General features: G+C 60.7%; 57 protein-coding genes, 1 tRNA gene and 1 pseudogene (1 of these 59 cut by a window edge). 27 read left to right on the forward strand and 32 right to left on the reverse strand.

All coding sequences use genetic code 11. The features are described from left to right. The 6 genes from BLP23_RS31295 to lipB all read right to left on the reverse strand — a co-directional run. The coding region (locus BLP23_RS31295) for an alcohol dehydrogenase catalytic domain-containing protein (RefSeq protein WP_167364047.1) at positions 1-555 on the reverse strand (555 nt) is incomplete at its 3' end. 129 nt (positions 556-684) lie between these two features. After that, positions 685-1,947, reverse strand: a complete 1,263-nt coding sequence (locus BLP23_RS31300) for a zinc metalloprotease (RefSeq protein ID WP_092588580.1) — start codon at positions 1,945-1,947, stop codon at positions 685-687. A gap of 114 nt (positions 1,948-2,061) precedes the next feature. Further along, on the reverse strand, positions 2,062-4,071 hold the full coding sequence (locus BLP23_RS31305) for an acetyl-CoA carboxylase biotin carboxylase subunit (RefSeq protein WP_092588581.1): 2,010 nt from the start codon (positions 4,069-4,071) through the stop codon (positions 2,062-2,064). 104 nt (positions 4,072-4,175) lie between these two features. Beyond that, positions 4,176-4,868 (reverse strand): hypothetical protein, encoded by a 693-nt coding sequence (locus BLP23_RS31310; protein ID WP_092588582.1) that lies wholly within the window; start codon positions 4,866-4,868, stop codon positions 4,176-4,178. Between the two features lie 85 nt (positions 4,869-4,953). Further along, positions 4,954-5,892, reverse strand: coding sequence for a DMT family transporter (locus BLP23_RS31315; protein ID WP_092588583.1), 939 nt, complete (start codon positions 5,890-5,892; stop codon positions 4,954-4,956). 59 nt (positions 5,893-5,951) lie between these two features. Then, on the reverse strand, positions 5,952-6,665 hold the full coding sequence (gene lipB / locus BLP23_RS31320; RefSeq protein ID WP_092588584.1) for a lipoyl(octanoyl) transferase LipB: 714 nt from the start codon (positions 6,663-6,665) through the stop codon (positions 5,952-5,954). Positions 6,666-6,840: 175 nt separating this feature from the next. Between lipB and BLP23_RS31325 the strand changes: the two genes are divergently transcribed. Continuing rightward, a tRNA-Leu gene (locus tag BLP23_RS31325) sits at positions 6,841-6,925 on the forward strand. Positions 6,926-7,028: 103 nt separating this feature from the next. Here the strand turns inward: BLP23_RS31325 and BLP23_RS31330 are convergent. Both BLP23_RS31330 and BLP23_RS31335 read right to left on the reverse strand, forming a co-directional pair. Next, positions 7,029-7,526 carry a BON domain-containing protein gene (locus BLP23_RS31330; RefSeq protein WP_092588585.1) on the reverse strand — a complete coding sequence of 166 codons (498 nt, stop codon included), beginning with the start codon at positions 7,524-7,526 and terminating at the stop codon, positions 7,029-7,031. Between the two features lie 74 nt (positions 7,527-7,600). After that, positions 7,601-8,095, reverse strand: a complete 495-nt coding sequence (locus BLP23_RS31335) for a peptide deformylase (RefSeq protein WP_092588638.1) — start codon at positions 8,093-8,095, stop codon at positions 7,601-7,603. Between the two features lie 232 nt (positions 8,096-8,327). On the opposite strand from BLP23_RS31335, the gene mgtE reads away from it, so the two are divergent. Next, positions 8,328-9,743 (forward strand): magnesium transporter, encoded by a 1,416-nt coding sequence (gene mgtE, locus BLP23_RS31340; protein ID WP_092588586.1) that lies wholly within the window; start codon positions 8,328-8,330, stop codon positions 9,741-9,743. 65 nt (positions 9,744-9,808) lie between these two features. Then, positions 9,809-10,201: a MerR family transcriptional regulator gene (locus BLP23_RS31345; protein WP_022715690.1), complete on the forward strand. Its 393-nt coding sequence runs from the start codon at positions 9,809-9,811 to the stop codon at positions 10,199-10,201. 3 nt (positions 10,202-10,204) lie between these two features. Here BLP23_RS31345 and BLP23_RS31350 read toward each other — a convergent pair whose 3' ends face one another. From BLP23_RS31350 to BLP23_RS31360, 3 genes are read right to left on the reverse strand one after another with little or no spacing between them, the layout of a single operon-like run. Next, positions 10,205-10,678: a methyltransferase family protein gene (locus BLP23_RS31350; protein WP_092588587.1), complete on the reverse strand. Its 474-nt coding sequence runs from the start codon at positions 10,676-10,678 to the stop codon at positions 10,205-10,207. Positions 10,679-10,688: 10 nt separating this feature from the next. Beyond that, positions 10,689-11,654, reverse strand: coding sequence for an acetyltransferase domain-containing protein (locus BLP23_RS31355; protein ID WP_092588639.1), 966 nt, complete (start codon positions 11,652-11,654; stop codon positions 10,689-10,691). Next, positions 11,654-12,418 (reverse strand): DUF599 domain-containing protein, encoded by a 765-nt coding sequence (locus tag BLP23_RS31360; protein ID WP_092588640.1) that lies wholly within the window; start codon positions 12,416-12,418, stop codon positions 11,654-11,656. Before BLP23_RS31360 ends, BLP23_RS31355 begins: the two co-directional genes overlap by 1 nt. A gap of 181 nt (positions 12,419-12,599) precedes the next feature. Here BLP23_RS31360 and BLP23_RS31365 point away from each other — a divergent pair, with 181 nt between their 5' ends. Further along, complete coding sequence (locus BLP23_RS31365; protein ID WP_092588588.1) at positions 12,600-14,006, forward strand: L-serine ammonia-lyase; 1,407 nt, start codon at positions 12,600-12,602, stop codon at positions 14,004-14,006. 62 nt (positions 14,007-14,068) lie between these two features. After that, on the forward strand, positions 14,069-14,506 hold the full coding sequence (locus tag BLP23_RS31370) for a DUF1489 family protein (protein ID WP_022715685.1): 438 nt from the start codon (positions 14,069-14,071) through the stop codon (positions 14,504-14,506). Between the two features lie 2 nt (positions 14,507-14,508). Here the strand turns inward: BLP23_RS31370 and BLP23_RS31375 are convergent, their stop codons facing one another. The 7 genes and pseudogenes from BLP23_RS31375 to BLP23_RS31405 form a co-directional block, all read right to left on the reverse strand. Continuing rightward, entirely contained in the window at positions 14,509-14,781 is a 273-nt protein-coding gene (locus tag BLP23_RS31375) for a hypothetical protein (protein ID WP_027513178.1), read from the reverse strand. A 110-nt stretch (positions 14,782-14,891) separates the two neighbouring features. After that, entirely contained in the window at positions 14,892-16,424 is a 1,533-nt protein-coding gene (locus BLP23_RS31380) for a D-alanyl-D-alanine carboxypeptidase (RefSeq protein ID WP_092588589.1), read from the reverse strand. A gap of 116 nt (positions 16,425-16,540) precedes the next feature. Beyond that, positions 16,541-17,293, reverse strand: coding sequence for a hypothetical protein (locus BLP23_RS31385; RefSeq protein ID WP_092588590.1), 753 nt, complete (start codon positions 17,291-17,293; stop codon positions 16,541-16,543). Positions 17,294-17,536: 243 nt separating this feature from the next. After that, positions 17,537-18,136 carry a transglutaminase-like cysteine peptidase gene (locus tag BLP23_RS31390; RefSeq protein WP_092588591.1) on the reverse strand — a complete coding sequence of 200 codons (600 nt, stop codon included), beginning with the start codon at positions 18,134-18,136 and terminating at the stop codon, positions 17,537-17,539. 382 nt (positions 18,137-18,518) lie between these two features. Then, positions 18,519-18,981, reverse strand: a pseudogene (locus BLP23_RS31395) (alpha/beta hydrolase). A gap of 64 nt (positions 18,982-19,045) precedes the next feature. Then, the gene (locus BLP23_RS31400; RefSeq protein ID WP_022715679.1) at positions 19,046-19,660 is read right to left on the reverse strand and encodes a PilZ domain-containing protein; all 615 of its coding nucleotides are present in this window, start codon (positions 19,658-19,660) and stop codon (positions 19,046-19,048) included. 123 nt (positions 19,661-19,783) lie between these two features. Beyond that, positions 19,784-20,401 carry a PAS domain-containing protein gene (locus tag BLP23_RS31405; protein ID WP_092588592.1) on the reverse strand — a complete coding sequence of 206 codons (618 nt, stop codon included), beginning with the start codon at positions 20,399-20,401 and terminating at the stop codon, positions 19,784-19,786. A 297-nt stretch (positions 20,402-20,698) separates the two neighbouring features. Here BLP23_RS31405 and BLP23_RS31410 point away from each other — a divergent pair, with 297 nt between their 5' ends. Beyond that, the gene (locus BLP23_RS31410) at positions 20,699-21,469 is read left to right on the forward strand and encodes a rhomboid family intramembrane serine protease (RefSeq protein WP_092588593.1); all 771 of its coding nucleotides are present in this window, start codon (positions 20,699-20,701) and stop codon (positions 21,467-21,469) included. A 103-nt stretch (positions 21,470-21,572) separates the two neighbouring features. Further along, a complete protein-coding gene (locus BLP23_RS31415) occupies positions 21,573-22,007 on the forward strand; it encodes a CBS domain-containing protein (protein ID WP_022715676.1) in 435 nt (144 codons plus the stop codon). Positions 22,008-22,022: 15 nt separating this feature from the next. On the opposite strand, the gene BLP23_RS31420 is transcribed toward BLP23_RS31415, so the two are convergent. From BLP23_RS31420 to folE, 3 genes are all read right to left on the reverse strand, one after another. Further along, the gene (locus BLP23_RS31420; RefSeq protein WP_092588594.1) at positions 22,023-22,994 is read right to left on the reverse strand and encodes a patatin-like phospholipase family protein; all 972 of its coding nucleotides are present in this window, start codon (positions 22,992-22,994) and stop codon (positions 22,023-22,025) included. Between the two features lie 116 nt (positions 22,995-23,110). Next, positions 23,111-23,563: a phosphoribosyl-AMP cyclohydrolase gene (hisI, locus tag BLP23_RS31425; RefSeq protein WP_022715674.1), complete on the reverse strand. Its 453-nt coding sequence runs from the start codon at positions 23,561-23,563 to the stop codon at positions 23,111-23,113. Between the two features lie 22 nt (positions 23,564-23,585). Next, positions 23,586-24,200 (reverse strand): GTP cyclohydrolase I FolE, encoded by a 615-nt coding sequence (gene folE, locus BLP23_RS31430; protein WP_092588595.1) that lies wholly within the window; start codon positions 24,198-24,200, stop codon positions 23,586-23,588. 306 nt (positions 24,201-24,506) lie between these two features. On the opposite strand from folE, the gene BLP23_RS31435 reads away from it, so the two are divergent. From BLP23_RS31435 to BLP23_RS31455, 5 genes are all read left to right on the forward strand, one after another. Then, positions 24,507-24,953 carry an iron-sulfur cluster assembly scaffold protein gene (locus BLP23_RS31435; protein ID WP_092588596.1) on the forward strand — a complete coding sequence of 149 codons (447 nt, stop codon included), beginning with the start codon at positions 24,507-24,509 and terminating at the stop codon, positions 24,951-24,953. A 120-nt stretch (positions 24,954-25,073) separates the two neighbouring features. Beyond that, on the forward strand, positions 25,074-25,517 hold the full coding sequence (gene yidD / locus BLP23_RS31440; protein WP_092588597.1) for a membrane protein insertion efficiency factor YidD: 444 nt from the start codon (positions 25,074-25,076) through the stop codon (positions 25,515-25,517). Between the two features lie 10 nt (positions 25,518-25,527). Beyond that, positions 25,528-26,064, forward strand: coding sequence for a DUF1697 domain-containing protein (locus BLP23_RS31445; protein WP_092588598.1), 537 nt, complete (start codon positions 25,528-25,530; stop codon positions 26,062-26,064). Between the two features lie 123 nt (positions 26,065-26,187). After that, a complete protein-coding gene (gene thrS, locus BLP23_RS31450) occupies positions 26,188-28,191 on the forward strand; it encodes a threonine--tRNA ligase (protein WP_092588599.1) in 2,004 nt (667 codons plus the stop codon). Between the two features lie 68 nt (positions 28,192-28,259). Next, on the forward strand, positions 28,260-29,087 hold the full coding sequence (locus tag BLP23_RS31455; protein WP_092588600.1) for a lysophospholipid acyltransferase family protein: 828 nt from the start codon (positions 28,260-28,262) through the stop codon (positions 29,085-29,087). Between the two features lie 4 nt (positions 29,088-29,091). Here the strand turns inward: BLP23_RS31455 and BLP23_RS31460 are convergent, their stop codons facing one another. Further along, a complete protein-coding gene (locus tag BLP23_RS31460; protein WP_092588601.1) occupies positions 29,092-30,189 on the reverse strand; it encodes a hypothetical protein in 1,098 nt (365 codons plus the stop codon). A gap of 114 nt (positions 30,190-30,303) precedes the next feature. Between BLP23_RS31460 and BLP23_RS31465 the strand changes: the two genes are divergently transcribed. From BLP23_RS31465 to BLP23_RS31475, 3 genes are all read left to right on the forward strand, one after another. Continuing rightward, a complete protein-coding gene (locus BLP23_RS31465) occupies positions 30,304-30,888 on the forward strand; it encodes a nitroreductase family protein (RefSeq protein ID WP_092588602.1) in 585 nt (194 codons plus the stop codon). Continuing rightward, positions 30,888-31,520, forward strand: coding sequence for a flavin reductase family protein (locus tag BLP23_RS31470; RefSeq protein ID WP_092588603.1), 633 nt, complete (start codon positions 30,888-30,890; stop codon positions 31,518-31,520). The genes BLP23_RS31465 and BLP23_RS31470 overlap by 1 nt, the downstream gene beginning before the upstream one ends. A 92-nt stretch (positions 31,521-31,612) precedes the next feature. After that, positions 31,613-32,752, forward strand: coding sequence for a DUF2336 domain-containing protein (locus tag BLP23_RS31475; RefSeq protein ID WP_092588604.1), 1,140 nt, complete (start codon positions 31,613-31,615; stop codon positions 32,750-32,752). A gap of 1 nt (position 32,753) precedes the next feature. Here the strand turns inward: BLP23_RS31475 and BLP23_RS31480 are convergent, their stop codons facing one another. Next, positions 32,754-33,167, reverse strand: coding sequence for a hypothetical protein (locus BLP23_RS31480; RefSeq protein WP_092588605.1), 414 nt, complete (start codon positions 33,165-33,167; stop codon positions 32,754-32,756). A 120-nt stretch (positions 33,168-33,287) separates the two neighbouring features. On the opposite strand from BLP23_RS31480, the gene BLP23_RS31485 reads away from it, so the two are divergent. Next, a complete protein-coding gene (locus BLP23_RS31485) occupies positions 33,288-33,746 on the forward strand; it encodes a GNAT family N-acetyltransferase (RefSeq protein ID WP_092588641.1) in 459 nt (152 codons plus the stop codon). Here the strand turns inward: BLP23_RS31485 and BLP23_RS31490 are convergent, their stop codons facing one another. Next, a complete protein-coding gene (locus BLP23_RS31490; protein ID WP_092588606.1) occupies positions 33,747-34,940 on the reverse strand; it encodes an AI-2E family transporter in 1,194 nt (397 codons plus the stop codon). Positions 34,941-35,173: 233 nt separating this feature from the next. Here BLP23_RS31490 and BLP23_RS31495 point away from each other — a divergent pair, with 233 nt between their 5' ends. Further along, on the forward strand, positions 35,174-35,629 hold the full coding sequence (locus tag BLP23_RS31495) for an OsmC family protein (protein WP_092588642.1): 456 nt from the start codon (positions 35,174-35,176) through the stop codon (positions 35,627-35,629). Between the two features lie 22 nt (positions 35,630-35,651). Here the strand turns inward: BLP23_RS31495 and BLP23_RS31500 are convergent, their stop codons facing one another. Together BLP23_RS31500 and parE are read right to left on the reverse strand one after the other, a co-directional pair. Then, on the reverse strand, positions 35,652-36,788 hold the full coding sequence (locus tag BLP23_RS31500) for an esterase-like activity of phytase family protein (RefSeq protein ID WP_092588607.1): 1,137 nt from the start codon (positions 36,786-36,788) through the stop codon (positions 35,652-35,654). 151 nt (positions 36,789-36,939) lie between these two features. Beyond that, entirely contained in the window at positions 36,940-38,997 is a 2,058-nt protein-coding gene (gene parE, locus BLP23_RS31505) for a DNA topoisomerase IV subunit B (protein WP_092588608.1), read from the reverse strand. 217 nt (positions 38,998-39,214) lie between these two features. Here parE and BLP23_RS31510 point away from each other — a divergent pair, with 217 nt between their 5' ends. The 4 genes from BLP23_RS31510 to BLP23_RS31525 all read left to right on the forward strand — a co-directional run bounded on the left by BLP23_RS31510 (position 39,215) and on the right by BLP23_RS31525 (position 43,355). Beyond that, the gene (locus tag BLP23_RS31510) at positions 39,215-40,099 is read left to right on the forward strand and encodes an alpha/beta fold hydrolase domain-containing protein (protein WP_092588609.1); all 885 of its coding nucleotides are present in this window, start codon (positions 39,215-39,217) and stop codon (positions 40,097-40,099) included. A 134-nt stretch (positions 40,100-40,233) separates the two neighbouring features. After that, positions 40,234-41,004: a triose-phosphate isomerase gene (gene tpiA, locus BLP23_RS31515; protein ID WP_092588610.1), complete on the forward strand. Its 771-nt coding sequence runs from the start codon at positions 40,234-40,236 to the stop codon at positions 41,002-41,004. A gap of 104 nt (positions 41,005-41,108) precedes the next feature. After that, positions 41,109-41,585 (forward strand): preprotein translocase subunit SecG, encoded by a 477-nt coding sequence (secG, locus tag BLP23_RS31520; protein WP_092588611.1) that lies wholly within the window; start codon positions 41,109-41,111, stop codon positions 41,583-41,585. Positions 41,586-41,726: 141 nt separating this feature from the next. Then, the gene (locus BLP23_RS31525) at positions 41,727-43,355 is read left to right on the forward strand and encodes a CTP synthase (protein WP_022715652.1); all 1,629 of its coding nucleotides are present in this window, start codon (positions 41,727-41,729) and stop codon (positions 43,353-43,355) included. Between the two features lie 205 nt (positions 43,356-43,560). Here the strand turns inward: BLP23_RS31525 and BLP23_RS31530 are convergent, their stop codons facing one another. Then, complete coding sequence (locus tag BLP23_RS31530; RefSeq protein WP_092588612.1) at positions 43,561-44,646, reverse strand: citrate synthase/methylcitrate synthase; 1,086 nt, start codon at positions 44,644-44,646, stop codon at positions 43,561-43,563. A gap of 82 nt (positions 44,647-44,728) precedes the next feature. Here BLP23_RS31530 and BLP23_RS31535 point away from each other — a divergent pair, with 82 nt between their 5' ends. From BLP23_RS31535 to BLP23_RS31560, 6 genes are all read left to right on the forward strand, one after another. Next, positions 44,729-45,874 carry a citrate synthase gene (locus BLP23_RS31535; protein ID WP_092588643.1) on the forward strand — a complete coding sequence of 382 codons (1,146 nt, stop codon included), beginning with the start codon at positions 44,729-44,731 and terminating at the stop codon, positions 45,872-45,874. Between the two features lie 141 nt (positions 45,875-46,015). Beyond that, positions 46,016-46,543, forward strand: a complete 528-nt coding sequence (locus tag BLP23_RS31540; RefSeq protein WP_092588613.1) for a FecR domain-containing protein — start codon at positions 46,016-46,018, stop codon at positions 46,541-46,543. 7 nt (positions 46,544-46,550) lie between these two features. Then, positions 46,551-48,410 (forward strand): CHASE2 domain-containing protein, encoded by a 1,860-nt coding sequence (locus tag BLP23_RS31545; RefSeq protein ID WP_092588614.1) that lies wholly within the window; start codon positions 46,551-46,553, stop codon positions 48,408-48,410. A gap of 109 nt (positions 48,411-48,519) precedes the next feature. Continuing rightward, positions 48,520-50,418, forward strand: coding sequence for a DEAD/DEAH box helicase (locus BLP23_RS31550; RefSeq protein WP_092588615.1), 1,899 nt, complete (start codon positions 48,520-48,522; stop codon positions 50,416-50,418). Between the two features lie 58 nt (positions 50,419-50,476). After that, positions 50,477-50,908, forward strand: a complete 432-nt coding sequence (locus tag BLP23_RS31555; protein WP_092588616.1) for a GNAT family N-acetyltransferase — start codon at positions 50,477-50,479, stop codon at positions 50,906-50,908. A 35-nt stretch (positions 50,909-50,943) separates the two neighbouring features. Further along, the gene (locus BLP23_RS31560; RefSeq protein WP_092588644.1) at positions 50,944-51,594 is read left to right on the forward strand and encodes a class I SAM-dependent methyltransferase; all 651 of its coding nucleotides are present in this window, start codon (positions 50,944-50,946) and stop codon (positions 51,592-51,594) included. 38 nt (positions 51,595-51,632) lie between these two features. Here the strand turns inward: BLP23_RS31560 and BLP23_RS31565 are convergent, their stop codons facing one another. The 5 genes in view from BLP23_RS31565 to BLP23_RS31585 are tightly spaced (at most 12 nt apart) and all read right to left on the reverse strand, a layout consistent with a single transcriptional unit that may run on beyond the window. Then, positions 51,633-52,856, reverse strand: coding sequence for a molybdopterin molybdotransferase MoeA (locus BLP23_RS31565; RefSeq protein ID WP_092588617.1), 1,224 nt, complete (start codon positions 52,854-52,856; stop codon positions 51,633-51,635). Beyond that, positions 52,853-53,353, reverse strand: coding sequence for a cyclic pyranopterin monophosphate synthase MoaC (moaC, locus tag BLP23_RS31570; RefSeq protein ID WP_092588618.1), 501 nt, complete (start codon positions 53,351-53,353; stop codon positions 52,853-52,855). The genes BLP23_RS31565 and moaC overlap by 4 nt, the downstream gene beginning before the upstream one ends. Position 53,354: 1 nt before the next feature. Further along, on the reverse strand, positions 53,355-54,167 hold the full coding sequence (trpC, locus tag BLP23_RS31575) for an indole-3-glycerol phosphate synthase TrpC (RefSeq protein ID WP_092588619.1): 813 nt from the start codon (positions 54,165-54,167) through the stop codon (positions 53,355-53,357). 9 nt (positions 54,168-54,176) lie between these two features. After that, positions 54,177-55,193, reverse strand: a complete 1,017-nt coding sequence (trpD, locus tag BLP23_RS31580) for an anthranilate phosphoribosyltransferase (RefSeq protein WP_092588620.1) — start codon at positions 55,191-55,193, stop codon at positions 54,177-54,179. 12 nt (positions 55,194-55,205) lie between these two features. Beyond that, positions 55,206-55,492: the end of a peptidylprolyl isomerase gene (locus tag BLP23_RS31585; protein ID WP_092588621.1), read on the reverse strand. It continues 1,606 nt past the right edge of the window; 287 of the gene's 1,893 nt are visible here — the last part of the coding sequence; its start codon lies beyond the right edge, outside the window; its stop codon occupies positions 55,206-55,208.

The raw sequence follows: 55,492 nt of genomic DNA on the forward strand, positions 1-55,492 counted from the left end.
CTCCACCTTGGCGGTGTTGATGACGGCGCCGATGCCGGTGGTCACGCCGCAGCCGATGTAGCAGATCTTGTCGAAGGGGGCGTCCGCATTGACCTTGGCAACGGCGATCTCGGGCAGCACCGTGTAATTGGCAAAGGTCGAGCAGCCCATGTAGTGATGGATCTTGTCCTTGCCGATCGAAAAGCGCCACGTGCCGTCCGGCATCAGGCCCTGGCCCTGGGTGGCGCGGATCGCCGTGCAGAGATTGGTCTTGCGCGACAGGCAGGACGGGCATTGACGGCATTCCGGCGTATAGAGCGGAATGACGTGGTCGCCCTTCTTGACCGAGGTCACACCCGCGCCGACATCGACGACAATGCCGGCACCCTCATGGCCGAGGATGGCCGGAAACAGCCCTTCCGGATCGGCGCCAGACAGGGTGAAATCGTCGGTGTGGCAGATGCCGGTCGCCTTGACCTCGACCAGAACTTCGCCGGCCCGCGGGCCCTCCAGCTGCACGGTCATGATTTCCAGCGGTTTTCCTGCCTGAACGGCAACGGCGGCGCGAACGTCCATCGTCTGATCTCCTCGTGATTTCCGGCGTAACCTTGGCATGCCGGGCGGCGGCGGCTCAAGCGAAAAGGAAGTGCGGCGACGACATTGTTGCAAAATCAGCTACTTGCGACAACCAGTTTGCTTAGAGCGTCAAAAGAGCTTTTCCGCCGAAAAAATAACTGCATAACCGTGAATGAGGATCGCAGCATGAAGGCCGAAGGTGACCAGCAGGCGCTCGCAGGCCTTCATCTCCACGAGCTTGTGGCGTGGCTTGAGGGATCCCGCGCCAATCATGCTGAGCAGGATGAAGACGGCGAGCGCCGCAGCCAGGATGCCGCTTGAAACGCCAACCTCCCAGCCGATGACGAGAATGTAGGCCGTAACGGCAAAGCTCGCTCCGATCAGCGAGCGGGGTGTTCTGAAGATCTGCCGCAAGACCTGACCACCGTCGAACCTTTGCATTGGCAGAAGATTGAGCAGGTTAAACGCGCCGAGGATGAGCAGGAAGATCAATAGCGGGCCGCGGAATTGCTCCGACAGCAGGCCATGTGCCACAATGTTATCCCCGGCGATCAGGATGGGCACGAAGAAGGCCGAGATGCCAGGCCCCATCAGCGCACAGGTGGCAACCTCGAAATGGCTCTTGTACGGTCTGCCGCCAATCGCGATGCCGCCGAGGAGCGGCACGAAGATCATGCGCACGGATTCATGTCCGAAAGTCCTGTAGGCGGCGAGATGCCCGAGCTCGTGCAGAGCGATGACGAGGGTAAGAAATGTCGAGATCATTAGCCCGGAAGTCGTCAGTCCGAAGAATGGCCAAAGCAATAACGTCGAGAGTACAGCCAGGCCGCATTGAAAGGTGGGATGCTCGAAATATCCCTGCGGAACCGATGCGCCGGTTTCCAGCCAACCTTCGAGCGCACGCAGCTCGCGGCGCAGCATGACATATCGGAAAAGAAGGAAGGCGAGGCCGCGGTAACGATCCGTCTGGGTAATTTCGATCTCGGCGCCGTCGGGCACGCGGCGAACGATCCTGCTTTCGTTGAAATCCCGCCAGAATGCCACATCAAGCGTGCTGTCGTCAGCGACGCGCGAACGAAAGCCGCGTCCGCCGGCGGCCGGCAATGGCTCCAAAGTCAGCAAGCGGCGCAGAGGCGCACCGTCGCGGTCCAAATGGCTATAGATCTGCTCGACGATGCCTGTGCGGTTCTTGAGTGGCTTGCTGCTGATGACGCAATGGTGCCAGTCGGCGTCGGTGCCGGCGGGATCGATCGCTCTCCACAGCTCCTCCGGCGGTCTCTGGAATGTTCGCGTCAGGCGAATGGTGCGCACGCCGAGTGGTATGCGCATGAGCAGCCAGAGCAGGCCAAGATTGATGAAAAGCAGCAGAGCGGCAGATTGCAGCGCCGTCATTCGTGTCTCCGAGGCCCCAGCCACAGGACGAAAACGCCGCATACTAGGCTGCAAGACCTTAACAAATGCGAAGTCGCGTCAGCGGTGGCGCACGCGGACCTGTGCCAATCCGGATCAGGCGAATTCCAGGATCACGGCATCGACGGCGAGGCTCTCGCCAGGCTTCGCATTGATCTTGCCGACGACCAGATCGCGTTCGGCGCGCAACACGTTTTCCATCTTCATAGCTTCCACCACGGCAAGCGTTTCGCCAGCCTTTACCTCCTGGCCTTCCGCGACGGCGATCGAAATCACCAGCCCCGGCATCGGGCAAAGCAGCAGCTTCGAGGTATCCGGCGGGAGCTTGACTGGCATCAGGCAATCGAGTTCGGCGTGGCGCGGCGTGAAGACCGTGGTGCGCACCGCAAGGCCCTGCCAATCGATGCGCATGCCGTTGAGAACCGGCCGAACCTGGGCCGTCACCGCCCGTCCGTCGATTGCCCCGTTCCAGACTGGCTCACCAGGTCGCCAATCGGTGACAACATGAAACTTTTCTCCCGCTGCTTCCATCTCCATGTCGAACGGGATGGTCACCAGTCCAACGGCAAGCCTCACCGGCATATAGTCCGTGCCGATCTTCACGACCCATTGCTCGCGAAGTTTACCGTCCGAAGCGCGCAATCGGTCGATATGGCGTTCGCGGCGATCGGCTTCGATCAGCGCTGTAGACAGCGCTACGGCCGCAAGCAGAGCCTCTTCCCGCTGATCGGGGGCCATCGGCGCAAAGCCGTCCGGATACTCCTCCGCAATGAAACCAGTCGAAAGTCTACCCTCGCGCCAGCGCGGATGCTTCATCAATGCCGAGAGGAAGGGCAGATTATGCGCGATTCCGTCAACCACGAAGCCGTCGAGTGCCCGGCCCATGGCCTCTATCGCTGCCGAACGGTCCGGCGCCCAGGCGCAAAGCTTTGCGATCATCGGATCGTAATACATCGAGATTTCGGCGCCCTCGAAGACGCCGGTATCGTTGCGGACGATCGTGCTACCGTGCCAGCCTTCCGCGGGCGGACGGTAACGCGTCAGGCGGCCGATCGACGGCAGGAAGTTGCGATAAGGATCTTCGGCGTAGAGGCGGCTTTCGATCGCCCAGCCATTCAGCTTTATGTCCTTCTGGCTGAAGGGAAGCGTTTCGCCCGCGGCAACCCGGATCATCTGCTCGACGAGGTCGATCCCGGTCACCAGTTCCGTCACCGGATGCTCGACCTGCAGCCGCGTGTTCATTTCGAGGAAATAGAAATTGCGGTCGCGGTCGACGATGAATTCTACCGTTCCTGCACTCTGATAATCGACGGCCTTCGCCAGTGCGACGGACTGCTTGCCCATCGCCTGTCTGGTCTTTTCGTCGAGGAAAGGCGAGGGGGCCTCCTCGACGACCTTTTGGTTCCGCCGCTGGATCGAGCATTCGCGCTCGCCAAGATAGACGGTATTGCCGTGCGCATCGGCCAGCACCTGGATCTCGATATGGCGCGGATCGACAATGTATTTCTCGATGAAGACGCGATCGTCGCCGAAAGAACTCCTTGCCTCCGAGCGGGCACGGTCGAAACCGTCGCGGACTTCCGCCTGGTTCCACGCGATACGCATGCCCTTGCCGCCGCCGCCAGCCGAAGCCTTGATCATCACGGGATAGCCGATCTGACTGGCAATCTTCTCGGCATGCGCTGCATCCTCGATGACGCCGAGATAGCCCGGCACCGTTGAAACCTTGGCGGCATTGGCGAACTTCTTCGATTCGATCTTGTCGCCCATCGCCCTGATGGCCTTCGGTTTCGGCCCGATGAAGACGATGCCTTCCCGTTCCAGGGCCTCGCAAAAGGAGGCCCGTTCGGAAAGGAAGCCATAGCCGGGGTGAAGAGCTTCCGCGCCGGTCTCCTTGCAGACGGCGATGATCTTTTCGGCGACGAGATAGCTCTCGGCTGCCGCCGCCGGGCCAATATGCACTGCCTCATCAGCCATCTCGACGTGAAGGGCATCGCGGTCTGCGTCCGAATAGACCGCGACCGTTGCAATACCCATGCGGCGCGCAGTCTTGATCACGCGGCAAGCGATCTCGCCGCGGTTCGCGATCAGGATTTTCTTGAACATGCAGACTCCACCCGAAAAATGCGTCCAGAAGTTCTACGCACAAACGCCGGGGCGCACAATCGTGCGAAATCTGACGGTGGGGAAGGGACCTGTCCTAACGCAAGTCACGCAACGGCTTGTTCGTCGTCCACGATCCGCAGCCAGCGGCTGGTGCGCGGTTCGACGTAATCGCGAAGCTGGAGCGCCTGCAGGATTTCAGCCCAGCGGGGATGATTGGCGGAAGGCAGCGTTTCCGCTTCGATCCGGCACAAGACGCTGTGGGTGAGATGCGAAACCGGAATCACGCCGCCCTCGCTGATGTTCCTCAGCACGCGCATCACGAAATCGATGTCCTGGCGGGCGATGCCCTTGCGGTTCACTGCACGCGACAGCTTGTAGCCGCCGACATCGTCGGTAATCGCAAGGCGCAGCTGATCGAGCGCAAAGGCGCGCAGCTCGTCCGGCACATGGGAGGAAATCTCCATGATGTGCAGTACGAGTTCCAGTTCGAGCGCCGAATTGATGACGCCGTCGGTCGCAAACATGCGCATGATCCAGGCGACATTAATCTCGTCCAGCGAGCCCTGCGGATAGCTGTAGTTGACAATGAAACCGGCGAGTTCTTCCACGAAGAACGCGCTCCATTCCGGGCATTTTTCAGGACAGGAATTATTCAGCGCCAGCATTACAACGACGTCGTCGGCCCTCCGGACGCCGTGCGGAAAGCTGTGCTTGCGCAAGAGGCTGATATCGTCGGCGGCCAGCCGATGCTTTCCCGCGATCACACATGCCGGAAAAGCGAGTCGGAATTCGCTCATCTTTCATCTCCAGACTTCTTCATGAAGCCGGAAATGATTTTAGCCCAGCGGAATTGAAGAACCCTCAACGACAAGGGTTAATCGACTACGCAGGTGTTTCCGATGATTTTAGCGATCTTGACTGAACGCGTTCGCGCCAGATGATGAAGAGGCCGGACGCGACGATGATGAAAATGCCGATCCATTTGGAAAAATTGGGAAAATCGTTGAACAGCGCGTATCCGAGCACGGTCGCCGAAATGATCTCGAAATATTGGAACGGGGCAAGCAGCGACAGCGGCGCAAGGCGGAATGCCCTGACGACCAGCATATGCGCATAACCGGAGATGGTGCCGAGGACGAGCAGCAGGGCGAGGCCCAATATCGACGAGGGAAGCGACATTTCGAAATCGGGCATTGCCAGCGCATCTCCGCCCAGGAGCGCAGCCCCCATGAAGAGGGTTCCACCGATTCCGGCCAAGGTCTGCATCGTTAACGGCGAATCGGCTTCACCAATTGCCCGGTTGAGGAAGAGATAGAGAGAGAAAAGGAAGGCACAAACCACTGGCAGCAGCGCCTTCAGGCCGAAGATTTCGTAGCTCGGCTGGATGACGATCATCGCGCCTGCGAAGCCGACGACGATCGCCGCCCACCGCCGCCAACCGACCTTGTCGCCGAGGAAGAGGGCCGAAAGAGCCGTCAGCATGAATGGTTCCACGAAATAGATCGCGAAGACATCCGCGAGCGGCATGTATTTGACCGCGACGAAGAAGAGCAGGCTGGCTGCGCCATGCAAGACGCCCCGCAGCAGGTTCATCCATGGCCGCTTTGCCGAAAGCGCCTTCCAGCGGAAGACGGCAAGCAGGATAGGAAGCGTGCAGGCTACCTGAACGAAGAAGCGATAGAATGTCACCTGCCCCGGTGACATCGCCTCGAAGGTCGCCATGTATTTGGCGATCGCGTCCATGGCGGGCAGAACGACCATGGCGCCGGCCATGATGAGCATGCCTTGAAGCGGATTTTGCGGAGATTGTTCTTGGGACATGGTGCAGGCTTTCGGGAACGAAGCCATCAACCACAGGAATGCATGGCGATCAATATCGCCTAGCGCTCGCCCACCGTTTTGCCGAAGACCGATTCGAAGGCTTCCCGCAGGCGGATATCCACATCCGCCATCATTACCGGCAGGCCGAGATCGACAAGGCTGGTCACGCCGTAGGCAGAAATCCCGCAGGGTACGATACCGGTAAAATGGTCGAGGTCGGGATCGACATTGAGCGACAAGCCATGAAACGTCACCCATCTGCGGAGCCTGATGCCGAGCGCAGCAATCTTGTCCTCGCTCATGCTGCCGTCGGGAAGAAGCGGTTTCTCCGGCCGTCTCACCCAGACGCCGACGCGGTCCTCGCGCCGCTCGCCGCGTATATTCATCGAACCGAGCGTAAGGATCACCACTTCTTCAAGCGCCGCGACAAAGGCGCGTACATCCTGCCGCCGGCGTTTGAGATCAAGCATCACATAGGCAACGCGCTGGCCGGGGCCATGATAAGTGTATTCGCCGCCGCGGCCGGTCGCAAAAACCGGAAAGCGGTCCGGCTGCACAAGGTCCTTCGCATTGGCGCTGGTGCCTGCCGTATAGAGGGGCGGATGCTCGACGAGCCAGACAAGCTCGTCGCCGCCCTCGGCGATCACGGCCACCTCGCGCTCCATCGTCTCGACGGCTTCGCTATAAGCAATGAGACGATCGGCGATGCGCCAACGAACCGGCTTTGAGCCTTCAAGCGGAAACATCGACAATTGCAGATCGGTGCGCAGCATAGACTTCCTTTGCCGCACGGCGATCATAGGCGGCAGATCGCCTATATGGCCCCGTTTGACGGGCAATTCAAATGCTGTGATTTTGTTTTGCAAAAATCTGCCATATCGCCCTTGTGCACCCCAAATGCTTTTGCTACATGCTGCCCCGCCGACGCAAATCGGCACCTACCACGATGCGGTCGTGGCGGAATTGGTAGACGCGCAGCGTTGAGGTCGCTGTGGGGCAACCCGTGGAAGTTCGAGTCTTCTCGACCGCACCATTCTCTTCCAGAGAATTTTTTAGAACGTCCCCTCTCGCGGGCGACCCGAGAAATGGGCCGGTTTCCGGTCCCTTTTTTCGATTGGCCTTGATTCTCAGGGACTTCAATCCTCGTCCGATAGATGCGAATCAACACCGATCGTTTCCAGCCGGTTGCGGATATGGTGGACGCCATCGACTGAAAGGGCACCAAGTTCGACCTTCCGGGCCATTCCGATGGTCTCGACCGCGCCTTCCAGCGTTACCGTATGGCCGTCGGCATGAACATCGATGCTGTCGAGGTTCAGATCGGGGATGTTTTCCAGGTTCTCAGTCACGCGCGCTTCGAGGTCATCGCTTTCGTCGCGATTGATCGTATCGGCCCTGAGCGAATCCTTGAGCCGGTTTTCATTTCCGTCTTCGTCCGTGCCGTCGACGCGAAAGCCGCTGTTAGGATCGCGGTCGAAGTTTGCGGGCGTTTCGCCATAGGGACGATTTTTCGGTTCAGGCGATCGCGCACCTGCTTCGTCGGAGTAGGGCCAGCCATCGTCAAGATTGCGTTCTTCGTAATCGCGATAATCGTCTTCGCGCGAAAATGTGGTCTTGTCGTTCTTCTTTGGCATCGTCATTCTCCCTCAGGTGTTACCTTGATCGAAGAACGCCCGGGGTCCGGAATGGTTCGCCAAAGTTTCCTGAATCACAGCGTCGCTTTTTCCCATTTCCGGATCAGGCGGTCGCGCTTCAGCTTCGACACGCGCTGAAGCCAGAAAATTCCGTCAAGCTGGTCGACTTCGTGCTGAATGCAAATTGCCAGGAAACCATCGGCATGCTCTTCATGCTGGACACCGTTGATGTCCTGGTAGCGGAAACGGACTGCGCGGGGTCTCGTCACCTCGTCGCTCACGCCCGGCATCGACACGCTTCCTTCCGTCTGGCGCACGAGTTCATCCGAAACCGAAATGATATCAGGATTGATCAAGATCCGAACCCCGTCCGCCTTGTTGAGCTCAATCACGACCACCCGCAGGAAGACGCCGACATGGGCGGCCGTGATGCCGACGCCGGGTGCGACGCGCATCGTCTCCAAGAGATCGTCAGCAAGCTGACGCAGTGCCGAATCGAAGACCCTCACCGGTTCGCAGACTGTCTTCAGGCCGGTATGCGGATAGCGAAGAATGGGGCGAATGGCCATCGGCGGCGGTCCTTTTTTGCTGGCGCGGAAACTATCGGCAAGTCGGCGCATTGTCATCTGCGCGACGCTTTGGCGCTAGACGGCACCGAGCATTTCGGTTAGCAGGAGCTGGAATTCGGGCGGGCCGAGAGGGCAGGCGGAATTCGTTTATCCGCTTGTTGACAATGCTTTTTCAGCCGCCATTCTCGAATGCGGCGCGACAGTCATTAATCTTGGAATGCGAGGACGGCAGATGACGGAAACCGGAGATGACGACCGCATCCGCAGACGTCCGGACGACGAAGGAGCCGACATCTACGACGAGGACGGCAATGTCCGCAGCGACTTTCTGGCGCTTGTCGGCGCTGCCATCGCTGACCGCGATACGATTTTTCTCCGGCAGAACGTTGCGCGCCTTCACGAGTCCGAAATAGGCGACCTGCTGGAATCGATTCAGCCGGATCAGCGCCTGGCGCTCGTCCGCCTCCTCGGCGACGATTTCGACATGACGGCGCTGACGGAGGTCGATGAAACGATTCGCCGCGAAATTGTCGACCAGATACCGAACGAGCAGATTGCCGCTGCAATCGGCGACCTCGATTCGGACGACGCTGTTTACATTCTTGAGGACCTCGACCAGGAAGACCGGGAAGAAATTCTGGCGCAGCTGCCGTTCACCGAGCGGGTGCGCCTGCGCAGGGCACTGGATTACCCGGAAAGCTCTGCCGGCCGCCGCATGCAGACGGAATTCGTGGCGGTGCCGCCCTTCTGGACCGTCGGTCAGACGATCGACTACATGCGCGAAGAGGAGGACCTGCCTTATTCCTTCACGCAGATCTTCGTTATAGACCCCACCTTCAAGCTGCTCGGCGCCGTCGATCTCGACCAGATTCTCCGCACTAAGCGGCAGACAAAAATCGAAGCGATCATGCGCGAGACGACTCATCCGATTCCAGCCGAGATGGACCAGGAAGAAGCGGCGCAGCTCTTTGAGCAATACGACCTTCTCTCAGCCGCCGTCGTGGACGAGAACGACCGTCTTGTCGGTGTTCTTACCATCGACGATGTAGTCGACGTCATTCACGAGGAAGCGGATGAGGACATCAAACGCCTCGGCGGCGTCGGTGACGAAGAGCTGTCCGACAATGTCATCTCGACCGTCCGCTCGCGCTTCCTCTGGCTGATGATCAATCTCGGCACGGCGATGCTTTCGGCCAGTGTCATCGGGCTCTTCGACGCATCGATCGAGAAGATGATCGCGCTTGCCGTACTGATGCCAATCGTGGCCTCCATGGGAGGCAATGCCGGTACGCAGACGATGACCGTGACCGTGCGCGCACTCGCGACCCGCGACCTCGACATATACAATGCCGGCCGCATCATCCGCAGGGAGGCGGGCGTCGGCGTCCTGAACGGCATCGTCTTTGCCAGCATCATGGGTACGATTGCCGGCACGTGGTTCCACGACTACCAGCTTGGTATGGTCATCGGCGCCGCCATGATCATCAACCTGGTGGCTGCGGCGCTGGCAGGCATTCTTTTGCCGCTTCTTCTGGATAAGGTCGGCGCGGACCCGGCTATCGCGTCGTCCGTTTTCGTAACCACCGTCACTGACTGCACCGGCTTCTTCGCTTTCCTCGGTATAGCCACCTGGTGGTTCGGCATCTGAGCCGGATTTGCCTAAATTGACTATTACGTAAAAGTCAATATTATGGGCACAAGAGTGGGAAGCCAATGCCAGTGAACAAGTACTATAGCATAACGGAGCTGACGCGCGAATTCGGAGTGTCGACGCGCACGCTTCGCTTCTACGAAGACGAGGGCCTGATCCATCCGGAACGCCGCGGGCGAACGCGCCTCTTCCGTCCGGCCGACCGGCGCCTGATCCAGGAAATCCTGCGCGGCCGCCGCATCGGCTTCACGATCGCGGAGATTCGCGAGATCATTCAGGTCTACAAGGATCCGCCGGGGGAACTCGGCCAGCTCAAGCTTTTGATGAAACGTGTTGACGAAAAGCGGGAAGACCTGCGCAAGAAGCGCAAGGACATCGACGACACGCTGACGGAGCTCGACAATATCGAAGAGGCCTGTCTCGGCCGTCTCGCTGAAATCGGCGTGGGCACCTGAGCGTCAGATCCAGCGTCTGGTTCTTCTGCAATAGCTTTCGAAATCGCAGCCGAAGCGGGCCTGCAGGTGTCTTTCCTCGCGCCGGATCGCAACGAAGGTGGTGACGATCGCCGCGAAGACGGCTGCGACGTAGAACCAGCTATTTGCCGTCATGAGGGCGAAGGCGATCGTTGCAATCGTGTAGCCGAGATAGATCGGATTGCGCGTGTAGCGAAAGGGACCGCGGGTGACGAGATGGGTTGTTGCGCGATGCGGCAAGATCGTCGTCCCGCTCTCCAGCAGGGTCTTGATCGCCCATATATCGAGCGAGACGGCCGCGACGGTGAGCGCTGCGCCTAAGATCCAGGCAAAGGCGGTATGCATTCGGGGTATCGGAAGCCCGGCGATTTCGCCGAGCAGGAAAGCGCAGACAAAAGCGAGGCCGTATAGAACCGGCGGCCATGGAAATTTCAGCGGCTTCGAACGATAGGCATTCATCGAACTACCTTCATTGCGCTTCGGTGCTGCACTCCAATGCGATACGCTGGACCCTTTCATCCTTATCCGCCTGGATTGCGCCAGACTGGAGTGGCGTGAACAGGTTTTCACTCTGCAATCTTTCGAGCGTGCACTGGCAGAAGCTGCGGCAAAGCGCTTCGCCTTCCTGGACGACGCAGGAGGATTGGCATTGCTGCAAGTAGGTCTGCACGGGATCAGGCTTTGCGGGCGGAACGACGATTGAAAGCGCATAGGCGATCGAAATCAGGATCGGCTGGTGGATCAGGTAAATCGCGAGGCTGTGACGGCCAGCTTTTGCGAGCAGAGTGGTGCCGGTGCCAAATTTTGCGAGCCATTCCGCCCAGCCCTGCTTCAGCGCAATGCTCGATGCGCCCATGCCGAAGAGAAATGGCCCTATCCAGGGTAGAACCGGCACATAATCGTTCGACCGCGGAACCGTCTGCGAAAGGCCCACCCACCAAAGCCATGGCGTGTCGAAGAATGAAGAGCGCAGATAGAGCGGGGCGATGACGGCCGCAATGCCGGCGCCGATCGTGATAATCCCGGGCATGCGCAGGAAGAGGAGGCCGATGACGGTTGCAGCTGCGATACTGTGCAGAATACCGAAAAATATCGCGCCCTGCGGCATCGCGATCGCCGTCGCGGCCGTGATAAGAGCCGCGGCTGAAACGATGATGCCAAGCCGCCGGAGATAGGCCTGGCGCCTGATGCTTGGCGTGCAGGCAAGCACCAAGCTGACGCCGGCGAGGAAGAGGAATGTCGAGGCGATCGCGCGGGCATAGATCTTCAGCCACCCAGCCTCCGCTGTCCCGCGCGCCAGATAGCCCATGAACTCCATATCCCACGTGAAGTGGTAGGTCGCCATGGCAATCAGGGCCGCGCCGCGCGCCGTGTCGAGCAGGCCGATGCGCGGCGGCCGGGCGGGCGCACCGTTTTCGTTCGCCGAAATAGCCATCATAATCCCCCGGGCAAATCACTTCCGCCATCTGGCGGCATATCGCGGCGAATAGCAGAAAGGTGGAGAATTGATGGCGGGTTGGCATCCATGATCGCCAGCCGGGCCTCCGAGAAGAACTGCCTGCGCGTGAGCACCACGACGATGATCGCCGTCGTCGCCATGAAAACGTAAGCGTTCACGAACCACCCGAGATAACCGATCGACAGGAAGATCGCGCGAAGGCCTTCATTGAAATGTCCGCCGGCAATCACATTCATGCGGATGACCCGTTCGGCGGCGCGCTCGGCGGCGATGACATCGGTCTCGCTGTCGCGCACCATTGGGATCGAGCCGAAGAGGATGCTGCAGTAGTTGAAGAGCCTGTAAGACCAGCCGAACTTGAAGAAGGCGTATGCAAAGAGGGCCGTCAGCCCGCCGACCTTGAGTTCGAAGCTCGCGGTGCCGCTGCTGAATACATAGGGCAGATCGGCGAAGATGGATTTTACCTTGTCCGTCGCGCCAAGCAGTGCAAAGCAGCTGCCGATCGCGAACATTGAAGTCGATGCAAAAAAGGCCGTGCCGTTCTGGAGCCCGGCCATGATCTGCGTGTCGATCATCTTCAGGTCGCGGCGCAGCGAATTGTAGATCCATTCGCGTCGCCGCTCGGTCATGGCATGGGTGAGGCTCGTGCGGCCGAAGAATGTCCTGCCGCGCAGCAGCCAGGCATAGCCGAGCCAGAGAATGGCGAAGAAAGCCAGTGCGATATAATCCGCAACCGTCAGCATCAATGTTACAATCCTGCATTCGACGCCGCCACTCTACAGATGCAATTGCATGCTGCAATGATTGGCAAGACGCGCCCTTCGTTTTAGTGTCGCGCCAATTAAACGCGATGTCGGTTCGTCGCGAGTGCCGGAATAGCCTTTTGGATAGTCTGGCGGAAGATTTTCACAGGAAGCAGGCATGTTCCTTTCGGTATTCGACGTTTTCAAGATCGGTATCGGCCCATCGAGCTCGCATACGATGGGTCCGATGTCGGCTGCCAACCGCTTCCTCGACCTGATCCTTTCGAGCGAATGGCCACGTCCGTCCTCTGGCGTTCAGGTTGCCGCGATCAAGGTCAGCCTGCACGGCTCGCTTGCGCATACCGGTATCGGGCACGGGACGGGCAGGGCGGTCATTCTCGGCCTGATGGGCGAGAAGCCCGACAGCGTCGATCCGGACAAGATGGACGGCATCATCGACCAGGTAGAGCGCTCCGGCCGCATCACGCCGCCCGGCCACCCGGGTTATTCTTTCATGCCGAAGAACGATCTGGTCTTCGACAAGAAGCAACCCTTGCCGGGCCATGCAAACGGCATGTCCTTCTGCGCCTATGACCGGGACGAACGCCTGCTCCTGAAACGCGTCTACTATTCCGTCGGCGGCGGTTTCGTCGTCACCGATACCGAGCTCGAGCAGATGCGCGCCAAGAAGAAAGCCGTCGCGGGTGCGACCAAGGTTCCCTATCCCTTCGCCACCGCCAAGCAGATGCTGGAAATGGCGGAGCGCTCCGGCCTCAGCATCGCGCAGATGAAGCGCGCCAACGAGGAGAGCCAGCGCAGCCGTGAGGAGCTCGACCAAGGTCTCGACCGTATCTGGGAAGCCATGCGCTCCTGTATTGAGCGCGGTCTCAAGGTCGACGGCATCATGCCGGGCGGTTTGAATGTCCGGCGCCGTGCGAGGAAGATCCATGACAAGCTGCAGGAGGAGTGGAGGAGCAACCGCATCAATCCGCTGCTCGCCAACGACTGGCTGAGTGTCTATGCCATGGCCGTCAACGAGGAGAATGCGGCCGGTGGCCGCGTGGTAACCGCGCCCACGAACGGTGCAGCGGGAGTTATTCCCGCAACGATCCGCTATTACGAACATTTCCACGAGGATTGGGATCAGAACGGCATCCGCGACTATCTCCTGACTGCGGCTGCCGTCGGCGGCATCATTAAGCACAATGCCTCGATTTCCGGCGCCGAAGTGGGCTGTCAGGGCGAGGTCGGTTCTGCGGCTGCGATGGCGGCCGCGGGACTTGCGGCGGTGATGGGTGGCACGCCCGCCCAGATCGAGAATGCGGCGGAAATCGCGCTGGAGCACCATCTCGGCATGACCTGCGACCCGGTGGCCGGTCTCGTCCAGGTGCCGTGCATCGAACGCAATGCACTCGGTGCCGTCAAGGCCGTTACAGCCGCCTCGCTTGCTGTCAAAGGCGACGGCCAGCATTTCGTGCCGCTTGACGCGTGCATCGAGACGATGCGCCAGACGGGCCACGACATGAACGAGAAATACAAGGAAACTTCGACCGGGGGTCTCGCTGTCAACGTCGTCGAATGCTGAGCCTGTGGACTTGCGACCGGTAGTCGCTTGACGCTGCCGGTCAAAAGGATTTCAACGACGGCATGGCATTGCACCTGATCAAATTATGCGTCGGCGCAGACTCGATCGACGATTTGCGCGAATGGGTGGCGGAGCGTTCGCTGCGGGCGATTGCGGCTGGCCTCGAGCCGCATTCCGTTCACACGACGCGCATGGTTCCAAAACGCGTGGATGAGCTGCTTGACGGCGGCTCACTCTATTGGGTCATCAAGGGGCAGGTGCAAGCGCGCCAGAAGCTCTTGGACATCCAGACCTTCACGGACAGCGAAGGGATCGGCAGGTGCCACCTGGTTCTTGGCCCGGAAGTGATCGAAACTGCCGTGCAGCCGAAGCGCGCCTTCCAGGGCTGGCGCTATTATCCGGAAGAAGACGTGCCGCGGGATATCACGACGCTCGGGGAGGGTGTTGCCGAGATGCCCGCGGATTTGCGCCGCGAGCTGTCGGAGCTTGGATTGCTGTAACCTCAGCGCAGCCGCAGCATGACCGGCGATTTGCCGTCCGGGCAGGTGACGTGCAAATGGATGCTGGCTTCCGGCTGCGAGTAGCGCCAGGCGCGCGCGCCGTGGCAGAGCAGCAAGTTGATCAGATCCTTGGTCTTCGCCGATTTTGCTCTCGGCCGGTGCAGGCCGATCTCAGCAAGCCGCAGCGCTGCCTCGTGCAGCGGATGAAGGCCGAACCGCGCCGGCTTGCCTGAACTGCGGGGCGGAAAACCCGTTACATTTCCATTGGTCGCCATAATCATCCCCGTACGCATTACAAATCGAGGTTATGAACTGTAGCCGGCGCCGCGAACACCGATTCCGGCCGTGAACGGCGCCGTCAGGAATGCTGGCGGCACCGTATCTCTCATTGGGCTGCGGCCCAGCACTTGACGCCTGCGCGCTTGAGCGCCTTGCAGGCATTTACGGCTTCGCGCTGGTCCTCGAAGCCGCCGAAGCGGGCGCGATAGACCTGATCGCCGCCGTTTGCATAGGCGACTGCGAAGGGCTTTGCCGAGCTCAGGGCCTTGCCGCCCTTGCTCTTTGCATTCTCCAGCAGATCCATCGCCATTTCGCGGCTCGACGACACGCCGATCTGAACGACCCAGCCACTAGGCCCCTGGTCGGCAACCGCCGCCGGTTTCGCGGCAGCGGCGGCGGGACCGACCGAAGCGGTCGTGAGAGCATCGACTGGATTGCCGGCCGGCTCTTCCGGCGGCATGTAGGCAGGGGCCGGAGAGGGGACAGCAACGGAGGCTTGCTTGAAGCTCTTGATCTTCACCTTGGTCGGAGCCGGAATCTCGGTCTTCTGTTCGGTAACGAGCGGGTTTTCGGATTTCGCAGCAGGAGCGTCGGTATAGGCGACGGCAGCGGATGCTACCTCATAGCGCGCATCCGGCGTCGGGCCTTTGCGCGGCAGGTCGACATCGGTGGCCGCGACAGGAATTTCACCTTCAGAAGCAACAGGTGACGGAACCGGTGTGGGTGCCGTCTGCGCAATCAGGTTGGAGCCGCCGCGCGTGGAAGCCTTCGGAAGATAGGTCGCAATCAGCTTACGCATCTGTCCATCGCGGGCAGGCGTGGAGGTGCCCCCCATGACGACACCGACGATCGACTTGCCGTCGGCCTGCACTGAGCTCACCAGATTGAAACCGGCAGCCCGGGTATAGCCGGTCTTGATGCCGTCGACGCCGCGCACCGAACCGACAAGGCGGTTGTGGCTGCGGATGACGCGGTTGCCGAACTTGAAGCTGCGCGTGGAGAAATAGCTGTAATACTGCGGAAAATGCTGGCGAAGTGCGATACCGAGGCGGGCCTGATCGCGTGCCGTGGTCATCTGTGCCGTGTTCGGCAGGCCGTTGGCATTGCGATAGGTAGTACGCGTCATGCCGAGCGCATGCGCCTTGACGGTCATCGCCTGAGCGAACCGGCTTTCGCTGCCGGCAAGTAATTCGCCAAGCGCCGTTGCCGCGTCATTGGCGGAGAGTGTCACAAGGCCAAGGATGCCTTGTTCGACGCTGATCGAACTGCCGGCCTTGACGCCTAGCTTGGTCGGAGCCTGAGATGAAGCGTAAGCCGAGAAGGGGACACGCGTGTCGAGACGGATGCGGCCCTGCTCAAGGGCCTCGAAGACCATATAGAGCGTCATCATCTTCGTCAGCGACGCCGGATATTGGAGGCGATCGGCGTTCTCGCTGTATAGAACGTTGCCGGACTTCGCATCGACGACAATGCCCGCGTATTTCGAATTTGCGGCTTCTGCTTCGGCTGTGGCCGACTCAACGAGGAAAGCCGTTGTTGCGATCGCGATCGCCGCTAACATCTTCACCAGGAAATTGCCGGATCGTGGCGATAATACGAAGGATATTGACCTTGACACTATTTCACTCTTCGCTTGCATTTCAAATATCGGCCTACACACGTCCTCGTTGTCTCGGCCATTGTCTTTTGAATCTAACCGAGCGGGGTTACCAATCCGTTTATGATTAATCGTTTGCTTCGCCGTACAGATGCATTTTAGCGGGGTGTTGCGGAACGGGTCACAAGACGGGCCTCCACAAATCTGCGAATAGCGGCATCAATATGGTCCCACTCCTGCAAATGGCGGCTTGAGAAGCGGTAGAGGACGCTAAGGTCTTTGCCGACCTTGATGTCGCGCTGGCAATCCCCGCTTGTTGGACCAGCCTCCGGGGAGGGCAGGATGCAGCGAACGGCGTATGTGGCCTCATTGGCGCGCGGTGCCGTCAGCAGAACCTCGCCGCCATAGCCTGCTTCGGCTTTCAGATTGTGCAGCATCAGTCCGTTGCCATAGGGCACGGCGGCGCCTTCCATCACATGCGTATAGATGAGCTCGACGCGGCCGGACATGTCGCGCGACATCGTGCTTTGGGTGATCTGCAGAAAGATAAGATTGGCGGATTGCGAGACGTCGTCGAATCGCTCGCGGTGTTCCTTCGTGTAGCCCTGCAATTCCGGCCAGGTGAGATAAACGTCGGCGCGTTCGGCGGCACCGCTATGCCTCTGGCTCGGGAAGCGGATCACGTTTTCGGGCAGAGTGAGCGTGTCGCGACCGATGGTGATCGTGACGATGGCGGTATCGTCGGTATTGCCCGCCAGCGTAATGTGCCGGCCGATCCAGCGGCCGCCGATGCTGATACCCAGCGTCAGCATTGCAAGAATTGCGACAACTGCGGTCAGACGGAAGATGAAGCCGTTCGAGAAGAGGGGCGACTCGTCGGGTATGCCGGTGCTGCGGGCGAGGTTGCTCATGGCGGATCTTTAATGTCTGACCGCCGCGAACGAGACTGGAGTCGCCGGTGCCTTGATGGATCTCGCGGCATCATCGGACGGATGCAGTTAAAGAAAGATTAACCCTGATCGCAAAGCGTCCTTCAGAAAGGGCGAGCCGCTCCCGGGACAGCGGGAACGGCTCCAGGGCGCCGGTCGGGACGGGGATTTGGGGACTGACCGGGCCGAGTGGGACCCGCCGGTATTTCGGGGGGGCAATTTGGCTTAGCGTACGCTACCAACCGCGACGGCACGGCCGTCCTGCAGCTTCATCCAGCGTGCCGGATCATCGGCGGACTGGCGCTTCAGGAAGGTGTATTCGGTATCCGCCCAGAGCATCACCTTGTTGCGCATGTTGTCGAGGATGAAGTCGCCATGATCGGTGCGGACTGTCAGCACGGCATGGCCTTCGCCGTTCGGCTGCATGACAACCGTTATCAGCGCATCGGATGGCGAGATGCCGGCGTCTATCAGCATCTTGCGCTTCAGCAGCACGAAATCCTCGCAATCCCCGACGCTGCGTGGGTAGGCCCAGCGCTCCTCGACGCCGTAGATTTCCTTGTCGGTCATCGGCTGGATCTGCGAGTTGACCTCGTAGTTGATTTTGAGAATTGCCTTCCAACGCTCCTGGGTCAGGATCGCGGGGCCGGCGTCGCCACCGTCGTAGGCGCATTCGCTCGAGTTTGCCTTGCAAAATTCATAGTGGCCGATTGGCGGGCTTGTGTTGCCTGCGAGCGTCATATTGGCGGGCGTCGCTTGGCCCGGGCTCGTCATTGCCACCATCAGGATACCGGCCAGAAAGGCGCCTTTGAGTGCATTGAACATTGTCTTTTCGTCCCCGTTTTGTGAGGATGACAATGACACGGACGTTTTTACCCAGCGCAAAATTACGCAGTAAAATTAACACCTTAGTTGATTCAAAAGCGCGTAAAACCTGATTAAAAACAAAATCGAATACGCGTAAAACTCGTCGCAGTTTCGATGCAAATTCGAATAAAATTTTATGTTTCGACGCAAGGCTTGAAGGCGCCACGGGTGCTGCCGTTCCGTAAAAAAAGTTAACGACAGCGACCAATGCGGCTAAATATTGGAGCGCGCTGCCCGGTACGGAGACAGCTCGCGCGGCTTGGAGAAGGCGCGGAAATTCTGAATAGGCTTGCTCCAAACCGCGCTTGCGGCTCGTTTTTCGCAGCGATGCCTCAAAAAATTATTCTTGGGAAATTTCGCGGAATTCGTCGGTTGCGGCGATGATGGCGGAGGAGATTGCCGTGTGCGACGTCGAGTGCGCGGCGTTTTCAACCACGACAAGGCGGCTGCCGGGCCATGCGTCGGCCAGTTCCCAGGCGGTCGTCAGCGGCACTTCAAGGTCGAAGCGGCCCTTTACCAAGATGCCGGGTATTCCCGAAAGGCGTCCCGCGTTGCAAGCAGCACGCCGTCATCAAGCCACGCGCTGCGGCCGCAATTTCGCTGGTCGAAGAGAACGATGAGACAGGCTGAAGGGTCGAAATAGCGTCGCGCGGCTGCAGAACATCCCAAGCCGGGACCACTGTGGAGAACGAGCGCGGCCTGGCCGAGCAGGTTGCCGCAGCATTGCCGGTAGATCCGGTTACCGTCTCCGGTCTCCAGGAAACCTGTGTCATAGGCTCGATTTTGGAATAAAGCGAAGACATGAAAGGCCGCCTGTTCGGAGGCCTTCATCGGTCATATCCATGACAGTGAAATCACAGCAGCCGCTTAGAGGAATTCGCGCAACGTCTCGCGGGACTGGAGCGAGAGGAACTCTAGCGCGACGCCCTCGCTGAAATGGCGCACGACGCGGCCGCGCATGTTGCCGAGGCGGACCGGCGTGCCGAGAGCGGGGCGCACCTCCACGTCAACTGCAGCACCCGACAACGACAAGTCCATGATGCGGCAGGTGTAGCGCGTGCCATCCTCAAGCGTTAGCTCTGTCTTCGTCTCGCGCGGGGTCAGGCGATCATGACGCCGGTCTTCCGGCAGGCCGAGCTCATGCTTATTGGCAAGCCAGGTGAGCTGTGCTGCAAGCTTCTCCCGCTTGCGCTCCGTGGCGTTGATCGACATCGTGAAGCCACGCACGTCGACGGTCAGAACGTTGCCTTCGACACGGCCGAGATGATCGATGTAGGCGACGACGCGCTCATTGGCGCGCGGCCGGCCGGCGCAGGTGACATACATGTCGCCGGGCGACATATCGATCACTGTGCATTCGTATTCCTCGTAGTTCGCAAGCATGAGGCGGCCCTGCATATTGATGGGCACGCGCTGGAAGACACCCTGCTCAGGGCGCGGCACTGTTGTCCGTGGCGTCTGGGCTTGCTGGAATGAGTGCATGAAAGCGCTTCTTTATAGAATGTTATACGGTAATCATTACCCGCAATCCCTTAACAGAAGGTTGTCCTGAACGGTGCGATTACACCTTGCAGCATAGGACAAGGCTGTGCCGAAATGAGACTGTCAACGCGGTGCCGCCCCGGAAAACAATGAAGACATCATGCGGCCAAGGACCACACTAAAGCCATGCGGAGGCGCGGCGGCAGCTGTGTATGGCCAGTTGCTCCCACCGCCGTTCTGCCCGGGCTTATCGCGAAGCAGGCGACTGCGGTCGAGCGCCAGAAAATCAAGCGGCACGATTTCCAGCCAGCTTGCCCCGGCGGACGCCGCAATGGCGCCGAGCAGCCGCGCGCGGCAGCCGTTTTCGCAGCGCAGCGGCATGACGATGATCTCGAAGGTGGCCTGATGCCCCGCCGTGCTGTAGCCGGTCGCGTTGAGCAGCGTCGGGATGACGTGATGCATCGCACCCAGAAGCGTTGCCTCAATGTCATCGGCATGGCCGTCGCCGAAGAGCTCGGCAAAGCTCTCGTCACGCAAATCCCGCCCGAAGAGATCGCAGATTCTGGTGCCGGCAAGCCGGAAGGTGACGGCGCCCAGCTCGTCGTTTTTCTCAAGGATGAAGAGGCTCGGCAGAAGGTGGCCAAGGCTCGACGGTTCGATCTGCGATTTCAACGGTGCATCGCTGGCACCACGCAGGCGGTTCCAGTAATCGTAAACATCGATGATCGTTTGATGACGCACGGCACACCAACCTGTTTCATTTCGGTTCAAGTTCAAGCCCGAACGGCTCTTCTGATGCTTACCAAGCGGATTTCATGCCAACTGCGGGAAGTTAAGGTTAAGGAACGGTTTCGATTGCGGCCGGTCACATGCCGTGCAACTGTTGGGTATCGCTTCGGAAACGAAGTTCAGCACTTCACTGATAGGGCGCGAGGTCATTTTCGGGGCGCGCTCGGCAAGCCGTCCGGTTCATCCGGGCGGCTTTTTTTTTGATCTTCGCTCCTGTATGGCTGAGACCTCAATCCGGCGAGGACGCATATGGACGATCACAGGACGGAGCCGGAAACGGTTGAGGAAATCCCGATTGAAAAGAACCGGACGCCGGTTTTCAATCTGCCCGGCACCCTGCTGGCGACACTCTGTTTGCTCGGCGCGGTCTATGCGGTCCAGTCGTTCATCCTCTCCGCAAACGCAGTCGACTGGCTTTTCATCACTTTCGGCTTCATTCCGGTACGCTATGTGATCCCGTTCTCTGAGCAGGGGCTGCAGTGGCTCTGGTCGCCGGTTACCTATTCTCTGCTGCACGGCAACGTGGAGCATATCCTCTTCAATGGGCTGTGGCTGATGGCTTTCGGCGCGCCGGTCGTGCGCCGCATCGGAAGCTTGCGCTATGTTATTTTCTGGATTCTTTCATCGGCCGCCTCCGCAGCGCTTCACGCCGGATTGAACTGGGGCGATCCAACCCTGCTCATCGGCGCTTCCGGTGTCGTTTCCGGGCTCATGGGGGCGGCATGCCGTTTTGCGTTTCCGCCGGAGCGGAAGGTGACGCGTCCGGCACATCTAAATCCGCGCCTGTCGGTCGCCGCGTCCTTTCGCAGCCGCACGGTGGTCGTATTCACGCTCTTCTGGATGATTGGCAACGGGCTTATCGCCGTCGGCATTCCGCTGATCGGAGACCCGAACCAGCCGATCGCCTGGGACGCACATATCGGTGGTTTCGTTTTCGGATTCTTCCTTTTCTCGCTCTTCGACCGGAATATTCCTGCGGAGCCTGAGGTTTCGGAAGAGCCGGATATATTGCAATCTTGAGCTTTGGAGTGCACCATTCGGGTTGATCCGCGTTGGGACGAACAGCCCTTCGCAGGTGCCTCTGTTCAGTTAAGTGTTTCACTTTCGACATGGGAGGTTTCGAATGTCCAACACCGTAAAAGCCATCCTCGACCTGAAGGGCCGCAACGTCGTCACGGCCGGGGCGAACACGACCGCCGGCGAGGCGGCCAAAGTGCTCAGCAGCCGCAAGATCGGTGCCGTTGTCATTGTCGGCGTGGAAGGCCGTATTGCCGGGATCTTCACCGAACGAGATCTCGTCAATGCCGTTGCAAAGTTCGGCAAGGACTGCCTCGATCAGCCGGTTGTCTCGCTGATGACATCCAGGGTCTTCCGCTGCCACGAGGACACGACCGTCAACGAGTTGATGGAATTGATGACCAGTCGGCGCTTCCGCCATCTGCCTGTTGAAACCAATGGAAAGCTCGTCGGTATCGTCTCAATCGGCGACGTCGTGAAGACGCGCATCGCAGAAGTCGAGCGCGAGGCAGAAGAAATCAAGGCCTATATCGCGGGCTGAGGCGTTCGCCCACCATCACGCCTGGGTGGCGAACGCTTCCTGCATCCGCCGGAGTTCAGGAAGCCGCGCTCTGGCTTCCTCATAGCCGCGCTCTATCGCTTCGCCAGCCCGGTGGAATTCCGATAGGCCGATGTCGCTGAGACGCGGATGCAACGAAATGTCCGGGGGATCGCCGGCAAGGCGCGCGCGCGAAATCCTGTCCTGGATGATATTGAAGGCTTGCACCATCACGCCGGTCATCCCAAGACGCGCATAGGGGGCTTCCTCTTGCTTCTGCATCTCCTGAAGCGTCAAGGTCGCATTGTGCTTGACGACTGCGGACCGGCCGAAGAGGTCGTAGTTCAGATTGACCGCCACGACGAGCTGCTGTTCGTAGCTGCGGCAAACGGAAACCGGCACCGGATTGACCAGTGCACCGTCGACCAGCGTGCGGCTGTTGCTGCGGACTGGCTCGAAAATGCCGGGCAGGGCATAGGATGCACGCAGCGCCGTAATCAGCGAGCCGCTGGAAATCCAGACCTCGTGGCCGGTGTTCACCTCCGCAGCCACGGCGACAAAGGGACGATCGAGGTCCTCCACGTTCAGACCTTCGAGATGCTCCTGCATGCGCTTCGTCAGGCGCATGCCGCCGAAAAGCCCGCTGCCGCCGATGGTAAGATCAAGAAGGCTGGCAATGCGGCGCATCGTCAGCGAACGGGCGAAGGCCTCGAGCTCATCCAGCTTGCCGGCAAGATAGCAGCCGCCGACCAGCGCACCGATCGAGGTTCCCGCGATCATGCCGACTTCGATGCCGGCCTCGTCCATTGCGCGCAGCACGCCGATATGCGCCCAGCCGCGCGCAGCACCGCCGCCAAGCGCCAGCGCAATCTTTGCTCTTTTCGGGGAAAGGGTGGACGTCGGAGGAGTAGTCATATCTGGAACTGTCGAGACACCGGAACCTGAACTGCCTGCTTCAGAGCTCTGACGATGCAAACTCCAGTTCAGCATGGTATGCCTCCTCCAGGCAGAAATATTTCAGTTTGTTATAGTGTCCCCGTTCCCTTTCCAAATCGTATACAGCAGCGCTATCTGTCTCAATAGCGAGCAGGTAACTGACACGCGCGCTATTTTCCGTAGACGTCTTTCGGGTCGAAATGCCGCTCGTCATCCACGATATCGAGCATTGGTTTCCCGTCCTGGAGCGTCACCGTGCGGTAGAAGCAGGAACGGCGGCCAGTATGGCACGTCGCGTCGTGGCCCGCGACCTCTACTTTAAGCCAGATTGCATCCTGATCGCAGTCGGTACGGATTTCCTTCACCGTTTGGATGTTGCCGGAGGTTTCGCCCTTTATCCAGAGCTTGCCGCGCGATCGGCTGAAGTAATGTGCCTTGCCCGTTTGGATCGTCAGTGCCAGCGCCTGCGCGTTCATATGCGCAACCATCAGGATCTCGCCGTCATGCACGTCGGTGACGATCGCGGTGATCAGGCCGCGATCATCGAAGCGGGGCGTGAAATCGCCTGCATCTTCCAGTTCGGATTTGTCGTCGGACGGCGCATTGAATGCAAATGGCATCATTCGGCTCTCTTAATGGGAGCCGTCAGCGGCTCCGCACCATGGACATGAATCGCGCCTGTTCGGCAGGCTCGGCCTTGAAGATTCCGGTAAAGGTCGTCGTCAGCGTCATGGAACCCTGTTTTTGTACGCCGCGCATCGCCATGCACATATGTTCGGCTTCGAGCATGACAGCAACGCCGCGCGGAGCCAGCGTATCATCAATCGCCTTGGCGATCTGTGCGGTCATGGTTTCCTGCGTCTGAAGGCGGCGGCCATAGATCTCGACAACGCGGGCGATCTTGGAAAGTCCAAGTACCTTGCCGTCAGGCATATAGGCGACATGTGCCTTGCCGATAATCGGCACCATGTGATGTTCGCAGTGCGAATAGAACGGAATATCCTTCACGAGAACCATATCATCGTAGCCGGCGACCTCTTCGAAGGTGCGTCCCAGAACGTCTTCCGGGTCCATTTCGTAGCCGGCGAAAAGTTCGCGATATGCTTTGGCGACACGGGTCGGGGTATCGATCAGCCCTTCGCGGGACGGATCGTCACCAGCCCAACGAAGCAGAACGCGAATTGCGTCTTCGGCTTCCTTCTGGCTGGGGCGTTCGGCGTCACGGCTGGTCTGCGGAAAATTCTTTACGATGGCGTCCATACTGCTCAAGTCTCCTGGTCCACAAACGTTTGGACCGTCTTTCGGACTCGCCACTGGTATCCCTTGTCAGGAATGTTGCACCTTTGGCAGGCTCCGGGGCTTTCGGGGCAGCTTATAGCCCGTCCGGCACGGTTTCCCAATCAAACTTACCCGAGGACCATTGCATTTTCATGGTCTTCGAACGACATACATATAGGAAGACGGCGTCTTCATGTAAGTATGCTAGCACGACACGGTGTGTTTTTTGTTTATGATACAATGACCGCCGAGTAAGCCGATCCGCGGCAATCTGGAGCGGAATTCACCATGGACGACATCTATAACAGCAAAATTCTCGAATTTGCAGGCAATATTCCGCTGACAGGCAGCTTGGCCGATGCCGATGCAAGCGCACAGGCGCATTCGAAACTCTGCGGTTCCAAAGTGCGGATCTGGCTGAAGATGGACGGCGATACAGTCATCGCGTTTGCCCATGACGTCAAAGCCTGTGCGCTCGGCCAGGCATCCTCCTCGATCATGGCCCGGCACGTGATCGGCGCAACGGCCGGCGAACTGCGCAAGGCCCGCGAGGACATGCTCGCCATGTTGAAAGCGGACGGAGAAGGTCCGGATGGCCGCTTCGAGGACATGCGCTACCTGCGCCCGGTCAAGGATTACAAGGCTCGCCACGCATCCACCATGCTGACTTTCGACGCTGTCGTCGATGCGGTCGGGCAGATCGAGGCAAAGCGCGCCGAAATGGCCGAGGCGTGAACATTGAGCGTTCCGCTATGTGACACCCCCCTCTTTCACTTGGTGACATCTCCTCCGCAAGGGGAAAGATCGGGATGGTGCGACCCTGCCGGCGCCTCCTCAAGACGCGGGGGTTAGGCCATGTGCGAATTTTGCGATCTTCAGCAGGACGACGACGAAGGTCTGCCGAAACGCAGGATGTCCCGGCTAACCTCCCCGGAAATGTCACGAAGCGACACAGGGGGCAGTCCCGGGCCGGTCGTCGGATACTCCCGTAACTATACCGGCCCTTTCCGCAAGACCCCTGACCGCTTGCTCGGCATGGGATTGATCCGGCTTTATCAACTGACCTTATCCGGCTTTATCGGCAACTCCTGCAGGCACATCCCGACGTGCTCGGAATATGGCTACGAGGCGATCGCGCGCCACGGCCTGTGGGCTGGCGGATGGATGACGCTCTTTCGCGTCGGGCGCTGCGGGCCGGGCGGAACGAGTGGTCTCGATCCCGTGCCTGAAGGGCTGGAGCAGCGCTTCCATTGGTGGGCGCCGTGGCGCTACTTTGCGCTCGGACGGAAAGCGGGCTGACCGCAAACCCATGCCACGTAAAACTCTCTACGTCGCGCTCCTTCACAGCATTGTGCTCGCGCCCGGTCGCCGGGTCGTGATGTCCGATCTTCGCGATATGGCTGCGGCGCTCGGATACGGCAACCCGCGCACGCTGGTCTCGACCGGCAATATCGTCTTTGAAGCAGACAGTTCGCCGCTCGGTGACATCGAAGCGAAGATTGAAGCTGCTTTCAAAACGAAATTCGGCAAGCCCGTCGATATCATCGTCCGCAAGGGCGCGGATTGGCTGAGACTGGCGAAGTCAAATCCGTTTCCGGATGGCGATGGTAGCCAAGTGATCGTGCGCGTGATGCGCAAGCCGCTCGATCAGTCCGCCTTAACCACGCTTCAGAAATACCTCGAAGCCAACCAGCGCTTGGCGATTACCAATGGCGATCTGTGGGTCGATTTCGCCGGCAAACCCAGTGAATGGAAGCTGCTGTCGGCGCTCACGACCAAGCGCATGGGCGTCGGCACGCTGCGCAATTGGAACACGGTCCGCGGCCTTGCCGAAATGATCGGCTGAGCAGGCCTTGCCTTTACTCACACGCCAAATCTCGGTATCAGGCGGCAGCGCATTCGTGCCGACGAAGCGCTTCATTGCAACCACCCGCATTCGTTGGCGGGACTGGACAAGGAGAATTTCGATATGTCCCAATCCGTTTCCCTGACTTTCCCTGATGGCAATCAACGCAACTTCGAGCCCGGCACGACCGGCCTCGACGTCGCCGAATCCATCTCCAAGTCGCTTGCCAAGAAAGCTGTCGCCATTGCGATCGACGGCACCGTGCGCGACCTTTCCGATCCCGTGACGGCGGGCAAAATTGAGATCATCACCCGCAGCGACGAGCGCGCCCTGGAACTCATCCGGCACGACGCAGCGCATGTCATGGCCGAAGCCGTGCAGGAGCTCTGGCCCGGTACACAGGTGACGATCGGCCCAGTCATCGAGAACGGCTTCTATTACGACTTCGCCAAGAACGAACCCTTCACGCTGGACGATTTGCCGAAGATCGAAAAGAAGATGAAGGAGATCATCGCCCGCAATGCGCCTTTCACCAAGCAAGTGTGGTCGCGTCAGAAGGCGAAGGAAGTGTTTGCCGCCAAGGGCGAGCAGTACAAGGTCGAACTCGTCGATGCGATCCCGGAAGGCCAGGATCTGAAGATCTATTATCAGGGCGACTGGTTTGACCTTTGCCGCGGCCCGCACATGGCATCGACCGGTCAGATCGGTTCGGCTTTCAAGCTGTTGAAGGTGGCAGGCGCCTACTGGCGCGGCGATAGCAACAATCCGATGCTGTCGCGTATCTACGGCACGGCCTTTGCCGAGCAGTCCGAACTCGACAACTATCTTCACATGCTCGCCGAAGCCGAGAAGCGCGACCATCGCCGTCTCGGCCGCGAGATGGACCTGTTCCACTTCCAGGAAGAGGGCCCGGGCGTCGTCTTTTGGCACGGCAAGGGCTGGCGTATCTTCCAGGCGCTGGTCGCCTATATGCGCCGCCGCCTCGCTGCCGACTATCAGGAGGTCAACGCGCCGCAGGTTCTCGATACGTCCCTTTGGGAAACCTCGGGTCATTGGGGCTGGTACCAGGAAAACATGTTCGCTGTGAAATCGGCGCATGCGCTGACGCATCCGGATGACAAGGAAGCCGACAACCGCGTCTTCGCGCTGAAGCCGATGAACTGCCCGGGTCACGTGCAGATTTTCAAGCACGGGCTGAAATCCTATCGCGAACTGCCGATCCGTCTGGCAGAATTCGGTACGGTGCATCGTTACGAGCCATCAGGTGCTCTCCACGGCCTGATGCGGGTGCGCGGCTTCACGCAGGACGACGCGCACATCTTCTGCACAGACGAGCAGATGGCCGCCGAGTGCCTGAAGATCAACGACCTGATCCTCTCGGTCTACAAGGACTTCGGCTTCGAAGAGATTACCATCAAGCTCTCCACGCGCCCGGACAAGCGCGTCGGTTCGGATGAGCTCTGGGATCGCGCCGAAAGCGTCATGATGGACGTCCTCACCACGATCCAGCAGCAGTCGAACGACATCAAGACCGGCATCCTGCCGGGCGAGGGCGCGTTCTATGGCCCGAAGTTCGAATATACGCTGAAAGACGCGATCGGCCGTGAATGGCAGTGCGGTACCACACAGGTGGACTTCAACCTGCCGGAGCGCTTCGGGGCATTCTATATCGACAGCAATTCGGAGAAGACGCAGCCGGTGATGATCCACCGCGCCATCTGCGGCTCGATGGAACGCTTCCTCGGCATCCTGATCGAAAACTTCGCCGGCCATCTGCCGCTGTGGGTCTCGCCGCTGCAAGTCGTGGTCGCGACGATCACCTCGGAAGCGGACGGTTATGGCGCAGAAGTCGCCGAAGCGCTGCGCGAGGCGGGACTCAACGTCGAGACCGACTTCCGCAACGAGAAGATCAACTACAAGATCCGAGAGCATTCCGTTACGAAAGTTCCTGTCATTATCGTCTGCGGGCGGAAGGAAGCCGAGGAAGGGACTGTCAATATCCGCCGCCTCGGCAGCCAGGAGCAGTCCGCGATGCCGCTCGAGGCGGCGATCGAGAGCCTTGCCTGGGAGGCGACGCCGCCGGATATCCGCCGCAAGATCGAAGCCAAGAAGGCGAAGGCTGCCTGATTTCTGTCAGACAGCTGTCATCGCTTTGAAATATAGCCGTCCGGTCTTCCACCTGAGGCCGGACGGCTTTGCGATTGAAACAGCTATCCTATGCGAGCGAAAGCGATCCCTGTCTCAAGCGCTGGCTGATCCGCTCGATCGAGGGGCTCTCCGGCCGCGATCGTTACGTGCGGCTCTACGATACCTGGCGCAGCGATATTGTGCCGACGCGCCAAGGCATCTTCGGCAAACTGCTTGATCTCTTAGATGTCGGCCTCGACATCAATGGCGCATGGCCACCGCAACTAACCGCGGATCGGCCGCTTGTCATCGTCGCCAACCATCCGTTCGGTATCGGAGACGGCATTGCCGTATTGGCGCTTGCCGAACAGATTGGACGGCCATTCCGCGTTCTCATCCATAACGAATTGCTCAAAGTTCCGGAAATGGCGGCCTATTCGCTTCCGATATCCTTCGATCAGACGAAAGAGGCCGTCGCCCTCAACATGGAGACGCGCCTTGAGGCGGTCCGGCTTCTGAAGGAGGGCGTTGTCGTCATCATATTCCCCGGCGGCGGCGTCGCCACCGCGAAGAACGGCTTCGGCCGGGCGGAGGATTTACCCTGGAAGATGTTTCCTGCCAAGCTCGTCCAGGCGGCCGCTGCAAGCGTTCTGCCCATCTATTTCGAAGGCCAGAACGGGCGGCTCTTTCATATCATCAGCCGCTTCTCGCTGACGCTTCGCCTCTCGTTGTTGATCCGCGAATTCCGCCGGTTGTCAGGCAAGACGATCATAGCGCATGCAGGTCCGGTCCTGCCTTACGAAAAGCTGAGAAGGAACGACCGCAAGGCCCTGCTGGCGGCACTTTACGATGCGGTCTTTTCGTTGGGTCCCGACATCGAACGAAAGCGCCTCTGAGAATTCAATCGGTATCGGCGCCCGTCGTGCCGCTGTCCGGCAGCAGTTGCTCATAGGAAGGCAGCGGCGCCTGCGCGGAACTCTGTGGCTCGCCGGCGGCAGAGGGCTGCGGTTCCTGCTGCAGCGTCGTCGCCGCGCTTGCCGGTTCCTGCGGTTGCTCGTTCTTCATCAGCACTTCGACATCGGTATTCTTGCCCGCCTCGACCTTGAAGTCGCGCTGATAGATCTTGTCCTTGTTGCGCGCGACGGCGGAATATTCGCCTTCGGCTAGCACCATGGTCGGGAAAGCGCTGACGCTTTCGCCGACGCTATCGCCCGCAGCCGTCAGGATCGACCAGGCCGTATCAGCGATCGCTTCGCCGCCGGCTTCGGAAACGAGCTTGAAGGTGATCTGTGCTGCACGGTGCTGAATGGTCGCCTCCGTGAGGCCTCCCGCTTCCACCTGGATATCGGCGCGGATGACGGCGTTGACGTCGCCATATTCAGAAACGATGTGGTAGGTGCCGGCGTTCAGCCTGACGACGGTGTTCGGCGAGACGTCTGCCGTCACCAAGCCGCGTTCGCCGTCGTCGCGTACTTCCGACGAGTAGATAGAAAAGCGCAGTTGATCCGGGCGGATGCGAACGTCGGAGCCGGACACAGCGTTGAGCAGCAAACCGCCCGCATCGAGCACCATCACCTGCTTGTCGAGCTTGCCGCTGTCGGGAACATTCACCTTCCGGGTAACACCGGCGCGGCCGAAGGACACGTTTACCAGATAGTCGCCCGGCGCCAGTTGGAAAGCCGCCGACCCGCCACGGGCGCTCGCCACCAGCGGCAGCTTGCCGTCAGCGCCGGCGATCGGGCTGAACACGTACCAGGAAAGGCCGTCTTCCACCGGCTGGCCATCAGCCGTCAGCTTCGCCTCGATCTCGACCTCGTGCAACGTGGCCCCTTGCGTTGCGCTGCCGGGGGCGATGAAAGCGTTGAGCTTCGGCATTTTCGCCGTCGTATCAAGCTGCTTGAATTCCTTGAACGCGTCTTGCGCGCTTGCGCCAAAAGGCAGCCAAGCCGCCAGAACAAGCGCAAGAGCCATACGCGCAAAAGGCAAAATGCCGGGCATGTGTTTCCTGAACAAGATTGACTTCTGAAATCACAGAGGCCACTTCAAGACCAACGCGATGGCAAATTCAAGACCCATCCATCCCGCTGTCATGAAAATGAAAGTTTCTCCCGCATGAAATCCGATATCAAGCTGATCGATTACCTCGCCGTGCGCCGTTCTATTCCCGCATTCCAGATGAGTGAACCTGGACCGGAAAAGGCGGAGATCGAGGAAATCCTCCGTCTGGCATCTCGCGTTCCCGACCACGGCAAGCTCGCCCCATGGCGCTTCATCGTCTATCGCGGCGAAGAGCGCGTCCATATCGGAAAGGAGCTTTTGGAGCTCGCGCTCGAAGCCAAGCCCGATCTTTCCGAGGAAATGGTCGAGGTCGAGCGTGCGCGCTTCACCCGCGCGCCGGTCGTCATCGCCGTCGTCAGCAAAGCCGGGCCGCACTTCAAGATCCCGGAATGGGAACAGATCATGTCGGCAGGCGCCGTTTGCCTCAACATTATCTTCGCGGCGAACGCCCATGGCTGGGTGGCCAACTGGCTGACCGAGTGGTTCGCCTACGACGAGCGTGCCTATCCGCTGCTTGGCGTCCAGCCGGGCGAACGGGTCGCCGGCTTCGTCCATATCGGCTCGACAAATTTTCCGGCAGTTGAACGACCGCGTCCGGAAGTATCGGAAACCGTCACTTGGGTTGGTGGGGACGCTTGATGTTCTACCCGACAGAAACGAACAGGCATGGGCTGTCGCACGATCCGTTCAAGGCGATCGTCGCACCGCGTCCGATCGGCTGGATCGGCACGAAGGGCAGGGACGGCTCGCTGAACCTCGGTCCCTATTCCTTCTTCAACGCCGTTTCCGATCGGCCGAAGCTAGTGATGTTTTCCTCCAGCGGCCGCAAGCACAGCCAGCGCAACGCAGCGGAAACCGGGGCATTCACCTGCAACTTCGTCAGCCGCAACCTTGTCGAACAGATGAATCTGTCATCGGCGCCGCTGCCTTACGGCATCAACGAGTTCGAGCTCGCAGGCCTGACGGCAAAGCGAGGTGAGCTTGTCGATGCGCCTTATGTCGGCGAGGCTTTCGCGGTGCTCGAATGCAAGGTGACCGAGCTGATCGAACCCAAGACCCTCTCGGGCGAGCCTTCAGAGAGCGTCATGGTTCTCGGCGAGGTCGTCGGCATTCATATCGACGAGCAGATCATCCGCGAGGGGCGCCTGGATATGTCGATCGCGCGGCCTGTCGCACGCATGGGATATATGGATTACAGCGAAGGCCGCGACGTCTTCGAGTTGCTGCGCCCGCAAGTGCCGAACGATCTGATCGCGGCTGGCAAGGGTTAATGAATATGGTGAACCAATCGTAAACCATTTCTCAGTAGCCTCATTCCAAGGGTAGAGCGCGAAGGAATCGCGTTCGCAGGTTGGGGCGTGGTGTGATCGTAGAGGCTTTTCTTTGCTGGGTTGAAACTGCCAAGGCCGGAGATAGGGCTCGCGCCGCAAGCGCGCTCGGCCGTGCCTATCTACAGTCCGAAATGCTTCCCGAGGAACGCAGGGCCGCCGAAATGGCGATGACCTTCCTGCTCGACGATCCATCGCCGCGCGTGCGTCTGGCACTGGTCGAAGCGATCGCCTGGTCTGACGAAGCGCCGCGCGCCCTCATTCTTGCCCTGGCCGAAGACCAGCCGGAGATCGCCTGCCATGCGGTGACGTGTTCCCCGCTTCTATCGGACGCCGATCTCGTCGATCTCGCAGCGCGCGGCGGCAGCGTCACCCGGATCTTGATCGCCGCGCGCGCATCCATCTCACGTGCTGTTTCAGCCGCTCTTGCGGAGGTCGGCGAGGAAGAAGATATCCTCTGCCTTCTCGAAAACGAGGGAGCCGCGATTGCTCCAGTATCCCTGAAGCGCATTGCCGAGCGGCTAGGCGACTGTTGCGATATCCGCAATCTTCTGCTTGATCGCGCCGATCTGCCGGTCGATGCCCGTCAGCTGCTGACGCGGCATGTCAGCAATGCATTGGTCGCCTTGCCCTTGGCGCAGGCCGCGATCGGCCTCAATCGCCTGCAGCGCATCAGCCGCGAGGCGACGCAGGCGGCCGTCGTGTCGCTTGTCGGCGATATCCAGCCGCGCGAGATCGCCGATCTCGTCGAGCATCTGCGTCTTAATGGCCATTTGACGCCGTCCTTTCTCATGCATGCCCTGTGCTCCGGCAAGGTGGATTTCTTCGCGGGCGCAATCGTCAACCTCACCGGCTGCACCGAAAAGCGCGTGCGCTCGATTCTCGCCACCGGCCGCATGCATGCGGTACGCGCGCTCTACGAGGCGGCTGGGCTCACTCGCGAGATCAGCACAGTGTTCGTCGAGGCGACGCTTCTCTGGCGCGAAGCTTCCAAAAAGACCGCAGGCACAATGCTTGCCAACGTTTGTGGCAGGCTGCTCGAACGCTTCCGTCACCACGACGGCACCCATGGCGCCGTCAGCGAGTTGCTCGATCTGGTCGAAAAGCTTCACATCGCTGAGCAACGCCAATCGGCCCGCAGCTACGCATCGCTGACGGCGCTCGCGGCAGCCTAATTTAATTCTTGAAGCGCTGAACCGCCCAGGAATAGCCATCTGAAACGAAATGCACCGGCTTCTCCAGCGTATGTTTGACGCTTTCGCCGGTTGGCAGATGCGTGTGAACGTGATCGGCAATGCGGATGGCGAAAGCGCGAATTCCTGTTTTTCCAGTCTCTTGAACGGGCGGCACCGAAGCGGGCAGAGCTTGGGCGACTTTGGGCTGTTCCGGCGCGATCGCGGGTTTCGGTGCTTCGCAGACGGCGATCACGGTCGGGTAGTTGGCATCGGCGAAGGACTTGAGCCGTTTTTCCGACTCGGCATCGCACATGGCCACCGTGTCCCAGTGCTGGTCGACCGTTGCGACATAATTGCATTGCGTCACCGAATCATTGCACCCGAGAATGGTCATGGCGACGAGGATGGCTTGCATAATTGAACCCTTTGGTTATTGAAATCCACTGTCATAGAAGGGGCAATTTCAACCGAAAAATGGCGGCCGCATTGACCTTTCGTCATGCGCCGCGGCGGCCCCGCAAAACCGGGGAATGCCATGTCCGTCACCGTCGCTCTTGAATCGCCGCGTCAGCCGGAAATCATCCGCTTGCTCGACCTTTCGGATGCCTATACGCAGTCGCTTTATCCCGCCGAAAGCAATCACCTGGTCGATCTTTCGACCCTGGAAAAGTCCATCGTAAGCTTCTTCGTGGCGCGGAATGCTGGAGAGATCGTCGGCTGTGCGGCACTCCTGGAGGCGGGAGACGGTACGGCGGAGATCAAGCGCATGTTCGTCGATCCGCAGGCAAGAGGACTGAAGGTCGCAAGCCGCCTGATGGAGCGGCTGGAGGAGCATGCCCGGGCGCTGGGTCTCGATGCGATCCGGCTCGAGACCGGCATCTATCAGCCGGAGGCGGTCGGTCTTTATCGCAAATACGGCTATGCCGACGTCGGCCCCTTCGGATCGTACCTCCCGGACCCGCTCAGCCTCTTCATGGAGAAGCGGCTGAAATGATCACCCGTCGGCTGCGCGCTGCACCGGCGGCGCCTGCTCATCGATCATGACTTCGGGGCCGAGCGCGGTTTGATCGTTCGTCTTCACTTCGTGCATCCATTCGCGCCAGATCGCGACGAGTAGTGCCATCAAGACCGGGCCGATGAAGAGACCGAGGAAGCCCATGGTCTTTACGCCGCCGACGAGGCCGAAGAAAGTCGGAAGGAAGGGAAGCTTGATCGGGCCGCCGACAAGCTTCGGACGCAGCGTCTTGTCGACGATGAAAAGTTCGACCGTGCCCCAGATGAAGAGCGCGATCCCGGCGACATGCGATCCGCTGGCGACGAGATAGATTGAAACCAAGGTGAACGAGAGCGGCGCGCCGCCGGGTATCAATGCCATGATGCCCGTCAGGACGCCAAGTGTCACAGGCGAGGGGACGCCTGCGATCCAGTAGGCGACGCCGAGCACGATGCCTTCGCCGATCGCGATCAGCGTCATACCCATAACGGTGGAACTGATCGTTGCCGGAACGACACGCGAAATCCGCTCCCAGCGATTGGGCAGGATGCGTTCGCCAAGCATGTCGATCTGACGCGAGAAGGACGCGCCGTCTCGATAGACGAAGAACAGCGCGATCAGCATGAAAAGCAGCGTCAGAAGCAGGTGGAACGACGCGCCGCCGGCTGCGAGAACCGCGCGGTAGATATTGCCGATATTGGCACCGCTGACCGCCTGGATGACTTCACCCACAGAGCCAGGACTGCCGATATATTTCGTCCAGAGATCGTCGAGATAAGGCCCTGCGAAAGGTAAAGCGAGGATCCACTGTGGTGTGGGCGCGCCCTGCCGGTTGGCGTGAATGATCCAGGCGACCCATTCGCGCACCTCGCCCGTCGTATAGGTGATCGCAAGCCCGATCGGGATAACGAGGAAAGTCACGATGAGGATGATCGCGATCGTTGCTGCGATCGTCGTATTGCCACCGACGCGCGCAAGAAGTCTGCGATATAGCGGCCAGCTCGCAAAACCGATGACGAGTGCGGCCAGAACTGGAACGACGAAGCCGTAGAAGAAATAGACGCCTGCCGCAACGATGAGGATTAAAAGCCAGCGGGCCGCGGAAATCGAGGGAATGAGCGGCGTACGCGTAGGCGCAGAAGGCCCAAGCCACCGCGGCTCGCCAGACAGTTTCTTGTTGTTCGAGAGGCTCACGTCGCTCTTTGTTCCTTCTTCTCAATCACGGATATGCGCCATTGGGAGCCCGGACGCAAGCATATCGATCGTCTAAGGGCCGGCCTCGTCCAATCGAAGGTGCGCCAAGCCGTCGGGACAACGGGATATCTTAAACCTCTGTACAGAATGTGACGGAAATTTCTTCCGAACCTTGCTAGCCCGTAAAAATGGCCGCAGGTTGGGCATCAGGATTCATAGGGTTCGCTCGGACGATGACGAAGTTTTCAGCGGAAGTATCATGGCAGCGCGGCGGAGGCAGTTTCACGGACGGCAAATACAGCCGCGGCCATATATGGAATTTCGATGGCGGCCTTTCGGTGCCTGCTTCGGCATCGCCGCACAACGTGCCGCTTCCGTACTCGATCGCCGAGAACGTCGATCCCGAGGAGGCCTATGTCGCGACGCTCTCCAGTTGCCATATGCTGTTCTACCTGTGGCTTGCCTCGAAGAAGGGCATCGTCGTCGACAGCTATGTCGATACGGCGACTGGGATCATGGAGAAGATCGACGGGAGAATGCTCGTCAGCCGCGTCGAGCTGAAGCCGGCCGTGGTCTATGCAGGCGAAGCGCCGAGCCGCAAAATGGAGGAAGAGCTCCATCACGAGGCCCATGAACTCTGTTTCCTCGCCAACTCGGTGAAGACGAAGATCGAAGTCCGCCTCGATTAGCTGCACGATCTTTCGGTTGCGGCTATTGCGGGCGACGCAGTATTTTGAAGACGTAGAACTGCGTCTTCTGGCTGGTCGAGAAGTTGTTGTCAGAGCCGAGGATCAGCGCGTCGCTGCCGTCCTTGACCTTGCCGATAGCCATGGACTCGATATTGTCCGGCACCAGGCCGGCTGCACGCAGATCGAGAACTTGGCTCTTGCGGACGGGAACAACACGCTGATCGGTCTTCGCAAGCGAGGCGATCGCCGAGACGTCTGTAGCGCCGTCGAGATCGATCATGAAGATCTTCACGTTATTGCCGACGCCTTGGGCATAGCTGCGCTCGACGGCGAGCAACCGGTGATCGTCGAGTGCGATGATCTCCGACATGCCGTTGTCGTTGCCGCCGTCAGCCTTTTCGGCCGCCTGAGGGATCGGCGAGATTGGATAGACATACTGTGCCTTCGGTTCGCCGGTCGTTCCATCATAGCGGATGATGCGCGGCAGGCTGCCATTCACAAGCGAAGCTGCCGGGCCGTCCTGGTGGAGCGCCGCCTCGATGCCAACGAAGATATCGCCGGAAGGCGCGATCGCAAGGTCTTCGAAGGCGAGGTTGTCGCGGATGCCCGTAGACTTGTCGGCTGTCGGAGCGAAGTCTTCCGGCAACTTGAACTCGCGCATGAAGGCGCCGTCCTGCGAAGCGACGCGGACGAAGGGGGCGATCAGCGCCTTGCCGTCGCCTTCGCTGCCCCAGTAGATGCCATCCCGGCCGAGTCGGATCGACTCGGGATCGACGGTGCGCCTGGCGAAGGGTTCGCCGTTTTTGTCCTTCAGCGTCACCTGCTTGACGACGGCGACGCCCTTGAGACCGGCGCGGTCGACATCGACGGCGAGCTCGTAAAAGCGAGCAGGGCCTTTTTCCGAGCGGTCGTCGCTAATGGCGACGTAGTGGCCCGTTGCCGCGTCGAAATCGAGGCCGGAAATGCCGCCGAACTCGACGCCGTTTTCCACGTGGCCTGTGGGGATGACGAATTCACCGAGATAGGAGAGGGAGATACCGGCAGCACAGTCTCCAAAGGGGCAGGGGGTCTCGAAGGTCGCGCCGATATCGGTTGCGTGGAGAGCGGCAGCGCTGGACAGGAGCGCAAGAGCGGCAGTCGCGAGATAACGCTTGGTCATGGCAAACATCCGGCTGGCAGCGGGTGAGGAGCGGAACGAACCGCGTGTCCAATCCCCGAAGGAACGGCGCACCGGTCGCGTCGCTTCTCATGCACCGGTTATTTGACGGAGTTGTAACGGTTCTTCGTCAGTTCCGTGAAATAGCGGAAGCTTAAATATCGAGGTTTTCGGCAAAGGCAGCACGCTCCTGAATGAAGCGGAAGCGCGCATCCGGCTTCGTGCCCATCAGGTCATCGACCGCGGTGCGGGTTCCTTCGAAATCGACCTCATCGATCACCACGCGCAGCAGCGTGCGCTTGCTCGGATCCATGGTCGTTTCCTTGAGTTGCGCCGGCAGCATTTCGCCGAGACCCTTGAAGCGGCTGATCTCGATCTTCGCCTTGCCCTTGAATTCCGTTTCCATCAGCTCCTGCCGATGGGCGTCGTCGCGCGCATAGGCGGACTTGGCACCCTGGGTGATCTTGTAGAGCGGAGGCACGGCAAGGAACAGGTGGCCGCCGCGCACGAGCTCGGGCATCTCCTGATAGAAGAAGGTGATCAGCAATGATGCGATGTGGGCGCCGTCGACATCGGCATCGGTCATCACGACGATGCGCTCGTAGCGCAGGTCTTCCTCGCGATATTTGGAACGGGTACCACAGCCGAGAGCCTGAACGAGATCCGCAAGCTGCTGATTGGCGCCGAGCTTTTCGCGGCCGGCGCTCGCAACGTTGAGGATCTTGCCGCGCAAAGGCAGGATCGCCTGATTGGCGCGGTTGCGCGCCTGCTTGGCGGAACCGCCTGCCGAGTCGCCCTCGACGATGAAGAGTTCGGCCCCCTGAGCGGTGTTCTGCGCACAATCGGCCAATTTGCCGGGAAGGCGCAATTTGCGCACGGCCGTCTTGCGGTTGACTTCCTTTTCCTTGCGGCGGCGCAGACGCTCTTCGGCGCGCTCGATGACCCAGTCGAGCAGCTTTTCGGCCTCGTTGGGATTGTCCGTCAGGTAATGATCGAAGGGATCGCGAAGCGCGTTCTCAACGATGCGCTGTGCTTCGACGGTCGCAAGCCTGTCCTTGGTCTGGCCGACGAATTCCGGCTCGCGGATGAAAACCGACAGCATGCCGACGGCGGAAATCATCACATCGTCGGTGGTGATCTGCGCTGCGCGCTTGTTCTGCGTCAGGTCGGCATAGGCCTTCAGCCCCTTGGTCAACGCGATGCGCAGGCCCGCCTCATGTGTGCCGCCCTCTGGCGTCGGAATGGTGTTGCAATAGGAGTGGATCTGCTGGTCGCCGCCGTACCAGGTGATCGCCCATTCGAGCGAACCGTGGCCGCTTGCTTTCTCTGTCTTGCCGGCGAAGATTTCGCGGGTGACGGTGAATTCCTTGCCCATCGTCGCCTGCAGGTAGTCTTTCAGGCCGCCGGGAAAGTGGAAGACTGCCTTATCCGGGATTTCCGAGCCCTCCGGCAGCACGCCTTCATCGCAACTCCAGCGGATTTCGACGCCGCCGAAAAGATAGGCCTTCGAGCGTGCCATGCGGAAGACGCGCCCGGCATCGAATTTCGCATGGTCGCCGAAAATCTGCGGATCGGGATGGAAGCGCACGCGGGTGCCGCGGCGGTTATGCACATCGCCTAGCTCCTCGAGACCGCCCTGCGGCATGCCGCGCGAAAAACGCTGGCGATAAAGCTTGCGGTTTCGCGCCACTTCAACCTCGAGATAGTCCGACAGCGCGTTGACGACCGAAACGCCGACGCCGTGCAGACCGCCCGAGGTCTCGTAGGCCTTGCCGTCGAACTTGCCACCGGCATGGAGCTTGGTCATGATGACTTCGAGCGTCGATTTGCCCGGCACCTGGGGATGGTTTTCGACGGGGATGCCTCGGCCATTATCACTGACCGTCAGATAGCCCTGGATATCGAGGTGCACCTCGATGAAGTTTGCATGACCGGCGACCGCTTCGTCCATCGAGTTGTCGATGACTTCGGCAAAGAGGTGGTGCAGCGCCTTTTCGTCCGTGCCTCCGATATACATGCCGGGGCGCATGCGCACCGGTTCCAAGCCTTCGAGAACCCTGATGGAGGATGCGCCATAGTCGTCCGAGCCCGAGGCTGCCGGGGCAGGGCGCAACGCAGGGGCCGCCGCAGCAGGCCTTTCGGCAGGCTTTGCGGCCGCCTCCTGCTTCGGCATCAGGGGCATTCCGGAAAAGAGGTCGTTGCTGTCATCCATGGAATCGTTCAGATCTTCAATCCTGTCTTGGGCCGCACTTACGCTTAGGGCCAGACCCAAAATCACCGCATTTGATGTCACGTTAGCGAATCAGGCAGATTCTGCCAGAAAGCGTCTCGTTACGCGACGCCGCCCGATTTGGCGGAATTCTATGGAATTGGTTTGCGTTGCCGAGCCCAGAATGGCAAGCGGCATGATGTGTTAGGAAACCGACCGCATGAGAATGTCCACAAGTCATTGCACGATTATCGCCGCAATTGCGACCTTTTTCCTGTCCGCCGGATTCGGCGGCGCCGCAGCCGAGACGCTGCCGCCCTACAAGGACGAACTTTTCTCCAGACAGAACGTGTTGCAAACCGCCGACGGCGGCGCCTTCGAAGCCATCGAATATGACGAGATGCGAGACATCAACGGCCGCGACCAGGTCCCGCAAGAGCGCGCGCAGCAGAAATACGTGTCGCTCGCTGTCCGCAAGCAGCAGCAGGACGAAACACTGTCACTCAATGGCCGCAGGGTGGATCTCACCAGGGTGGGACCGATAGACAATGCCCGATTCACCGTGATCTTTATCCACGGGCGCGACGGCGACCGGCGGCTCGGGGTCAACGACTACAGCTTCGGCGGCAATTTTAATCGGCTCAAGAACCTGGCCGTAGCCAATGGCGGCGTCTATTATTCGCCAACAGTGCGCAGCTTCGACGGCGAGGGCGTGGCAGATATCGCCGAGCTGATCGGCTATGTAAGCGAGAAATCCGGCGGCCGCCCGGTGATCCTTTCCTGTGCTTCCATGGGCAGCCAGGTCTGCTGGGGCATTGCACGCGATGCAGGGAGTGTCAAATGGCTGAAGGGCATGGTCGTCATGAGCGGCGTCACGGATCCGGATTTCGCGAAGAGCGCGTTCTACAAGGCGAAGCTGCCCCTTTGGTTCGTCCATGGCAGCCGCGATCCGGTCTATGCCGCTGCAGGACAGCAGGCTTTCTTCGAAAAACTTCATGAGGCGAAATACCCTGCCCATTTCACGCTTTTTCAAAACGGCAACCACGGCACGCCGATCCGCATGATCGATTGGCGGAGGGTTTTGAACTGGATTCTCGCTTCTTAGACAGTTGCGCCGCCAAATTTTAAGCATTTGCGCGGCAAATCGGCCTTATTTCCCTTACGTGAAGGTTCAAAAGCTTTTCAATACCGAATGCTTTTGCTAAGGCCGCTCAATACGGAAAAATTGGGAAGGCTGGCATGACACCTGACGTGCGCCCGCTCGTGGCGGGAAACTGGAAAATGAACGGCACGCGCGCCTCCCTCGATCAGGTCAAGGCGATTGCGGAAGGCGTGAATTCGCCCCTCGCCGAGAAGGTCGAGGCTCTCATCTGCCCGCCCGCGACGCTGCTTTATGTCGCGACCGCGCTCTGCACCGACAGCCCTCTTGCGATCGGTGCGCAGGATTGCCATCAGAGCCCGTCGGGCGCCCATACCGGCGATATCTCAGCCGAGATGATCGCCGATTGCTTTGGAACCTACGTGATCGTCGGCCATTCGGAGCGCCGGACGGACCATGCCGAGACCGACCATCTCGTCCGCGCCAAGGCCGAGGCTGCCTTCGCCGCCGATCTCACCGCCATCATCTGCATTGGAGAGACGGCGGACCAGCGCAAGGCCGGACAGACCCTTGACATTCTCAAGCGACAGCTTTCCGCCTCCGTTCCGGACATCGCGACGCCGGAAAACACCGTGATCGCCTACGAACCTGTCTGGGCGATCGGCACCGGCCTCACGCCGACGGTGCAGGACGTCGAAAAGGCACATGCCTTCATGCGTTCGGAACTCGTCGCCCGTTTCGGCGCCAATGGCGGGAAAGTCCGTATTCTCTATGGCGGCTCCGTCAAGCCCGGCAATGCCAAGGAACTGATGGGCGTCGCCAACGTCGACGGCGCGTTGATCGGCGGCGCGAGCTTGAAAGCATCCGATTTCCTCGCCATCTACCGCGCATACGAGGCGCTGCTGGCGTGATGCCATATATATTCTAGGCCGAAGGGCTTGGAATAGCGGATCACCTCATGTAAACAGCGCCAGATTTTATTCGATGCCCGCCGCATGCGGGCAGGACTGGACCCATGCAGACAGTATTGATTGTCATTCACCTCATGATCGTGCTGGCGCTTGTCGGCGTCGTGCTCATCCAGCGCTCGGAAGGCGGCGGCCTTGGCATCGGCGGCGGTTCCGGCTTCATGTCGGCGCGCGGAACGGCCAATGCGCTGACGCGTACGACTGCGATCCTTGCAGCGCTATTTTTCATCACCTCGCTCGGCCTCGGCATCCTAACGCGCTATCAGGGCAGCCCGACCGATATTCTCGACCGCATCCCGGCAACGAGCGGGCAGGGCAACGGCATTCTCGATTCGCTCGGCGGCGGCACGCCGCAGCAGCCCGCGAACCAGCCTGCCGGCAACGCCGTTCCGAACGGCGGCGCAGCCGCTCCCGGCGCTCAGGCGCCGACGGCGACCGCACCTGCGACGCAGCCTTCCCCGGCAACGCCTGCCACTCCGGCAGCTCCGGCACAAAACGGAACCGGCGTCCCAACGGGACAATGACCCGGACTATCAAATAAGCCGCCGGCAGGCCCCAGGGTCTGCCGGTTTTCTTTTGTTCAGATTCCAAGCTGGCGCCAAAAGTTCTGGAAAAGAATTTTTGGGCTGGTGGAATCGTTTTTGAAAAGGTATCCGGTGACTCCCATGGCGCGATACGTATTTATCACTGGCGGCGTGGTTTCCTCTCTCGGCAAGGGAATTGCGGCTGCGGCTCTCGGAGCGTTGTTGCAGGCCCGTGGTTATCGGGTGCGGCTTCGCAAACTCGACCCCTATCTGAACGTGGATCCGGGCACCATGAGCCCGACCCAACACGGCGAAGTCTTCGTCACCGACGACGGCGCGGAAACCGACCTCGATCTCGGCCACTACGAGCGCTTCACCGGGCGTTCGGCAACCAAGACCGACAACATCACCACCGGCCGCATCTACAAGAACATCATCGACAAGGAACGCCGCGGCGACTATCTCGGCGCGACCGTCCAGGTCATTCCGCACGTTACCAACGAGATCAAGGATTTCGTGGTCGAGGGAAATGACGACTACGACTTCGTCATCTGCGAGATTGGCGGCACGGTCGGCGATATCGAGGCGATGCCCTTCATGGAAGCGATCCGCCAGCTCGGCAACGACCTGCCGCGCGGCACGGCGATCTATGTCCACCTGACGCTGATGCCCTACATTCCCGCTGCCGGCGAGTTGAAGACCAAGCCGACGCAGCATTCCGTGAAGGAACTTCAGGCGCTCGGCATTCACCCGGATATCTTGCTGGTGCGTGCCGACCGCGAGATTCCGGAAGCCGAGCGCCGCAAGCTCTCGCTCTTCTGCAACGTCCGTCCGTCCGCCGTCATCCAGGCGCTCGACGTCGCCAATATCTACGATGTGCCGATGGCCTATCACAAGGAAGGCCTCGATAGCGAAGTACTCGCCGCCTTCGGCATCGAGCCGGCGCCAAAGCCGCGTCTTGAGCCGTGGGAAGATGTCTGCAACCGCATCCGCACGCCGGAAGGCGAAGTCACGATCGCGATTGTCGGCAAGTATACTGGTCTCAAGGATGCCTATAAGTCGCTGATCGAGGCGTTGCATCACGGCGGCATCGCCAATCGCGTTAAGGTCAATCTCGAATGGATCGAGTCGGAGATATTCGAAAAGGAAGATCCCGCGCCGTACCTCGAAAAGGTCCACGGCATTCTCGTTCCCGGCGGCTTTGGCGAGCGCGGTTCGGAAGGCAAGATCCATGCAGCCCGCTTCGCCCGCGAGCGCAAGGTGCCGTATTTCGGCATCTGCTTCGGCATGCAGATGGCGGTCATCGAAGCAGCACGCAATCTTGCTGACGTCGAGAATGCGTCCTCCACCGAGTTCGGCCCCACCAAGGAGCCGGTCGTTGGTCTGATGACCGAGTGGATCAAGGGCAATGCGCTGGAGAAGCGCACGGCTTCCGGTGATCTGGGGGGCACGATGCGCCTTGGCGCCTACAAGGCGTCGCTCAAGAAGGGCACGAAGATTTCCGAAATCTATGGCTCGACAGACATTTCCGAGCGCCATCGCCATCGGTACGAAGTCAACGTCGACTACAAGGATCGCCTGGAAAACTGCGGCCTCGTCTTTTCCGGCATGTCACCGGACGGTGTCTTGCCGGAAACGATCGAATATCCGGATCACCCCTGGTTCATCGGCGTCCAGTATCACCCGGAACTCAAGTCCCGCCCGCTCGACCCGCATCCGCTCTTCGCAAGCTTCATCGAAGCCGCAACCGAGCAAAGTCGACTGGTTTAATTTCGCCTGTGTAACACGACGGGCGGATTGTCGTTCTCGACGATGGACCCATTGCGGAGGAGCGCCGTCCGAGGACCTGCTTGCGCGGGGCGGGATCTATGCCAGCCCTTGGGCCCGGCAGTTGGGCGGTTTCCTCGGTATCGACATTGTCGAGTGAAAGCATGCAGATCCGGCGACAGGCGTGAGCCTGCCGCCGGAACTCCGATCAAGCCGCGATCGGAAAAGGCCCGACATAGACAGACTTCGGTCTGATCAACCGGCCTTCGAGCAGCTGCTCGCGCGCATGCGCAATCCAGCCGACGGTGCGGCCGATCGCAAAGACGCCGGTGAAGGCCTCGCGCGGGAAGCCGAGCGATTCCAGAAGCAGCGCCGTATAGAATTCGACATTCACGTCCAAGGGACGATCCGGCTTGCGTTCCTTAAGCATTGCGAGCGCCGCCTTTTCGATCCCTTCGGCAAGAGTGATCCGCGACCGATCGACCTGGCCGGATGCGACGAGCGGCTTCAGCGCATTTTTCAAGGCGTCGGCACGCGGATCACGGACGCGATAGACGCGATGGCCGAATCCCATCAGCCTCTCGCCGCGGTCGAGGGCAGCCGCGAGCCAGGTCTTCGCATGGTTTTCGGCGCCGATCGCATCCAGCATGTCGAGAACCGGTCCCGGCGCGCCGCCATGCAGCGGACCTTTCAGCGCGCTGATCGCCGCTAGCACTGATGACGTGAGGCCGGCATGCGTCGAGGCGATCACCCGCGATGCGAAGGTCGAGGCGTTCAACCCGTGATCAGAGATCGTCACCAGATAGGCGTCGAGCGCAGCCGTTTGTTCGACACTCGGCAGCCTGCCCGTCATCATGCGCAGGATGTCTGCGGCTTGCGAGATTGAGGCAGCCGGCGGAATAGGTGCTTCTGTCCGCTGCATCCGCAGAACCGCCGGCAGGAACACGGCGGGAGCCGCAAGGAGCCTGAGCGCCGTTTCGAAATCCTCGCCGTCCGGCAGTCGCGCAATCAGTGCCCGCATCGCATCGACCGGTGGCAGGGCGAGGAGGGTGGCGTCGGCCGCGACATGCGCGTAGACTTCTGCACGTGCGGTTCCGAGCCGGTCTTTCAAGCCCTCGGCATTGACGCGCGTTTCCATCAATCCGTCGAGCAGCAGCGCCGCGACGCTTTCATAGGTGCCGTCCGCAACGAGGTCGTCGAGCGACACGCCGCGGATGATCAGCCGGCCCGCTGGGCCGTCGACATCCGAAAGCCGGGTCTCCGCGGCAATCACATCTTCCAAACCGTTTTTCATAGGCATTTCTCCTTTACGGAAAAGAAGATCAGTCCTAGATTGATTGACGTCAATCTTGATGAAATTGATCAATATGAGGCTGATGTCCTGGCTGACTGCAGAGGAAGCGCTGTACCGTCTCGGCACGAAGCCGCAGACGCTTTATGCCAATGTCAGCCGGGGACGCATTCGCGCAAAACCCGATCCATCCGACCCGCGCCGCAGCCTCTATTACACCCCCGACGTCACCCGGCTTGCCGAGCGCCATGGCGGCAGGAGGAAGGTCGAGACTGTCGCTGCGGAGGCGATCCAGTGGGGCGATCCGGTCCTTCCGTCAGCGGTTTCAACCGTCGTGAATGGGCGTCTCTACTATCGCGGAATTGATGCCGCCAAACTTTCCGAATGTGCAACGCTTGAAGAAACGGCGGCACTGCTTTGGAACAAAGGTACGCCTATCAACATCGCAGCCGGCGGGAGTGAGGGATCCGTTCCATCCATGGCTGCCGCTTTCTCGGCGCTCGCTGCCCGCGTGCCCCAAGACCTGCCGAGCCTCGGCCGTTCGCTCCCGGCGTTACAAGCCGAAGCGCAAGATATCATGACGACGATCGCCTCCGCGCTCGCGCCAGGCGCATCGGATCTGCCTCTCCATCTGCGCCTTGCAAAAAGCTGGCGCCGGCCAGAAGCCAGCGATGCGGTGCGCCGCGCCTTAGTGCTGCTTGCAGATCACGAGCTCAATGCGTCGGCCTTCGCCGCACGCGTCACCGCTTCCGCGGGCGCGACTCTTTCCGCATCGGTGCTTTCCGGTCTTGCAACGCTGACCGGTCCGCTGCACGGGGGCGCATGGGAGGCTGTGGCAACGCTTTCCGAGACGGCTAGGCGCATCGGCACCAAGGAAGCCATCCGCCGCATCCTGGCGCAGGGCAGCCGGCTTCCGGCCTTCGGTCATCCGCTCTATCCGGACGGCGATATCCGCGCCGAAGCCCTGCTTGCGCATATCACGCCAGCGGAGATTTTTCTCGAAATCCAAGTGGCAGGCGAAGAGATGATCGGCGAACGCGTCAACATCGATTTCGCGCTGACGGCAATGGCGGAACGCTTCGAGCTTCCGCAGGATGCGCCGCTCGTCATCTTCGCTCTCGCCCGCAGCTGCGGGTGGTTGGCGCATGCGATGGAACAGGTCGAGAGCGGCCATCTCATCCGTCCAAGAGCCCGTTACACCGGTCCCTCTATTGGAACCTCTAGCGCGTAAGGCCGGCCCGCCTTGCCAGGTTGCGCTTTTCTGCATACGAAACCCTTGTTTTGTTTTATGGTGACGGTGCCGGGACAAGCACTTGACCGCATGGCGAACAGCATGCCGGTGTTGGGTGCTTGCGCGAGGTGGGGACGTATCATGAGCGTAATCTCAGCATTCCTGTGCGGTTCTGCCGCAACCGCCCTTGCGGCATTTCTGCTGCCGGCGGGCGCAGCACTTGCCCAAACGGGCGGTTGCACCGTCGAGAATGCAGCGGGCGGGCGTGAGGTTCTCCGCTGCCCGAACGGGGTAACGGTAACGGCCGAGGCAGGTGCCGCCTTTAGGCTGAATGATCGCAACCGCGATGGTAGCCCCGATGTTGTGTCGCTGCGTGGCAAGGCAATCTTGGTCGATGTCGACGAGGCTCGCCACACAGGCGGCTTTCAGGTGGTGACGCCGCAGGCAATCGCTGCCGTGCGCGGCACACGATGGGCGGTCGACGTTGCAAGCGGCCAAACCTCCGTGCTTGTGGTCCAAGGCTCCGTTGCCGTGCGCCGTCCTGCGGGCGATCCCGTGGTGCTCGGCCCCGGCGAGGGCGTCGATGTTGTCACCGGCACAGGCGCGCTTGAGGTCCGCCGCTGGCCGGCCGCCCGCGCCGCCGCCCTGCTTGCCCGCCTCGGCCAGTAGAACCCCCATGCCGCGCCAGCGATTTCTGATCACTGCAGCTCTTCTTCTGTCCGCGCTCTGGGGAGGCTTTCTGGGCTCCCTACATCTGACCGGCAGCGCCGGATTCCTCGACCGGATGGAAGCTTCGCTGACCGATATTCGAAGCATGCTGATCGGCGGCAAGACGCCGCCACCTGCCGTCGCGATCATTGCGATAGACGACCGCACCGCAGCTTCGCACGGTTTTCCTGTCGATCGGGCAACGCTTGCCCGCGCAATCACTGCGGTTGCCGCGTCGAGGCCGAAGACGATCGCGCTTGATCTGCTCTTGCTCGATCCCGGCACCGAGGAAGGCGATCTCGCACTTGCATCGGCCCTCAGGCTTGTGCCCTCCGTCATCGCAGCTGCCGCCGTCTTTCCGGAAAGCAAGCAGATGGTGACAAACGATCCGAACGATCCGCTTTCAGGCATTCCCGTCGCCGACAGCCTGCTCCTTCCTCTCAAGCGTTTCTCGGATATCGCCGCCACCGGCGTCGTTAATGTCGCAACGGATGAGACGGGGGTCCCCCGCTTCATTCCGCTGATTTCGCGCAGCGCCGGGCGTGTGGATCCGTCGTTTCCGCTACGCGCGGCGTCGCTGGCGCTCGATCGCGATCCAGCCTTCCAGCCGGGCAGCATCTCCTTTGCCGACAGACATATTCCGACCGATACTGGTCAGCGCCTGCCGCTTACCTTCTATGGTCCGCGCCGGACGATCCCAACTTTCAGCCTGATGGATGCGCTCGATGGCAAAGTGCCTGCAGACGCAATCGAGAACCGCGTCGTCGTTATCGGCGCAACCGTCACGGCCGGTGGTGACGTTTTTCCGACGCCATTCGATCCGGTTCTCCCCGGGGTCGAGGTCATGTCGACCGCAATCGCGCATCTGATCGCTGGAGACAGCATCGTCCGCGATCATAATATCCGCCGGCTCGACGCCACGGTCGCGGTGCTTCTGCCGCTTGCGCTCGTCGGCCTGATAGCCTGGCGGCGCAGCCTGATCGGTTTCGTCTTGATCGCTCTCGTTTTTGTGGTCTGGGCGGCCATCAATCTTGCCATGTTCAAGGCAGGCTATTGGCTGAGCGCAGCCTTGCCGATCGCCGCCGCGTTGCCTCCGGTTCTCATCTTCGGCGCAGCGCAACTCCTTCTCGGACGCCGCCAGGCGCGGCATTTCGCTGCCCAAAGCGAGCTCCTGCAACGCATCGAAGCACCCGGCCTTGGAGAGTGGCTCGCACGCGATCCATCCTTCCTTGCCGAGCCAGTCCGGCAGGATGCTGCGGTGGTCTTTATCGATCTGTCGGGCTTTACCGGGCTTAGTGAAGCGGTCGGAGCGGTAACCGTGCGCGAGGTCCTGAGCGGCTTTTTCGAGATAGCCGACCAGGAGGCGCGAGCGCATGGCGGCGCGATCACGAGCTTCATGGGCGACGGTGCGATGATCCTGTTCGGGCTGCCGCATCCGGCCGAAGACGACGCGTCGCGCGCCGCAGCCTGCGCGCTGGCGCTCGCAGATCGCATGCGCTCCTGGCTCGATTCGCACACAGCTCTCCAAGGGGGACGGAAGATCGGCTTCAAGATCGGCGCCCATTGCGGGCCTGTCGTCGCCTCGCGCCTCGGCACCGGCGATCGCCAGCAGATTACCGCGACCGGCGACACCGTCAATGTCGCCAGCCGCCTGATGGAGGTTGCGGCCAGCCGCGGCGCTGAGGTCGCCTTCAGCGCGGCACTTGTCCGCGTAGCATCCGCCGGCGCCGGCCCGTCACCCGCCGGTCCGCTCGAAGGTCCGCTGGAGACGAAAATCCGCGGCCGCTCCGGCAGCATCGACGTCTGGCTGTGGCGCTGCGCCGGCTGATATTGCCGCTTTGACATTTGCCGTCTTAGCGGGTAGGAACGCGCCAACCGTTCTGCCGGCAGGTTCCGGCCACGGCGCTTGTGCGCCCGATATTCCGAAAGACAGACAGATGACAGATCTCAACAGCGTCGTCCCGGCGATCGCCAAGGCGTTGGCAAAGCGCGGCTATGCAGCGCTGACCCCCGTGCAGAAAGCCATGCTCGATCCGGCGCTTGTCGCTTCGGATGCGCTGGTTTCAGCGCAAACCGGCTCGGGCAAGACCGTCGCCTTCGGCCTTGCGCTCGCGCCGACGCTGCTCGAGGGCGAGGAGCGCTTTGCCCCCGCCGCCGAACCGCTGGCGCTTGTGATCGCGCCGACCCGCGAACTTGCCTTGCAGGTGAAGCGCGAGCTCGAATGGCTGTACGAGATGACCGGTGCGCTAATTGTCAGCTGCGTCGGCGGTATGGATATCCGCAGCGAGCGCCGTGCGTTGGAACGCGGCGCCCATATCGTCGTCGGCACTCCCGGACGTCTTTGCGACCATATCCGCCGCAAGGCTCTCGATATGTCCGCATTAAAGGCCGTTGTTCTCGACGAGGCGGACGAGATGCTCGACCTCGGCTTCCGTGAAGATCTGGAGTTCATCCTCGAAGCGGCACCCGACGACCGCCGGACACTGATGTTCTCGGCAACTGTTTCCTCCGCCATCGCCAAGCTCGCCAAGAGCTACCAGCGCGACGCCGTGCGTATATCGACGCAGACCGAAGAGAAGCAGCATGTCGATATCGAATACCGCGCGCTTGCCGCTGCGCCGGCTGACCGCGAAAATGCGATCATCAATGTGCTGCGCTACTATGAGGCGACCAACGCCATTGTGTTCTGTTCGACGCGCGCTGCGGTCAATCATCTGACGGCCCGCTTCAACAACCGCAATTTCGCAGTCGTGGCACTCTCCGGCGAACTGACGCAGAACGAGCGGACGCACGCGCTTCAGGCAATGCGCGACGGCCGCGCCCGCGTCTGCATCGCAACCGACGTTGCCGCCCGCGGCATCGACCTTCCAGGCCTCGACCTCGTCATCCATGCCGACTTGCCGACCAATCCGGAAACGCTGCTGCATCGCAGCGGGCGCACCGGCCGGGCAGGGCGCAAAGGCGTCAGCGCACTGATCGTGCCGCTCAATGCCCGCCGTAAGGCCGAGCGCATTCTCGATGCCGCCGGGATTGCCGCCACCTGGGCTCTTCCACCGTCGGCCGAGGATGTGATGCGCCGCGACGACGAGCGCCTGCTTGCCGACCCGATCCTCAGCGAGGCTGGGCGCGACGAGGATCAAGCACTGGTCGGCCAGCTCATTGCAAATCACGGCGCAGAGAAGCTTGCCGCGGCCTTCGTGCGCCTCTATCGCTCCAATCAATCGGCGCCGGAAGATCTGATCGAAGTCTCGATAGAGGGCGACCGTAAGCGTCAGCGCCGCGAAAATGCTTTCGAGCCGCGGGAGCCGAGCCAGAAGGGCCCACGCGACGATTTCGGCCCGAGCGTCTGGTTCTCGGTTTCCGTCGGCCGCAAGCAGAATGCCGAACCGCGCTGGCTGATCCCGATGCTCTGCCGCAACGGCAATCTGACGAAACGGGAGATCGGTGCGATCAAGATGCAGCCGGAAGAGACCTATGTGGAGATCTCCGCCGATAGCGCCGAAGCTTTCCTCCAAGCGGTCGGACCGAACAAGACGATGGAGCGCGGCATACGCGTGACGCGTCTGAACGGTACCCCGGATTTCAGCCGTCCGGTCGCTGCAAAACCTTATGCCGGCAAGAAGACGTTCGGCGAGCGCCGTGACGAGACATCCTATGACGATCGCCCTAAGGGCAAGTTCAAGAAGGATTTCAAGGGTAAGACAGCTCCCGCAACCGTCGATCACAGTGAGAAACGGGACGCCAAGCCCTGGGGCAAGGCAGCGGGAAAACCTAAATTCGAAGGCAAGGGTGGCTTCGCGCCGAAGGGCAAGTTCGCTAAGAAGAAGCAGGGTTGAGGAGGGACGGACCGACAATTGGCGCGCCTTCCTTTTATGCTCTACTGAGGATGCAGCCATGACAGAGATCGTGATTTTATCCGTTCCGCTCTTCAGCACGTTGTGCAACGAAGCTTTCAAGTTGCGTCGCGCCGTCTTCATCGGTGAGCAGAATGTGCCTGCCGATGAGGAATTCGATGAAGCCGATTTAAGCGCCCACCACATAGTCGCCATCCAGGCCGGCGAAGTCGCGGGCACGCTTCGGGTCGTCTATCTCGATGATCACGTGAAGATCGGGCGCGTGGCCGTCGGAGCGCAATGGCGCGGCCATGGCATCGCAAGCGCGATGATCCGCTTTGGGATGGAGGCGCATCACACTGCACGCGGCAATCGCTTTTACCTGACGGCCCAAAGCGACAAGATCGCGCTCTATGAGAAGTTCGGCTTTACTGCGTTCGGCGATGAATTTTTTGACGGGGGCATGCCGCACCTCGCCATGAAGAACTACTGATTCCGAGGGCGCCGGTGGACATGGGGGCACCGCCAATGACCGGCAAAGACAGCCCGCAATATCTTGCAGCGGCAGATTTCATTCGGAAGAACCTCCGCCTTCAGCCGGTGCCGTCAGTTCCAGAGATAATGCTCTATGCAGCACATTCGGGAAGCGGGCTGGGGCGACTGACAAGGCTTGACGGTGCAGTTTCCACCGCACCCTACTGGGCTTATCATTGGGCTGGCGGAGCGGTCCTCGCCCGCCATATCCTCTCGCACCCCCAGACCGTCAGCGACCGCCATGTCCTCGATCTCGGTTCAGGCTCGGGACTGGTCGCTATTGCTGCTGCCAATGCAGGTGCTGCCCATGTCACCGCGATCGATATCGATATTCATGCGATTGCCGCGATAGATCTCAATGCTGCTACTAATGGTACTAAGATCGAAACGCTGCAAGCCGATATCCTCGACGCTTCGCCTCCCGCTTGCGATGTCATCGTGGCAGGCGACGTGTTCTACGATGCGAAGCTTGCAAGACGCGTCCTGCCGTTTTTCGCCCGCTGCCGCGCCGCTGGCATCGACGTCCTGATCGGCGACCCGGGCAGGACGCCTTTGCCCCGCGAGCGGCTTCGACTGGTGACGACATACGCCGTCGCAGACTTCGGGGCGGCGATGGAGAATGTGTGCGGAGTGTATTCGCTTTAGATCAGCGGAGGCGCGACGGATCACACTTCTGCCAGAAGTCAGCCGAGGAGCTCCGGCCGGAGCAGCATCACCGGGCAGGGGGATCCCGCCGGAAGCTGCGGCGCATGGGGCGGGCGAATGATCAGGCAGTCGGCATGGGCGAAGACCTTCATCATCGACGAATCCTGCTTGCCGAACGGCTCCGCCAGCCACATGCCGGAGGAGGATTTGGCGAGCTTCGCCCGCACATAGTCCTGACGCTGATCGTTGGAGGCAAGGGTGACAGCCGCCTCCACCATGGCATCGCGCTTGACCGGCGGCAGGGAGGCGAGCCTGCGAACCAGCGGCTCGAGGAACAGCAAGGCGCAGACGAGGCTTGATACCGGATTGCCCGGCAAACCGAGCACGTGCGTGCTTGCGAGGCTGCCGACCATCAGCGGCTTGCCTGGCCGCATGGCAATCTTCCAGAAATCGAGCGTCATACCCGCGGCTACCAGTGTGGCCTGCACGAGGTCGTGGTCGCCGACGGAAGCGCCGCCGAGCGTTACGATGACATCGGCACCGGCGGCCTGTGCCTTGCGGACCGCTGCCGTGATAGCAACCTTGTCGTCGGGCGCGATACCGAGATCGAGCACGTCGCCGCCAGCGTTGTGCACCAGCGCCCCGATACCGAACGTGTTCGACGCGACGATCTGCGAAGGACCCAGGTCGCTTCCTGGCGTCAGCAGTTCGTCGCCCGTTGCAAGGATTGCCACAAGCGGCTTGCGCAGCACGTCGAGCGAGGCATAGTTCATCGCGGCGGCCACTGTTAGTCGCGTGAAATCCATGACGGTGCCGGCAGCGAGCACTGCCTCGTTTTCATTAAAATCCTGCCCGCGGGAACGGATATGTTGGCCCTGTCGGACGGGATATTTCGTGCGGATGCCTCCATCGATTTTCTCAGCGTCCTCCTGCAGCAGGACGCTGTCGGCGCCGGAGGGAACCGGCGCGCCCGTGAAGATCCGGACCGTTTCGCCCTTTCCCACGGTGCCATCGAAAGCGTGTCCTGCCGCAGATGTGCCTATGAGCTTGAGTTCAGCGCCGGGCTCCGGTGCATCCTCACGGCGCAGCGCGTAGCCGTCCATCGCAGACGCATTGAAGGGCGGCTGCGTTAGCCGCGCCGTCAAGCCGGCCGCAAGCACGCGCCGATCGCCGTCGGCAAGCGAAACGGTCTCGACATCGGAAATCGGCTTGGCATTCCCAAGCAATCTGCCTTGCGCCTCTGTGACGGGAAGGAGGTTCATCGGCCAGCCTCCGGATGGCGGAAGTCGCCGGATTTGCCGCCCGACTTTTCGACCAGCCGGATGCCGCCGATCTCCATCGCCTTGTCGGCGGCCTTCGCCATGTCGTAGATCGTCAGGCAGGCGACTGACACGGCGGTCAGCGCTTCCATCTCGACGCCGGTCTTGCCCGTAAGCTTGGCGGTCGCGATGATGCGCAGGCCGGGCAGGGCGACATCCTCTTCGATCTCGACGCTCACCTTCGTCAGCATTAGGGGGTGACAGAGCGGGATAAGGCTGGACGTCTGCTTGGCCGCCATGATGCCGGCCAGCCGCGCCGTGCCGATAACGTCGCCCTTCTTCGCGTTTCCTTCACGGATCAGACGCAGCGTTTGCGCCGCCATCTTCACATGGCCCTCCGCGGTTGCAACGCGAACCGTATCGGCCTTGCCGCCGACATCGATCATGTGGGCCTCACCGGAGGCGGCTATATGGGTAAGTCCTGGCTTCTCGCCGCTCATGTCATTCCGCCGCGATTGCCGCTTCGCCGAAGAGCAGAGCGCGGGTCGCAGCCGTCACGTCATCCTTGCGCATCAGGCTTTCTCCGACGAGAAAGGTGTTGATGCCGGCCGCCCGCAGCCGCTTGCAGTCGGCATGGGTGAAGATACCGCTCTCGCCGACCAGCAGCCGATCGTCCGGCACCATCGCCGAAAGCTCTTCGCTGACGCTCAGGCTAACCTCGAAGGTGCGCAGGTTGCGGTTGTTGATGCCCACGAGAGGTGAGGAGAGCTTCAGCGCCCGCTCCATTTCTGCGGCGTCATGCACCTCGACCAGCACGTCCATGTCGAGCGCAAAGGCTTCATCCTGCAGACGTTCAGCCTCGTCATCGGAAAGCGACGCCATGATCAGCAGAATGCAATCCGCGCCCCAGGCGCGTGCCTCGTGCACCTGGTAGGTCTCGAACATGAAATCCTTGCGCAGCGCCGGAAGGGCGCAGGCTTCGCGTGCAGCCGTCAGGAACTCCGGCGCGCCTTGAAAGCTTGGCGTGTCGGTCAAGACAGATAGGCACGCGGCACCACCGGATTCATAGGCTTTGGCGAGCGCCGGCGGATCGAAATCCGGGCGGATGAGGCCCTTGGACGGGCTTGCCTTCTTGATCTCGGCGATCAGGCCGTAGTGTCCGGCATCGCGCTTGGCAACGAGAGCCTTGTGGAAGCCGCGCGGCGCGGTTTGCCCTGCCTGCATCGCCTTCAGGTCGGCAAGCGAAACCTTAGCCTTGGCGGCGGCGATTTCCTCGCGCTTGTACGTCTCGATCTTTCTCAGGATATCAGTCATCGGCCAATCCTAGTCGATATCGTTCGAAACGGCGATCAGTTTATCGAGGGCTACGGCGGTCGCGCCGCTATCAAGCGATTCGGTCGCGAGCTTCATGCCGTCGGCAATCGTCCCCACCTTGCCGGCAACGACGAGCGAGGCAGCCGCGTTGGCAAGGGCGATATCGCGATAGGCGTTCTTCGCGCCGCTCAGTACTTCGCGAAGTGCAGCAGCATTGGCGACGCCATCGCCGCCCTTTATCGCCGCAAGTGCACAGGGCGGCACGCCGAAATCCGCCGGCGAAAGCTCGAAGGTGCGGATTTTGCCGTTTTCAAGCGCTGCTACGCTGGTCTTGCCGGTGGTGGTGATCTCATCAAGACCATCGCCATGCACGACCCAGACGCTCTCCGAACCGAGGTCGCGCATGACCTCAGCGATCGGCACGACCCATTGCGGCGCAAAGACGCCGAGCAACTGGCGGCGCACTCCGGCCGGGTTCGTCAGCGGCCCGAGCAGGTTGAAGATCGTCCGGGTGCCGAGCTCGACCCGGGACGGCCCGACATGGCGCATCGCCGAATGGTGCTGCTGAGCAAACATGAAGCCTACGCCTGCCTCAGTGATGCAGCGCGTGATCACTTCAGGCGCAATCTCAAGCTTGACGCCCAAAGCTGCCAGGCTGTCGGAGGCTCCGGACTTCGAACTCAGTGCCCGGTTGCCGTGCTTGGCGACCGGAACACCGGCGCCGGCGACGATCAGCGCCGCCAGCGTCGAGATATTGTAGGTGCCGCTGCCGTCGCCGCCGGTGCCGACGATATCGATCGCATCGGCAGGCGCTTCCACCCGCAGCATCTTCGAGCGCATGGTCGTCGCAGCACCGACGATTTCATCGACCGTCTCGCCGCGGACGCGCAGCGCCATCAGGAAACCGCCAATCTGCGAAGGAGTCGCCTGACCGGACATCAGGATTTCGAAGGCCTCGCGGGCCTCGTCGCGAGTCAGTGGCTCGCGGCTCGCAGCCTTGGCCAGAAGCGGCTTCAGATCGGTCATGCGCTACAGCTCCTAGCGAACGGCTGCCTGATCGGCGAGCGTTTGGTTGATCGACGCACCGTAGTGCGTTTGCAGTAGGTTCACCATCTGGTCAAGAATGTCGTCGCCGGCAGCGTTCGCCATGGCAGTGATCTGAGCATCCTGATTGTTCAGCACATCACCGGTCGGCTCCGTGTTGACGCTGGTCACCTTCAGCAGGATCTGCGTGCCGGGATCGCCGCCAACGGCATTTGCAACAGTATCGACCGGGCCTGTGAAGGCAGCGGTCACGCCGGCGCGGCCGAGCACGGCATCCTCGG

Source organism: Rhizobium mongolense subsp. loessense, assembly GCF_900099775.1.
Classification (GTDB): Bacteria; Pseudomonadota; Alphaproteobacteria; order Rhizobiales; family Rhizobiaceae; genus Rhizobium; species Rhizobium loessense.

Bases quoted from the DNA above. Each gene is read 5' to 3' on its own strand.
- BLP23_RS31300 (WP_092588580.1), bottom strand. From the start codon at position 1,947: ATGACGGCGCTGCAATCTGCCGCTCTGCTGCTTTTCATCAATCTTGGC.
- BLP23_RS31305 (WP_092588581.1), bottom strand. From the start codon at position 4,071: ATGTTCAAGAAAATCCTGATCGCGAACCGCGGCGAGATCGCTTGCCGC.
- BLP23_RS31310 (WP_092588582.1), bottom strand. From the start codon at position 4,868: ATGAGCGAATTCCGACTCGCTTTTCCGGCATGTGTGATCGCGGGAAAG.
- BLP23_RS31315 (WP_092588583.1), bottom strand. From the start codon at position 5,892: ATGTCCCAAGAACAATCTCCGCAAAATCCGCTTCAAGGCATGCTCATC.
- lipB (WP_092588584.1), bottom strand. From the start codon at position 6,665: ATGCTGCGCACCGATCTGCAATTGTCGATGTTTCCGCTTGAAGGCTCA.
- BLP23_RS31330 (WP_092588585.1), bottom strand. From the start codon at position 7,526: ATGCCAAAGAAGAACGACAAGACCACATTTTCGCGCGAAGACGATTAT.
- BLP23_RS31335 (WP_092588638.1), bottom strand. From the start codon at position 8,095: ATGGCCATTCGCCCCATTCTTCGCTATCCGCATACCGGCCTGAAGACA.
- mgtE (WP_092588586.1), top strand. From the start codon at position 8,328: ATGACGGAAACCGGAGATGACGACCGCATCCGCAGACGTCCGGACGAC.
- BLP23_RS31345 (WP_022715690.1), top strand. From the start codon at position 9,809: ATGCCAGTGAACAAGTACTATAGCATAACGGAGCTGACGCGCGAATTC.
- BLP23_RS31350 (WP_092588587.1), bottom strand. From the start codon at position 10,678: ATGAATGCCTATCGTTCGAAGCCGCTGAAATTTCCATGGCCGCCGGTT.
- BLP23_RS31355 (WP_092588639.1), bottom strand. From the start codon at position 11,654: ATGGCTATTTCGGCGAACGAAAACGGTGCGCCCGCCCGGCCGCCGCGC.
- BLP23_RS31365 (WP_092588588.1), top strand. From the start codon at position 12,600: ATGTTCCTTTCGGTATTCGACGTTTTCAAGATCGGTATCGGCCCATCG.
- BLP23_RS31370 (WP_022715685.1), top strand. From the start codon at position 14,069: ATGGCATTGCACCTGATCAAATTATGCGTCGGCGCAGACTCGATCGAC.
- BLP23_RS31375 (WP_027513178.1), bottom strand. From the start codon at position 14,781: ATGGCGACCAATGGAAATGTAACGGGTTTTCCGCCCCGCAGTTCAGGC.
- BLP23_RS31380 (WP_092588589.1), bottom strand. From the start codon at position 16,424: ATGCAAGCGAAGAGTGAAATAGTGTCAAGGTCAATATCCTTCGTATTA.
- BLP23_RS31385 (WP_092588590.1), bottom strand. From the start codon at position 17,293: ATGAGCAACCTCGCCCGCAGCACCGGCATACCCGACGAGTCGCCCCTC.
- BLP23_RS31390 (WP_092588591.1), bottom strand. From the start codon at position 18,136: ATGTTCAATGCACTCAAAGGCGCCTTTCTGGCCGGTATCCTGATGGTG.
- BLP23_RS31400 (WP_022715679.1), bottom strand. From the start codon at position 19,660: ATGCACTCATTCCAGCAAGCCCAGACGCCACGGACAACAGTGCCGCGC.
- BLP23_RS31410 (WP_092588593.1), top strand. From the start codon at position 20,699: ATGGACGATCACAGGACGGAGCCGGAAACGGTTGAGGAAATCCCGATT.
- BLP23_RS31415 (WP_022715676.1), top strand. From the start codon at position 21,573: ATGTCCAACACCGTAAAAGCCATCCTCGACCTGAAGGGCCGCAACGTC.
- BLP23_RS31420 (WP_092588594.1), bottom strand. From the start codon at position 22,994: ATGCTGAACTGGAGTTTGCATCGTCAGAGCTCTGAAGCAGGCAGTTCA.
- hisI (WP_022715674.1), bottom strand. From the start codon at position 23,563: ATGATGCCATTTGCATTCAATGCGCCGTCCGACGACAAATCCGAACTG.
- folE (WP_092588595.1), bottom strand. From the start codon at position 24,200: ATGGACGCCATCGTAAAGAATTTTCCGCAGACCAGCCGTGACGCCGAA.
- BLP23_RS31435 (WP_092588596.1), top strand. From the start codon at position 24,507: ATGGACGACATCTATAACAGCAAAATTCTCGAATTTGCAGGCAATATT.
- yidD (WP_092588597.1), top strand. From the start codon at position 25,074: ATGTGCGAATTTTGCGATCTTCAGCAGGACGACGACGAAGGTCTGCCG.
- BLP23_RS31445 (WP_092588598.1), top strand. From the start codon at position 25,528: ATGCCACGTAAAACTCTCTACGTCGCGCTCCTTCACAGCATTGTGCTC.
- thrS (WP_092588599.1), top strand. From the start codon at position 26,188: ATGTCCCAATCCGTTTCCCTGACTTTCCCTGATGGCAATCAACGCAAC.
- BLP23_RS31460 (WP_092588601.1), bottom strand. From the start codon at position 30,189: ATGCCCGGCATTTTGCCTTTTGCGCGTATGGCTCTTGCGCTTGTTCTG.
- BLP23_RS31465 (WP_092588602.1), top strand. From the start codon at position 30,304: ATGAAATCCGATATCAAGCTGATCGATTACCTCGCCGTGCGCCGTTCT.
- BLP23_RS31470 (WP_092588603.1), top strand. From the start codon at position 30,888: ATGTTCTACCCGACAGAAACGAACAGGCATGGGCTGTCGCACGATCCG.
- BLP23_RS31480 (WP_092588605.1), bottom strand. From the start codon at position 33,167: ATGCAAGCCATCCTCGTCGCCATGACCATTCTCGGGTGCAATGATTCG.
- BLP23_RS31485 (WP_092588641.1), top strand. From the start codon at position 33,288: ATGTCCGTCACCGTCGCTCTTGAATCGCCGCGTCAGCCGGAAATCATC.
- BLP23_RS31495 (WP_092588642.1), top strand. From the start codon at position 35,174: ATGACGAAGTTTTCAGCGGAAGTATCATGGCAGCGCGGCGGAGGCAGT.
- BLP23_RS31500 (WP_092588607.1), bottom strand. From the start codon at position 36,788: ATGACCAAGCGTTATCTCGCGACTGCCGCTCTTGCGCTCCTGTCCAGC.
- parE (WP_092588608.1), bottom strand. From the start codon at position 38,997: ATGGATGACAGCAACGACCTCTTTTCCGGAATGCCCCTGATGCCGAAG.
- BLP23_RS31510 (WP_092588609.1), top strand. From the start codon at position 39,215: ATGAGAATGTCCACAAGTCATTGCACGATTATCGCCGCAATTGCGACC.
- tpiA (WP_092588610.1), top strand. From the start codon at position 40,234: ATGACACCTGACGTGCGCCCGCTCGTGGCGGGAAACTGGAAAATGAAC.
- secG (WP_092588611.1), top strand. From the start codon at position 41,109: ATGCAGACAGTATTGATTGTCATTCACCTCATGATCGTGCTGGCGCTT.
- BLP23_RS31525 (WP_022715652.1), top strand. From the start codon at position 41,727: ATGGCGCGATACGTATTTATCACTGGCGGCGTGGTTTCCTCTCTCGGC.
- BLP23_RS31530 (WP_092588612.1), bottom strand. From the start codon at position 44,646: ATGAAAAACGGTTTGGAAGATGTGATTGCCGCGGAGACCCGGCTTTCG.
- BLP23_RS31535 (WP_092588643.1), top strand. From the start codon at position 44,729: ATGTCCTGGCTGACTGCAGAGGAAGCGCTGTACCGTCTCGGCACGAAG.
- BLP23_RS31540 (WP_092588613.1), top strand. From the start codon at position 46,016: ATGAGCGTAATCTCAGCATTCCTGTGCGGTTCTGCCGCAACCGCCCTT.
- BLP23_RS31545 (WP_092588614.1), top strand. From the start codon at position 46,551: ATGCCGCGCCAGCGATTTCTGATCACTGCAGCTCTTCTTCTGTCCGCG.
- BLP23_RS31550 (WP_092588615.1), top strand. From the start codon at position 48,520: ATGACAGATCTCAACAGCGTCGTCCCGGCGATCGCCAAGGCGTTGGCA.
- BLP23_RS31555 (WP_092588616.1), top strand. From the start codon at position 50,477: ATGACAGAGATCGTGATTTTATCCGTTCCGCTCTTCAGCACGTTGTGC.
- BLP23_RS31560 (WP_092588644.1), top strand. From the start codon at position 50,944: ATGACCGGCAAAGACAGCCCGCAATATCTTGCAGCGGCAGATTTCATT.
- BLP23_RS31565 (WP_092588617.1), bottom strand. From the start codon at position 52,856: ATGAACCTCCTTCCCGTCACAGAGGCGCAAGGCAGATTGCTTGGGAAT.
- moaC (WP_092588618.1), bottom strand. From the start codon at position 53,353: ATGAGCGGCGAGAAGCCAGGACTTACCCATATAGCCGCCTCCGGTGAG.
- trpC (WP_092588619.1), bottom strand. From the start codon at position 54,167: ATGACTGATATCCTGAGAAAGATCGAGACGTACAAGCGCGAGGAAATC.
- trpD (WP_092588620.1), bottom strand. From the start codon at position 55,193: ATGACCGATCTGAAGCCGCTTCTGGCCAAGGCTGCGAGCCGCGAGCCA.